General features: G+C 44.5%; 48 protein-coding genes and 1 tRNA gene (1 of these 49 cut by a window edge). 36 read left to right on the top strand and 13 right to left on the bottom strand.

All coding sequences use genetic code 11. The annotated features are described in order from the left end of the window. The 4 genes from sucA to sucD form a co-directional block, all read left to right on the top strand. Positions 1-2168 carry the 3' portion of a 2-oxoglutarate dehydrogenase E1 component gene (gene sucA / locus OCV24_RS10120; RefSeq protein ID WP_150877772.1) on the top strand. The gene continues 649 nt to the left of window position 1, outside the view, so only the last 2168 of its 2817 coding nucleotides appear in the window; its start codon lies beyond the left edge, outside the window; its stop codon occupies positions 2166-2168. 21 nt (positions 2169-2189) lie between these two features. Next, complete coding sequence (gene odhB / locus OCV24_RS10115) at positions 2190-3398, top strand: 2-oxoglutarate dehydrogenase complex dihydrolipoyllysine-residue succinyltransferase (protein ID WP_017056410.1); 1209 nt, start codon at positions 2190-2192, stop codon at positions 3396-3398. A gap of 206 nt (positions 3399-3604) precedes the next feature. Further along, a complete protein-coding gene (gene sucC, locus OCV24_RS10110) occupies positions 3605-4771 on the top strand; it encodes an ADP-forming succinate--CoA ligase subunit beta (RefSeq protein ID WP_010436793.1) in 1167 nt (388 codons plus the stop codon). Next, positions 4771-5643 (top strand): succinate--CoA ligase subunit alpha, encoded by an 873-nt coding sequence (gene sucD / locus OCV24_RS10105; protein ID WP_004734209.1) that lies wholly within the window; start codon positions 4771-4773, stop codon positions 5641-5643. The genes sucC and sucD overlap by 1 nt, the downstream gene beginning before the upstream one ends. Positions 5644-5803: 160 nt before the next feature. Here sucD and znuB read toward each other — a convergent pair whose 3' ends face one another. Beyond that, positions 5804-6589 carry a zinc ABC transporter permease subunit ZnuB gene (gene znuB, locus OCV24_RS10100; RefSeq protein WP_150877774.1) on the bottom strand — a complete coding sequence of 262 codons (786 nt, stop codon included), beginning with the start codon at positions 6587-6589 and terminating at the stop codon, positions 5804-5806. Then, entirely contained in the window at positions 6589-7368 is a 780-nt protein-coding gene (gene znuC / locus OCV24_RS10095; protein WP_017056412.1) for a zinc ABC transporter ATP-binding protein ZnuC, read from the bottom strand. The genes znuB and znuC overlap by 1 nt, the downstream gene beginning before the upstream one ends. A gap of 83 nt (positions 7369-7451) precedes the next feature. On the opposite strand from znuC, the gene znuA reads away from it, so the two are divergent. The 5 genes from znuA (at position 7452) to OCV24_RS10070 (ending at position 15248) form a co-directional block, all read left to right on the top strand. Then, positions 7452-8339: a zinc ABC transporter substrate-binding protein ZnuA gene (znuA, locus tag OCV24_RS10090; protein WP_017056413.1), complete on the top strand. Its 888-nt coding sequence runs from the start codon at positions 7452-7454 to the stop codon at positions 8337-8339. Positions 8340-8621: 282 nt separating this feature from the next. Continuing rightward, complete coding sequence (locus OCV24_RS10085; RefSeq protein ID WP_150877776.1) at positions 8622-11972, top strand: AraC family transcriptional regulator; 3351 nt, start codon at positions 8622-8624, stop codon at positions 11970-11972. A 553-nt stretch (positions 11973-12525) separates the two neighbouring features. Beyond that, a complete protein-coding gene (locus OCV24_RS10080; RefSeq protein WP_017056415.1) occupies positions 12526-12747 on the top strand; it encodes a FeoA family protein in 222 nt (73 codons plus the stop codon). Next, positions 12748-15021, top strand: a complete 2274-nt coding sequence (feoB, locus tag OCV24_RS10075; RefSeq protein WP_150877778.1) for a Fe(2+) transporter permease subunit FeoB — start codon at positions 12748-12750, stop codon at positions 15019-15021. Beyond that, positions 15018-15248, top strand: coding sequence for a FeoC-like transcriptional regulator (locus OCV24_RS10070; RefSeq protein ID WP_017056417.1), 231 nt, complete (start codon positions 15018-15020; stop codon positions 15246-15248). Before feoB ends, OCV24_RS10070 begins: the two co-directional genes overlap by 4 nt. A 136-nt stretch (positions 15249-15384) precedes the next feature. On the opposite strand, the gene OCV24_RS10065 is transcribed toward OCV24_RS10070, so the two are convergent. Both OCV24_RS10065 and argS read right to left on the bottom strand, forming a co-directional pair. Continuing rightward, positions 15385-15813: an HIT family protein gene (locus OCV24_RS10065; RefSeq protein WP_017056418.1), complete on the bottom strand. Its 429-nt coding sequence runs from the start codon at positions 15811-15813 to the stop codon at positions 15385-15387. A 124-nt stretch (positions 15814-15937) separates the two neighbouring features. Continuing rightward, on the bottom strand, positions 15938-17671 hold the full coding sequence (gene argS / locus OCV24_RS10060; RefSeq protein ID WP_150877780.1) for an arginine--tRNA ligase: 1734 nt from the start codon (positions 17669-17671) through the stop codon (positions 15938-15940). Positions 17672-18018: 347 nt separating this feature from the next. Here argS and OCV24_RS10055 point away from each other — a divergent pair, with 347 nt between their 5' ends. Next, positions 18019-18615 (top strand): VOC family protein, encoded by a 597-nt coding sequence (locus OCV24_RS10055; protein WP_137007568.1) that lies wholly within the window; start codon positions 18019-18021, stop codon positions 18613-18615. Between the two features lie 152 nt (positions 18616-18767). Here OCV24_RS10055 and purU read toward each other — a convergent pair whose 3' ends face one another. Continuing rightward, complete coding sequence (purU, locus tag OCV24_RS10050; protein ID WP_150877782.1) at positions 18768-19601, bottom strand: formyltetrahydrofolate deformylase; 834 nt, start codon at positions 19599-19601, stop codon at positions 18768-18770. Positions 19602-19916: 315 nt separating this feature from the next. Between purU and OCV24_RS10045 the strand changes: the two genes are divergently transcribed. From OCV24_RS10045 to rnd, 7 genes are all read left to right on the top strand, one after another. Continuing rightward, positions 19917-21845: an ATP-dependent DNA helicase gene (locus tag OCV24_RS10045; protein WP_150877784.1), complete on the top strand. Its 1929-nt coding sequence runs from the start codon at positions 19917-19919 to the stop codon at positions 21843-21845. A gap of 59 nt (positions 21846-21904) precedes the next feature. Next, complete coding sequence (tsaB, locus tag OCV24_RS10040) at positions 21905-22606, top strand: tRNA (adenosine(37)-N6)-threonylcarbamoyltransferase complex dimerization subunit type 1 TsaB (protein ID WP_077680111.1); 702 nt, start codon at positions 21905-21907, stop codon at positions 22604-22606. A gap of 91 nt (positions 22607-22697) precedes the next feature. After that, positions 22698-23003, top strand: coding sequence for a hypothetical protein (locus tag OCV24_RS10035; RefSeq protein WP_004734193.1), 306 nt, complete (start codon positions 22698-22700; stop codon positions 23001-23003). A 39-nt stretch (positions 23004-23042) separates the two neighbouring features. Beyond that, entirely contained in the window at positions 23043-23603 is a 561-nt protein-coding gene (locus OCV24_RS10030) for a Slp family lipoprotein (protein ID WP_017056424.1), read from the top strand. Between the two features lie 47 nt (positions 23604-23650). Further along, positions 23651-24517 (top strand): alpha/beta fold hydrolase, encoded by an 867-nt coding sequence (locus tag OCV24_RS10025; RefSeq protein ID WP_150877787.1) that lies wholly within the window; start codon positions 23651-23653, stop codon positions 24515-24517. A 105-nt stretch (positions 24518-24622) separates the two neighbouring features. Continuing rightward, on the top strand, positions 24623-26317 hold the full coding sequence (fadD, locus tag OCV24_RS10020; protein ID WP_046224710.1) for a long-chain-fatty-acid--CoA ligase FadD: 1695 nt from the start codon (positions 24623-24625) through the stop codon (positions 26315-26317). A 143-nt stretch (positions 26318-26460) separates the two neighbouring features. After that, positions 26461-27579: a ribonuclease D gene (rnd, locus tag OCV24_RS10015; RefSeq protein ID WP_017056427.1), complete on the top strand. Its 1119-nt coding sequence runs from the start codon at positions 26461-26463 to the stop codon at positions 27577-27579. A 127-nt stretch (positions 27580-27706) separates the two neighbouring features. On the opposite strand, the gene minE is transcribed toward rnd, so the two are convergent. Genes minE through minC form a run of 3 tightly spaced genes read right to left on the bottom strand, consistent with a single transcriptional unit; the run spans position 27707 to position 29473 of the window. Next, complete coding sequence (gene minE, locus OCV24_RS10010; RefSeq protein WP_017056428.1) at positions 27707-27970, bottom strand: cell division topological specificity factor MinE; 264 nt, start codon at positions 27968-27970, stop codon at positions 27707-27709. 6 nt (positions 27971-27976) lie between these two features. Next, entirely contained in the window at positions 27977-28789 is an 813-nt protein-coding gene (gene minD / locus OCV24_RS10005; protein ID WP_017056429.1) for a septum site-determining protein MinD, read from the bottom strand. Between the two features lie 21 nt (positions 28790-28810). After that, positions 28811-29473: a septum site-determining protein MinC gene (minC, locus tag OCV24_RS10000; protein WP_046224712.1), complete on the bottom strand. Its 663-nt coding sequence runs from the start codon at positions 29471-29473 to the stop codon at positions 28811-28813. A 221-nt stretch (positions 29474-29694) separates the two neighbouring features. Here minC and OCV24_RS09995 point away from each other — a divergent pair, with 221 nt between their 5' ends. The 4 genes from OCV24_RS09995 (at position 29695) to OCV24_RS09980 (ending at position 33493) form a co-directional block, all read left to right on the top strand. Further along, the gene (locus OCV24_RS09995; RefSeq protein ID WP_017056431.1) at positions 29695-29985 is read left to right on the top strand and encodes a YcgL domain-containing protein; all 291 of its coding nucleotides are present in this window, start codon (positions 29695-29697) and stop codon (positions 29983-29985) included. Between the two features lie 30 nt (positions 29986-30015). Next, entirely contained in the window at positions 30016-31014 is a 999-nt protein-coding gene (locus OCV24_RS09990; RefSeq protein ID WP_046224713.1) for a lytic murein transglycosylase, read from the top strand. Positions 31015-31167: 153 nt separating this feature from the next. Further along, positions 31168-32088 carry a LysR family transcriptional regulator gene (locus tag OCV24_RS09985; protein WP_082082787.1) on the top strand — a complete coding sequence of 307 codons (921 nt, stop codon included), beginning with the start codon at positions 31168-31170 and terminating at the stop codon, positions 32086-32088. 205 nt (positions 32089-32293) lie between these two features. Continuing rightward, entirely contained in the window at positions 32294-33493 is a 1200-nt protein-coding gene (locus tag OCV24_RS09980) for a NupC/NupG family nucleoside CNT transporter (RefSeq protein ID WP_017056434.1), read from the top strand. Between the two features lie 114 nt (positions 33494-33607). Here the strand turns inward: OCV24_RS09980 and folD are convergent, their stop codons facing one another. Then, positions 33608-34465 carry a bifunctional methylenetetrahydrofolate dehydrogenase/methenyltetrahydrofolate cyclohydrolase FolD gene (gene folD / locus OCV24_RS09975; protein ID WP_150877789.1) on the bottom strand — a complete coding sequence of 286 codons (858 nt, stop codon included), beginning with the start codon at positions 34463-34465 and terminating at the stop codon, positions 33608-33610. Between the two features lie 211 nt (positions 34466-34676). Between folD and OCV24_RS09970 the strand changes: the two genes are divergently transcribed. Continuing rightward, positions 34677-34753 (top strand) — tRNA-Arg (locus OCV24_RS09970). A gap of 113 nt (positions 34754-34866) precedes the next feature. Here OCV24_RS09970 and OCV24_RS09965 read toward each other — a convergent pair. Continuing rightward, positions 34867-35370, bottom strand: coding sequence for a GNAT family N-acetyltransferase (locus tag OCV24_RS09965; protein WP_017056436.1), 504 nt, complete (start codon positions 35368-35370; stop codon positions 34867-34869). 297 nt (positions 35371-35667) lie between these two features. On the opposite strand from OCV24_RS09965, the gene aroC reads away from it, so the two are divergent. Continuing rightward, complete coding sequence (gene aroC / locus OCV24_RS09960; protein WP_077680107.1) at positions 35668-36753, top strand: chorismate synthase; 1086 nt, start codon at positions 35668-35670, stop codon at positions 36751-36753. A gap of 149 nt (positions 36754-36902) precedes the next feature. Here aroC and OCV24_RS09955 read toward each other — a convergent pair whose 3' ends face one another. Continuing rightward, on the bottom strand, positions 36903-37526 hold the full coding sequence (locus OCV24_RS09955; protein ID WP_136981444.1) for a trimeric intracellular cation channel family protein: 624 nt from the start codon (positions 37524-37526) through the stop codon (positions 36903-36905). Between the two features lie 301 nt (positions 37527-37827). Between OCV24_RS09955 and OCV24_RS09950 the strand changes: the two genes are divergently transcribed. The 3 genes from OCV24_RS09950 to OCV24_RS09940 all read left to right on the top strand — a co-directional run bounded on the left by OCV24_RS09950 (position 37828) and on the right by OCV24_RS09940 (position 39328). Further along, positions 37828-38358: an elongation factor P hydroxylase gene (locus OCV24_RS09950; RefSeq protein WP_136981445.1), complete on the top strand. Its 531-nt coding sequence runs from the start codon at positions 37828-37830 to the stop codon at positions 38356-38358. 9 nt (positions 38359-38367) lie between these two features. Further along, the gene (locus OCV24_RS09945) at positions 38368-38631 is read left to right on the top strand and encodes a YfcL family protein (protein WP_017056440.1); all 264 of its coding nucleotides are present in this window, start codon (positions 38368-38370) and stop codon (positions 38629-38631) included. 175 nt (positions 38632-38806) lie between these two features. Then, positions 38807-39328: an NADPH-dependent FMN reductase gene (locus OCV24_RS09940; protein ID WP_150877791.1), complete on the top strand. Its 522-nt coding sequence runs from the start codon at positions 38807-38809 to the stop codon at positions 39326-39328. A 121-nt stretch (positions 39329-39449) separates the two neighbouring features. Here OCV24_RS09940 and mnmC read toward each other — a convergent pair whose 3' ends face one another. Continuing rightward, positions 39450-41528 carry a bifunctional tRNA (5-methylaminomethyl-2-thiouridine)(34)-methyltransferase MnmD/FAD-dependent 5-carboxymethylaminomethyl-2-thiouridine(34) oxidoreductase MnmC gene (gene mnmC, locus OCV24_RS09935; protein ID WP_208806545.1) on the bottom strand — a complete coding sequence of 693 codons (2079 nt, stop codon included), beginning with the start codon at positions 41526-41528 and terminating at the stop codon, positions 39450-39452. A gap of 128 nt (positions 41529-41656) precedes the next feature. Between mnmC and fabB the strand changes: the two genes are divergently transcribed. The 10 genes from fabB to purF all read left to right on the top strand — a co-directional run bounded on the left by fabB (position 41657) and on the right by purF (position 56633). Then, complete coding sequence (gene fabB / locus OCV24_RS09930) at positions 41657-42868, top strand: beta-ketoacyl-ACP synthase I (protein WP_017056443.1); 1212 nt, start codon at positions 41657-41659, stop codon at positions 42866-42868. 485 nt (positions 42869-43353) lie between these two features. Then, complete coding sequence (locus OCV24_RS09925) at positions 43354-44487, top strand: 4-phosphoerythronate dehydrogenase (protein ID WP_150877795.1); 1134 nt, start codon at positions 43354-43356, stop codon at positions 44485-44487. A gap of 12 nt (positions 44488-44499) precedes the next feature. Then, the gene (locus tag OCV24_RS09920; RefSeq protein WP_017056445.1) at positions 44500-45513 is read left to right on the top strand and encodes an aspartate-semialdehyde dehydrogenase; all 1014 of its coding nucleotides are present in this window, start codon (positions 44500-44502) and stop codon (positions 45511-45513) included. A gap of 208 nt (positions 45514-45721) precedes the next feature. Continuing rightward, complete coding sequence (locus tag OCV24_RS09915; protein WP_150877797.1) at positions 45722-50599, top strand: FimV/HubP family polar landmark protein; 4878 nt, start codon at positions 45722-45724, stop codon at positions 50597-50599. Positions 50600-50753: 154 nt separating this feature from the next. Then, a complete protein-coding gene (truA, locus tag OCV24_RS09910) occupies positions 50754-51548 on the top strand; it encodes a tRNA pseudouridine(38-40) synthase TruA (protein WP_017056447.1) in 795 nt (264 codons plus the stop codon). Positions 51549-51724: 176 nt separating this feature from the next. Next, positions 51725-52651: an acetyl-CoA carboxylase, carboxyltransferase subunit beta gene (gene accD / locus OCV24_RS09905; RefSeq protein ID WP_017056448.1), complete on the top strand. Its 927-nt coding sequence runs from the start codon at positions 51725-51727 to the stop codon at positions 52649-52651. A 42-nt stretch (positions 52652-52693) separates the two neighbouring features. Beyond that, positions 52694-53956, top strand: coding sequence for a bifunctional tetrahydrofolate synthase/dihydrofolate synthase (folC, locus tag OCV24_RS09900; RefSeq protein ID WP_136998637.1), 1263 nt, complete (start codon positions 52694-52696; stop codon positions 53954-53956). Continuing rightward, on the top strand, positions 53957-54532 hold the full coding sequence (locus OCV24_RS09895; protein WP_137032017.1) for an SPOR domain-containing protein: 576 nt from the start codon (positions 53957-53959) through the stop codon (positions 54530-54532). Between the two features lie 61 nt (positions 54533-54593). Then, entirely contained in the window at positions 54594-55085 is a 492-nt protein-coding gene (locus OCV24_RS09890; protein ID WP_017056451.1) for a CvpA family protein, read from the top strand. A gap of 33 nt (positions 55086-55118) precedes the next feature. Next, positions 55119-56633, top strand: coding sequence for an amidophosphoribosyltransferase (purF, locus tag OCV24_RS09885; protein ID WP_017056452.1), 1515 nt, complete (start codon positions 55119-55121; stop codon positions 56631-56633). Between the two features lie 141 nt (positions 56634-56774). Here the strand turns inward: purF and OCV24_RS09880 are convergent, their stop codons facing one another. Next, positions 56775-57650, bottom strand: a complete 876-nt coding sequence (locus tag OCV24_RS09880; RefSeq protein ID WP_017056453.1) for a LysR family transcriptional regulator — start codon at positions 57648-57650, stop codon at positions 56775-56777. Positions 57651-57671: the final 21 nt, after the last annotated feature.

Below are 57671 nucleotides of genomic sequence, written 5' to 3'. Positions count from 1 at the left end.
AGCGCTATCTTGGTGCTAAATTCCCAGGCGCAAAACGCTTCTCATTGGAAGGTGGCGATGCGTTGATCCCAATGACGAAGGAACTTATTCGTCATGCTGGTGGTCAAGGTATGCGTGAAGTTGTTGTTGGTATGGCGCACCGTGGTCGTCTAAATATGCTGGTCAACGTGCTCGGCAAAAAGCCACAAGACCTATTTGACGAATTTGCAGGTAAGCACGACGATACATGGGGAACTGGTGATGTGAAATACCACCAAGGTTTCTCTGCGGACTTCGCAACACCAGGCGGCAACGTTCACTTAGCATTAGCATTTAACCCATCTCACTTAGAAATTGTAAACCCGGTAGTTATCGGTTCAGTACGTGCACGCCAAGATCGCCTAGACGATAAAGATGGCAGTCGTGTACTTCCAATTACTATCCACGGTGATTCTGCTATTGCTGGCCAAGGTGTGGTACAAGAGACGTTTAACATGTCTCAAGCTCGTGGTTTCTGTGTAGGCGGTACGGTTCGTATCGTTGTAAACAACCAAGTTGGTTTTACAACATCTAACCCTCGCGATACTCGTTCTACTATGTACTGTACTGATATTGCAAAGATGGTTCAGGCGCCTATTTTCCACGTGAACTCGGATGATCCAGAAGCGGTGGCATTTGTGTCTCGCCTTGCATTAGATTACCGAAATACGTTCAAACGTGATGTTGTTATTGATTTGGTTTGTTACCGTCGCCACGGTCACAACGAAGCCGATGAGCCGAATGCAACACAGCCCTTGATGTATCAAAAAATCAAGAAGCACCCAACACCACGCAAGCTTTATGCAGATGTGTTGATGGAGCGTGGTGAGTTTGGTATTGATACTTCTACGCAACTCGTTAACGAATATCGTGATGCGCTTGATCACGGTGAAGTTGTGGTTAAAGAGTGGCGTCCGATGGCACTTCATTCAGTAGACTGGTCTCCTTACCTAGGGCACGACTGGAATATTGAGTGGGATAACAAAGTTGATCTCGAGCGTCTAAAAGAGCTTGGTAACAAACTTTGCCAATACCCAGACAGCCATAAGCTGCAAAGCCGAGTCAATAAACTGTACAACGATCGAATTGCCATGGTGAATGGTGAGAAACAAGTCGATTGGGGTATGGCTGAAACTCTGGCTTACGCAACACTGGTTGACGACGGAAAACGTATTCGTATTTCTGGCCAAGATTCTGGTCGTGGTACTTTCTTCCACCGTCACTCAGTACTGCACAACCAATCTGATGCTAGCACGTATGTTCCTCTTGAGAACATTCATGATAAACAAGGGCCATTCCAAGTGTTTGACTCCGTGTTATCTGAAGAAGCTGTACTGGCGTTTGAGTATGGTTACGCGACAGCAGAGCCTGGTGGTCTAACGCTTTGGGAAGCACAATTTGGTGACTTCGCAAACGGTGCACAAGTGGTTATCGACCAATTTATCTCGTCAGGTGAGCAAAAGTGGGCACGTTTATGTGGTCTAACAATGCTACTTCCTCACGGTTATGAAGGCCAAGGCCCTGAGCACTCTTCTGCTCGTCTTGAGCGTTACCTTCAGTTATGTGCTGAACAAAACATGCAGGTTGTTGTTCCTTCAACACCCGCTCAGGTTTACCACATGATCCGCCGTCAGGTTGTTCGTCCAATGCGTCGCCCCCTGATTGTAATGTCACCAAAATCATTGCTTCGTCATCCTCTGTGTACTTCTTCTATGGAAGACCTAGCAGAAGGCACGTTCCAACCAGCTATCGCAGAAATAGATGATCTGGTTCCTGAGAACGTAAAACGCGTCGTGTTCTGTTCAGGTAAGGTTTACTTTGACCTGCTTGACCAAAGACGTAAGAACGAGCAAGACGATGTCGCTATTGTACGTATTGAGCAACTTTACCCGTTCCCTTATGAGGATGTGAGAGCTGCTATCACACAGTACACAAATGTAGTCGATTACGTTTGGTGTCAAGAAGAGCCACAAAACCAAGGTGCTTGGTACAGTAGCCAGCATAATTTCCGAGCTGCTATCCCAGTAGGTGCTGATATTCAATACGCAGGTCGTCCTGCATCAGCATCACCAGCTGTTGGCTATATGTCGGTACACTTGAAACAACAAAAAGCGTTAGTTGACGACGCTTTGACCCTACTTAAGAACTAGAAGTAAAAGGAAAATACGCACATGACAATTGAAATTCTGGTTCCAGATTTACCTGAATCTGTGGCTGATGCAACAGTTGCTACTTGGCACAAAAAACCGGGCGAAGCGGTTGCACGTGATGAAGTCATTGTAGATATCGAAACAGATAAAGTAGTTCTAGAAGTACCGGCTCCTGAAGCGGGTGTTCTGGAAGCTATCATCGAAGAAGAGGGTGCTACGGTACTTTCGAAGCAGCTTCTGGCTAAAATCAAGCCGGGTGCTGTCGCTGGTGAACCAACGAAAGACACCACTGAAGATACAGAAGCATCTCCTGATAAGCGCCATAAAGCTGCGCTAACAGAAGAGAACAACGATGCACTAAGCCCAGCTGTTCGTCGCCTGCTTGCTGAGCACAACCTACAACCAGCTGACGTTAAAGGCACTGGTGTTGGTGGTCGTATTACTCGTGAAGACATCGACGCACACCTAGCAGCAGCGAAAGCGGCTCCGGCAGCAGCATCTGCACCAGCAGTTGAAGCGCCAGCGGCGGCTCGTAGCCAAAAACGCGTGCCTATGACTCGCCTACGTAAGACAGTTGCAAACCGTCTTCTAGAAGCGAAAAACAGCACAGCAATGCTGACGACTTTCAACGAAGTGAACATGAAGCCAATCATGGACCTTCGTAAGCAGTACAAAGACCAATTCGAGAAGCGTCACGATACGCGTCTTGGTTTCATGTCTTTCTACGTGAAAGCAGTAACAGAAGCACTGAAGCGCTTCCCAGAAGTGAACGCTTCTATCGATGGTACCGATATCGTTTACCACAACTACTTCGACATCAGCATGGCGGTATCTACGCCACGTGGTCTAGTGACTCCAGTACTGAAAGACTGTGACACACTAGGTTTCGCTGATATCGAAAAAGGCATCAAAGAGCTAGCGATCAAAGGCCGTGACGGCAAGCTAACTGTTGATGAACTGATGGGCGGTAACTTCACTATCACAAACGGTGGTGTCTTTGGTTCTCTAATGTCTACGCCAATCATCAACCCTCCTCAAGCGGCAATTTTGGGTATGCACAAAATCCAAGACCGTCCAATGGCTGTTGATGGCAAGGTAGAGATTCTACCAATGATGTACCTAGCGCTTTCTTACGACCACCGTCTAATTGATGGTCGTGAATCAGTTGGCTTCCTAGTGACCATCAAAGAGCTTCTAGAAGATCCTGCACGTCTACTATTAGACGTTTAGTATCGCTAAAACGTCTAGTTAACCCCGTTAGCTAGACGTGAAAAGTTTCAAAGGCTAGGCTGCTCAACGTCTGGCCTTCAATTGAACTGTAAAGCCATTAGAAAATGGACAGCAGTTGATTTGAGAAGACCCTACAGACGTAACACAGGAAACTGTGTCGTTATGGAAATAATAATCCCTTAAGGGAAAATAAACGGAATATCAAAATGAATTTGCATGAATACCAAGCCAAACAGCTGTTTGCAGAATTCGGTTTGCCTGTACCAGAAGGTTTCGCATGTGATACTGCACAAGAAGCTTTCGAAGCTGCAGGTCGTATCAGTACAGCCAAGAAAGTCGTTAAGTGTCAAGTACACGCTGGTGGCCGCGGTAAGGCAGGCGGCGTAGAGCTACATGACACGAAAGAAGGCGTTAAAGAGTTTGCACAAAAGTGGCTAGGTAAAAACCTAGTAACTTACCAAACAGACGCTAATGGTCAGCCTGTAACAAAGATCCTAGTTGAAGAAGCATCGAATATTGCTAACGAGCTTTACCTAGGTGCTGTTGTTGACCGTGCAACGCGCAAAATTGTATTCATGGCGTCAACTGAAGGCGGTGTGGACATTGAGAAAATCGCTGAAGAAACTCCAGAGTTGATTCACCAATCAGCGATCGATCCTCTAGTGGGCCCTCAAGCTTACCAAGGCCGTGAATTGGCGTTCAAACTTGGTCTAGTTGGCGATCAAATCAAACAGTTCGTTAAGATCTTCATGGGTCTTGGCCAAATGTTCTCTCAGTACGACCTAGCCCTACTAGAAATCAACCCGCTTGTAATTACTGGCGAAGGCAACCTGCTTTGTCTTGACGGCAAGATCAACATTGACTCAAACGCAATGTACCGTCAGCCAAAACTGCGTGAAATGCACGATCCATCTCAAGAAGATGAGCGCGAAGCACACGCAGCACAGTGGGAACTGAACTACGTAGCACTAGATGGCAACGTTGGCTGTATGGTTAACGGTGCAGGCCTTGCTATGGGTACGATGGATATCGTAAACCTACACGGCGGCAAGCCAGCAAATTTCCTTGATGTAGGCGGCGGCGCGACAAAAGAACGTGTAGCTGAAGCATTCAAGATCATCCTTTCTGATGACAATGTTAAAGCAGTACTAGTAAACATCTTCGGTGGCATCGTTCGTTGTGACATGATCGCTGAAGGTATTATCGGTGCAGTTAAAGAAGTAGGCGTAACAGTTCCTGTCGTTGTTCGTCTAGAAGGTACAAACGCAGACCTAGGTCGCGAAGTACTTGCTAATTCTGATGTTGATATCATTGCAGCTGAATCTCTAACAGATGCTGCTCAGAAAGTTGTTGCTGCTGCGGAGGCTAAATAATGTCTGTATTAATTAACAAAGACACTAAAGTAATCTGTCAGGGTTTCACTGGCGGTCAAGGTACATTCCACTCAGACCAAGCTATCGCATACGGTACGCAAATGGTTGGTGGTGTTTCACCTGGTAAAGGTGGTCAAACTCACCTAGGCCTTCCAGTATTCAACACAGTACGTGAAGCGGTCGAAGTAACTGGCGCAACTGCAACCGTTATCTACGTGCCAGCTCCTTTCTGTAAAGATGCAATCCTAGAAGCGATTGATGCAGGTATCGAACTGATCGTAACGATCACTGAAGGTATCCCTACAACAGATATGATCGACGTTAAAGTGAAGCTAGAAGAAACTGGCGTTCGCATGATCGGTCCTAACTGTCCAGGTCTTATCACTCCAGACGAGTGTAAGATTGGTATCATGCCTGGCCATATCCACAAGAAGGGTAAAGTAGGCATCGTATCTCGCAGCGGTACTCTGACGTACGAAGCAGTTAAGCAAACAACAGATGAAGGCTTTGGTCAGTCTACGTGTGTTGGTATCGGTGGTGACCCTATCCCAGGTTCTAACTTCATTGATATTTTAAAGCTTTTCCAAGAAGACCCTGAAACTGAAGCAATCGTAATGATTGGTGAGATCGGCGGTACTGCGGAAGAAGAAGCGGCTGAGTTCATCAAAGCGAATGTAACTAAGCCAGTTGTTTCTTACATCGCTGGTGTTACTGCTCCTCCGGGTAAACGTATGGGCCATGCAGGCGCAATCATCTCTGGCGGTAAAGGTACTGCTGAAGATAAATTCGCAGCACTAGAAGCAGCAGGCGTTAAGACAGTTAAGTCTCTTGCTGACATCGGTAAAGGCCTACGTGAAATCACAGGTTGGTAATCAGCTGGCTTTTATCGATTGAGATAGAAGTTAATTGAATGATATTAAAAAGGCTTGGTCACTGACCAAGCCTTTTTCTTTTGTGAGCGGCTCTTTTGTAAATAATTGCCGCATCAACTGTTGTGTTGTTAAAAGCCAGAATGAATCCCGACTATTCACTTTAGGCGCTGGTTCTGTACATTTGAGACAGCATAAACATTGCCGCCGCACTGATAACCACAGAAGGGCCAGCTGGTGTGTCATAGAACCAAGACAAGCTTAATCCACCGAACACAGCGATAGAGCCAATAATCGATGCGAGAAATGCCATTTGCTCGGGTGTATTGGCGAACTTTCTTGCCGTTGCTGCTGGAATGATAAGCAATGATGTCATGATTAATGCACCAACAAACTTCATACCTACCGCAATTACGATCCCAACCAATAGCATCAAGATAAGACGCATTAAATCAATGTTGATGCCGTCAACCGCTGCGAGATCTTCGTTAACGGTCGTCGACAATAGCGGTCGCCAAAAGATTGCAAGTACCAGTCCAATCACGGCGGCACCCGCATAGATAAATACTAAGTCGGTCGGAGAAACCGCCAGCAAGTCACCAAATAGGTAACTCATTAGATCGACACGAACATTGTCCAAGAAGCTGACTGCTACAAGACCTAATGAGAGTGCACTGTGCGCCAAAATACCGAGTAGGGTATCGGTCGCGACTAGCTTTTGCTTTTGTAACGTAACCAGTAACACCGCCAGCATCAAACAGCAAATCAGCAGCGCTAAGTACAAATTAATATTGAATAAGAAGCCAAGCGCTAAGCCCATCAAAGAGGCGTGAGCAAGGGTATCTCCAAAGTAAGCCATCTTTCGCCAAACCACAAAAGAACCTAGTGGCCCCGCGATTAGAGCAATGCCCAAGCCAGCTAAAATAGAGGGAAGAAGAAACTCAAGCATTAGTGGTGTCCGTGTTTATGGTTTGAACATTCATGTACGTCGCCTTCGACAGGCTGCCCAGCGAGATCATGATGGTGATGGTCATGTTGGTGATGATAAAACGCTAGCGTCTCTTGGGTCGCGGTGCCGAAGAGTGCGATATACGATGGGTGGTGTCTGATGTCTGCTGGTGCACCTGAACAACAGATATGGTGGTGCAAACAGATCACATCGTCTGTTTTTGCCATCACTAAATGCAGATCGTGTGAAACCATAAATACGGCACAACCAAAGCGGTGACGAATGGTGTCAATCAAGTCATACAGGTCGATTTGCCCTTGAACATCAACGCCTTGAGCTGGTTCATCAAGAACCAGTAGGTCTGGTCTTCTTAGTAATGAACGAGCAATTAGCACACGTTGGTTTTCACCGCCAGACAATTGATGCATGTTGCTTTTTTGTAGGTGTTCAGCACCAACAAGTTTTAAAGCTTCAAGGATCTCTTGCTGGCTAAATTTGCCAGTGAGCTTAAGAAAGCGTTCAACGTTAAGAGGCAGTGAATCATTGAGCTTTAATTTCTGTGGTACATAGCCAATTTTCAGCTTATGAGCCTTTTTTATTGTACCTGAAAACTTGGTTTGTAGGCCCAGTACCACTTTTACTAATGTCGACTTTCCTGCACCGTTTGGCCCAATTAGGGTGGTGATTCTACCACGCTCTAAATTTAGAGATATGTTGTCTAGAACTTTTCGACCGTCAAACTCGACGCTCACAGAATCTAGTTGGATTAAGTTATCCATGAATAGAACTCATTTGCAATTCACCAATGTTATAATGTAACATTTACCTCAAGCCTAAGCTACTTTTCTATTATCGAGGAATTATGTCACGTCCATCTTTTATACTTGCTACGTTGCTTTTAACGCCAAGTGTTGCAAGTGCCAGTACTATTCTAACAAGCTTTAAGCCAATTCAAATGCTTGTGACAGAATTAACACAAGGCGTTAATCAACCGGATGTGCTAATGAACAGCAATGCTTCACCGCACGACTATGCGCTTAAGCCATCGGATGTGAAAAAAGTTCACAGTGCCGATATGGTCGTTTGGTTTGGTCCTGACCTCGAAGCCTTCTTGACTAAAGTGATTGGTTCAAAAGAGGACGTCATCCAGATCAGTGAGATACCAGGCATTAACTTGAGAGAGTTCGGACGTGAAGAGCATGATCACGATGCTCATGAAGGACATAATCACGGCAGCCATGACCCGCATTTTTGGTTGGGTATCGATCAAGTTGAAGTAGCAGCAAAATACATCTCAGCTAAGCTGATTGAAACTGACCCTGACAACGCAATGGCGTACCAAGAGAACCTAGACTCATTCTTGATTGCATTGAAAGGGAAGCAACAGTCTATTCGTGAGCAACTTGCACCAGTCAAAGACAAAGGTTATTACGTGTTCCATGATGCGTATGGCTATTTTGAGCAAGAGTTTGAGCTGAATAATTTAGGTCACTTCACGGTAAGCCCTGAACGTAAACCGGGTGCAAAAAGCCTGATCGCTATTAAGAAAACTCTGGTGCGTGAAAATGTTCAGTGTGTGTTCTCTGAGCCTCAATTTACCCCTGCTGTGATTGAATCGGTGACTCGAGGTAGCCAAACAAAACAAGGACAACTTGACCCGGTAGGTTCTGATGTTGAAGTTAAAAAAGGCAGTTATTTCGAATTTCTTCAGCAACTTACAGATAGTTATACAAGTTGTTTAGCAAAATAGTCTTTTATGATGAGTGTTTAATACTCTATTTACTTTCGATTATTGATTAATCATGCCGCATTTTGCGGCATTTTCGTGACCGCTAAGATAAAACCTTTCAACAAATAGCAAACCTCCTTTCTCCTTTGTTAATTTCAGCTAAAATAGAAAGATAATAATAAGCACAAAAAAACTCAGTTTTTGGTTAAGCAACGATAAGCGTTGTGGGCACACAAATTTTCATGTGTTTTTTCTGTTCAGGATTTAAAGTTGTATCGAATTATCTTCAAAATGTTCATATTAATGAGCATTTCATTTAGCGTTCTTGCGGTAAATACATCATCCTCTGTTTTCTACCCTTTGCCCGTTCAAGCGCAAGGGAACTTTCTTGCGGCTAAAAAGCTATACTTGGGTGCCGGAGGTGGGCTCTGGCTTCATGATGTACATGGAAAAATACTTTTTTATGATGGTCGAACCCTGTTCCCTAGAAAGGGTAGCCTTTTGCAATTCTCCTCAGAAAGGGTCGCGTTCCTTAATGATGAATTTTGGACTTTTTTCGATAATGAGGTGTATCGACATAGCCCAGGTATTGGCAATGAGCTCGTATTTAGTCTCAGCCCTGGTTCTGAGATCGCGAATATCGGATCATCTGGTGATTTTATATGGGTGACAGATGGCAGTAATTTTTATACTTACAACACTCAGTCTTTAGAATTTGATACCTATTCACTGCTTAAGTTATATCGATATAACAACAGTAGTGACATTGTAATTAATGACGCTGAAAAGGTGCTGTCAAAGTGGGTGTTAGCGACAAACGCAGGTGTTTACCTTTCAGAGGACCAAGAATTTACTCATGTCAAAGCATCAGAGAAGAACCATATTGAGACGGTTTATTTCTCGAAGGCAAGACGAGAGCTAGTTATTGGCACATTAAATGGTGCAGTGATTGTCGATCTCACTAATTCAAATAAAGAGACTTGGGTTCGTGGGTCGCACGTCCTCTCTTTTGCTGAAACGCCTGACCAATATTGGATAGGCACGGAACATGGACTTATTAGCTATAATTTTATTACGGGTCAAATTACACGATTTGCACAATCGGCCAATCAAGGTTTTTCATTACCAGGCGAGAAAATATATTCGCTGGTAAACGACCACGCAGGTGGAATGTGGATCGCGACGAATAATGGGATTCGGTACTTCTCATTATTCAGCAAGACGTTCTCTAGAATGCCATTAGATGGGATGGACATGCACTCTAGTAATGTCGTGATAAATAAGGTAGTGCCAGTTAATGACCGTAGGTCTTGGATTGCTTCTTCAATGGGGCTGTATTTAGTCAACTCTGATAGCGATGAACGTCCGATACGTGTTTATCCCAAACCAGTCCAAGATATTGAGTTGTTTTCTTCCTCTATTTGGCTTGCGACCGAAGAGGGAATAATTAGCTTTGATACTAATACCTTAAAGCCTATACCTCTAGATTTACCAAGAGCCATAGTGGGCGTACACGTCGAAAACTTTGCACTTCAGGCAAACCAAGTTCTTTGGATGAGTTCTGGGCAAAACCTTTATTCTTTATCTATTGAGGCAATGGAACTGACATCTTATGGAGCAGATTGGTTAGTTGATAAGTTTTTGCCGGCGAAAATAACGGCTCTCGATATAGGCTTAAAAGACAGTATTTATATCGGCACGGATCACGGTTTTTATTCATTTGTTGACAAAAGAATCAGTTTTAGCCGTTCGAGTGAACGGTTTGGCAAAGTGCTTGATATCGAGAAAGCCAAAGATGGGTCGCAGTGGTTTGCTAGTAGTTACGGCGTATACCGAATTCCTTATAATACCAACGTCATAGAAGAGGTGGCTCTCATTGAAGATAACATTAGCCCTAATTGCTTGATTAGTGACGATGATGGTATTTGGTTAGGGTCCTCAAAAGGTATTAGCTACTATGGACTCGATGGGCAATTGTATAAACACATCGGTTCTCCATTTGGTTTAATTAATAATGAGTTGTCAGTTGGCGCTTGCACGGTGTTTTATAGTGAAGAAAGTCAATCATCCAGAGTGGTCTTAGGCTCTAAGTATGGTGTAGTGAGTGCATTGTCTAATGAGCTATTGGTATCAACAACTCCTCATAGCCGAGCATTGCTTAGTAAGATAAGTGTCAATCAACAAACCGTATCACTTGGCGGAAAAACGGTTGATTTAGAGGAAATGCCTTACGGTTCATCCATTAGTTTTAAGCTTGGTATTTTACCTGCATCATTCGCAACCGCTATGGAATATCGACTTAACGATGATGAACCTTGGAGCGAATTTGAGGGGGGACTATTAACATTGGATCATTTACTTCCTGGTGATTACACACTTGAAGTTAAACCAGTGCAGGACTCTCACTATCGATTTGTGTCTACTACCCAAAGCTTTTCAATTGCAGAGCCTTGGTACTTGAGTAGCTGGGCTGTAGCGAGCTCTTTTATTATATTAATCGGCTTGGTTACTGTTCTCGTTTTTTGGCGCTCGCGCTATGTCACTTTTGCCAACAGACACCTAAAAGCGCAAGTCGCATTAAAAACGGACCAAATGAGGCACCAAAGTCGCATCTTGTTGACAACCAATCAACAACTTAAAAAACAGCTGTTGGTTAAAAATGTTTTGGTATCTCATACAGCGAAAGAGCTTTCCGATGAAGTCAGCCATGTTGCTGCGCTGCTTCCTAGTTGGAATGATGACCTAGGTCGGTCACCAATCCTGGCATTGAAAAACGGGCTTGCTCAACTTAGTAATAGCCAAGAAGAATCGGGGACAGTTTGTTGCGATGTGATCTTAGTTTTGGAAGCTGTGCTTAAAGCGTGGAAAAGTGAGTTGGCAAAAACAGGTATTGAACTCGATATTAAAGTTGAAACTAAGTACAGGCATGTGTCGTTGCTGTATTTCAATCTGGATATCATTTTTAACAGCCTAGTGGCGAGCATCATTAAGAGAAATTTTAAATCGCAGAGCATGTTGGTCTTAGTAGAAGAGGTTGAAGAGCATTTAGTCGTTACCATTCGCGATCATGGCATGCCTTTCCCCAAATTAGCTTCATCGATAAATGAGAGCAATGGAAAGTCAGCAGATATTAATATCGATAAATTACCGTTATTGATGAATCAAAGCGGTGGTCAACTTAACGTTTTTGTCTCTGACTCTCAGAATAAAATTCAGCTTTCGTGGCCTATCGAGTTTCAAGTGTTAGACAGGCTCGAAGCAAGTACGATTGAGAGAATTGAAACCATCAAACTTGCAACCTCAACGCCTGAGCAACAGAAACTTAGCGCAGAACAAGAGTGGCAAAATAAAGTGTCTCATCTTGTTAGTGAACACTATGCCGATGCGGAGTTTGGCACTGCAACTGCTGCTAAATACCTGTTTATGTCTGAGAGAAGCTTACAACGGCGCTTCAAATCTGCCTATGATAAAACATTTAAAGAACACCTTAACGAGGTTCGTCTGGAGCATGCGTGTGAAAGGTTATTGGCCGGAGAAAAGGTATCAGACGTCGCTTTTGATTCAGGCTTCAATGACCCTTCCTATTTCAGCCAGCGGTTTAAGCACCATTTTGGTATGTCTCCGTCTAAGTTTGCGGAAAATAACGAAGATTGATCAGGTGTGGCGCAAAAATGGATAAATATACAGGAGCCTCGACATTAGTGTTGGGGCTTTTTTATGAGATACGGGGCTAGAAGTATTAAATGTTTTTGTGGATAGAGAGATTGGAAACGAAAAAAAATATCGTGGTATAGCCGGGGGACTATACCACGGGTGCCAAGGACACCTTCGCTTGCTGCCGGAGTGATATGGAAAACCACATCACCTCTGGAATAAAATTAAAGAGAAGGAGTTTCTCTTCGATGGAGTAACTATACGGTTTGCTACTTATTTTACTTATAAAATTAACGCCAGATATCTGTGATAAATGCGACAACATTGTAACTTGTTGATATCTATGTGTTTGTTTGGTGTTTTTGTGATTGATAGCCATAGGGAAGACCTCGATAACTGTTGAAAATAACGTTTTTGACGTAAACGGTTTTAACGAAATTTACGAGTATGTATTTCCGAAAACTTTGATTTTACACAATAGAATTGTGGTCATGCATGTGTATTATGACGCTAATAACAATATTTCTCATTATCAGTCACGGATTGGGTACTTATGAAACTCTCACAACTAGAGCAAGGCACAGCGGCTTCTATTGTTGCGCTAACCGGTTTAACACCAGAAGTTAGAAAAAAACTCATGGTCATGGGTATGTTGCCGAAAACCGAGGTGACTCTGATTCGCCGTGCACCTATGGGGGATCCGCTTCAAGTTGAAGTGAGAGGGGTTTCAATCGCCATTCGTGAAAGCATCGCAGAACAAATCGAGGTTATCTAAATGGATTATCAAGTTCTCACCGTTGGTAACCCGAATAGTGGTAAAACAACATTATTTAATGCATTGACTGGTGCCAAGCAGCACGTTGGTAACTGGGTCGGTGTAACTGTAGAGAAGAAGACGGGCGTATATTCGCACGCTGGTGATCAGTTTCAACTAACGGATTTACCGGGTATCTACGCACTAGACAGTGGTAATGATGCGAACAGCATCGATGAGTCTATCGCGTCTCGCGCTGTTTTAACTCACCCAGCAGATGTGATCATTAATGTTGTCGACGCTAGCTGTCTAGAACGAAGCTTATATATGACATTACAGCTACGTGAGTTGGGTCGCCCAATGATCGTTGTGTTGAACAAAATGGATGTATTAAAGCGCGAACGTCAGGTGATTAACCTTAAAGCATTAGAGAAAGAGTTAGGTTGCCCAGTTCTAAGCTTGTCTGCAAACGACAAAGGCCAAGTGGTTCGCTTTAAAGAGCGTCTGCATAAACTGCTTGTTCAAGGTGTGAGCCTTGATCCTATCTCTATTGATTACGATGCCGCGTTAGAAGCTCTTATCCCTTCTGTTGAGTCACAATTTGATGATGCTGACGTATCTCACCGAGCGCTAGCGATTCGTGCTTTAGAAAATGATTACTTGGTATTGAATGGACTGGCTCCGCTGACTCGTACTCAAATTGATGGCGTACGTCTTGGTGCTGACTTTGATATCGACCTTGCTGTCGCTGATGCGAAATACACATTCTTACATGACCTTTGTAAGCGTGTGCGTCGCAGCGAAGGTAAGCTAAGCCGCAACTTCACAGAAAAAGCAGATCAATTCATTTTGAACAAATGGGTCGGTATTCCTTTCTTCTTCGTTATCATGTACCTGATGTTCATGTTCTCTATCAATATCGGTAGTGCGTTTATCGACTTCTTTGATATCGGTGTTGGGGCAATCTTGGTTGATGGCGGTCATCACCTATTAGATGGTCACTTGCCTGTTTGGCTAGTCACTATATTGGCCGATGGTATTGGCGGTGGTATCCAAACGGTTGCGACCTTTATTCCTGTTATCGCTGCGCTTTATCTATTCTTAGCGGTACTAGAAAGCTCAGGCTACATGGCTCGTGCTGCATTCGTACTTGATAAAGTGATGCAGAAGATTGGTTTACCGGGTAAAGCATTCGTCCCACTTGTACTGGGCTTTGGTTGCAACGTGCCTTCAATCATGGCAACTCGTACTCTTGACCAAGAGCGCGAACGTAAATTGGCAGCATCAATGGCGCCGTTTATGTCATGTGGTGCTCGTTTACCGGTATACGCACTGTTCGCAGCGGCGTTCTTCCCAGGCGCGGGTCAAAACGTAGTATTCGCTCTGTACATCATGGGTATCGTTGCTTCTGTATTTACGGGCCTTTTCCTGAAAAACACGATCTACCCAGGTAGCAGCGATAGCTTAGTGATGGAAATGCCAGATTACGAATTGCCGACAGTGCAAAACGTAATGTTGAAAACTTGGCAGAAGCTGAAGCGTTTCGTACTTGGTGCAGGTAAAACAATCGTGATGGTTGTGGCTATTCTTAGCTTCCTAAACTCTCTAGGTATGGACGGCAGCTTTGGTAACGAAGATAGCGAAAACTCAGTACTGTCTAGAGCAGCTCAAGTTGTAACACCTGTATTCCAACCAATTGGTATTACTGAAGAGAACTGGCCTGCAACGGTTGGTATCATCACAGGTATTTTCGCTAAAGAAGCCGTTGTTGGTACATTAAATAGCCTATACACAACGCCTTCTGATGAAGAAGCTGCTGAGTTTGACTTAGCAGCAAGCCTGCAAGAAGCGGTAATGACGATCCCTGAAAACCTAGCCGGTTTGAGCTACTCAGATCCATTAGGTATTGAAGTTGGCGACTTGTCTGACTCTAGCTCTGTAGCAGCTGACCAAGAAGTCGATACCTCTATCTTTGGTAACTTGAAAGACAAGTTTGTATCTGGTCATGCGGCATTCGCTTACTTGATTCTTATCTTGCTTTACACGCCTTGTGTGGCAGCGATGGGTGCTTATGTTCGTGAATTTGGTCAAACTTTTGCACGCTTCATCGCGGTTTGGACGATGGCTCTTGGTTACTTTAGTGCGACTTTCTACTACCAAGCGGCAAACTTTGCTGCGCATCCTGTGGCAAGTGCAGTATGGATGGTGGCGATTGCTGGTGGTTTTGTGGTGACGTATCGCGTCTTCAAAAAAGTGGGCAGTAAGCAGAAAGCACTAGAGGTGCAAGTAGTATGATTTTAACTGAACTTCATCAATACATTGATAGCCACGGCGTTGCGGCTCGTAAAGAGCTCGCTGCAAAGTTTGGCATGAGTGAAGATGGCGTCGATGCGATGCTGAATGTGTGGATCAAGAAAGGCAAGATATCTCGCTTGGTCGATACCAACAAACATGGTCATACAACGCGCATTCGCTACACAATCAGCAAACAAGATGGCCTGTCGCTTAATGTGATGATGTAGTTCTGGTTTTATACTCTCGTTGAAACGGCGAGATTAGACAATAAAAAGGCCGCTCACTTATTTTTAGATGAGCGGCTTTTTGTTATGTGCTTTTTCTGAAATGTTTTGCTTTTAAGCTCAACGAAACCAATTCGAATTATGCTTTCTTGAAAATAGAGCTCAGTGACAGAACGTTTTGAATACGAGTCAGGATAGCGGCTTGCTCTTCTTCACAGCGCTGTTCGCCTTTGGTGTTGCCCCATACTGGGCCAGGCCACGCGATATCGTCTTTGAAGCGTGCAATATGGTGGATGTGCAGTTGTGGCACCACATTACCTAGTGCGCCAAGGTTGAGTTTATCTGGTTGGAATGTAGCTTCCAGTGCTTGGCTTACCGCTTGAGATTCATGTAGGAACTGCTGTTGTTCTTTCATTGGTAAGTGGTGCAACTCTTTTAGGTTGGCACGTTTTGGTACCAAGATAACCCAAGGCACAGCGTTATCTTTGTGTAGCAGAGCTAAGCTCAGTGGAAATTCGCCGATAAGCGTGGTGTCTTTTGCTAACTGTGGGTGAAGTTCAAAGCTCATTGTTGTCTTCCCATTCATATAGTTTGAATCAGTATACGACAGATAAAACAAAAGGTTGGCGCTTTCACGCCAACCTTTCTAATTTTCTCGAATCTCGAATCTCGAATCTCGAATCTCGAATCGCTTACATGCGCTCTAGCGTGTCGATACCTAGAAGCGATAAACCTTGCTTAATTGTCTTCGCTGTTAGTGCAGCAAGCTTCAGGCGGCTCTGCTTAACAGCTTCGTCTTCAGCAACTAGGATAGGGCACGCTTCGTAGAAGCTAGAGAATTGACCAGCTAGTTCGAACAAGTAGCTACACATGATGTGTGGTTGACCTTCACGAGCAACAGACTGAACGGCTTCTTCGAATTGTAGAAGTTTCGCGATAAGCGCTTTTTCTTTCTCTTCAGTGACTTTTATTGTTCCTTCAAGAGAGTCCATAGAAACGCCAGCTTTAGCGAATACAGAAGCAACACGAGTGTATGCGTACTGCATGTATGGTGCCGTGTTGCCTTCGAACGCAAGCATGTTGTCCCAATCGAACACGTAGTCAGTCGTACGGTGCTTAGAAAGGTCTGCGTACTTAACCGCTGCCATCGCAACAGTGTTCGCGATTGCTTTCTTCTCGTCTTCTGCTAGTTCTGGGTTCTTAGATTCGATCAGTTGCGCAGCACGACTTTCTGCTTCATCAAGAAGATCAGCAAGACGAACCGTACCACCAGCACGAGTTTTGAATGGCTTACCGTCTTTACCTAACATCATGCCGAACGCGTGGTGTTCAAGAGAAACCGATTCAGGGATGTAACCTGCTTTACGAACGATAGTCCAAGCTTGCATTAAGTGCTGATGTTGACGTGAGTCGATGAAGTAAAGCACACGGTCTGCGCCTAGCTCCTCAAAACGATATTTTGCACAAGCAATGTCGGTTGTTGTGTAAAGGAAACCGCCGTCGCGCTTCTGGATGATAACGCCCATTGGGTCGCCGTCTTTGTTTTTGTATTCGTCTAGGAATACAACTTGTGCGCCGTCATCTTCTTGAGCAATCCCTTTCTCTTTCAAATCCGCAACAATAGTTGGAAGCATGTTGTTGTACATGCTTTCGCCCATTACGTTATCACGTGTTAGAGACACGTTTAGACGATCGTAGTTGCGTTGGTTTTGAATCATAGTCACGTCAACTAGCTTCTTCCACATCTCTGCGCAGAACTCGTCGCCGCTTTGCAGTTTCACTACGTAGCCACGTGCTTTAACTGCAAACTCTTCGTCTTCGTCATAAAGTTTTTTAGATTCACGGTAGAAGCCTTCAAGGTCAGCAAGTTCCATTGAAACTTCACCAGATTCAGCCTGAACGCGCTCAAGGTTTGCGATCAGCATACCGAATTGAGTTCCCCAGTCACCGATGTGGTTAGCACGGATAACGTTGTGACCTAAGAATTCTAGAGTACGAACAACCGCATCACCGATGATGGTTGAACGTAGGTGACCAACGTGCATTTCTTTTGCTACGTTTGGCGCAGAGTAATCTGCAACAATGGTTTGTGTTTCTGCTACTGCAACACCAAGACGAGAGTCAGCTAATGCGGCGTCTGCTTGTTTTGCTAGGAAAGCTTCATCTAGGAAGATGTTTAGGAAACCTGGGCCGGCGATTTCTACTTTAGAAGCGATACCGTCTAGGTTTAGAACGTCCAATACTTTTTGAGCAAATTCTCGTGGGTTAGTGCCTAGTCGTTTAGCTACGCCCATAACGCCGTTTGCTTGGTAGTCACCAAATTGTGGTTTTGCGGATTGACGAACAGCAGCAGGAGAGCCTGCGGGTGCGCCAGCGGCTTCTAGAGCCTGAGATACTTTGTCATTAATAAGTGCTTGGATATTCACACGCGTTTCCTTCAATTCAAGGATGATAAGAGTGGCTGTTAATTCTTGGTCATTAAATTGGTTAATTATGCTTCTAGTTAACGATTTAATGCCCAAACTGGCAGCAGACTCTGTTTAAGTTCATAGAAATGGCGGTAATCATACCAATTTTGTGAGGTTTCTTATAGGTGGAATTGATAGAAAATTAACATTTCATGAGGGGGTTTTGACAAACAACTTTTGCCAAGTCGAATTTGAATGTTTAAGGAATCGAAAGAGCATATTTATTGAGTGTTTTTTGCAAAAGCAACGCTTGTTGAAGAAAGCAAAAATGATAACATGCAGCCACTAATTGAAAAATACTGGCAATGATGATGAGCCTCAAACAAGCCGAACTAGAACCACAACAAATGATTGCCCGCCTTGATACGTTTATGGCGAAAATTGAGAACCTAGGAAGTAAACTGGGTTTGGACTTAAGTTTTGCTCAAGCGGATCATATCGCGCTAAGAATCAATGAAACTGAGCTGGCGAAATCTGCGTATCAAGCATGGTCTGAATACGGTTCTACGATTTCAGAGGCGATGATTAATGGTCGTCCAATTGTGGTGTTGGCTTTCGATGAACCATTACAAAGTCTTGGCTGGAGCATTGAATGCTTAGAGCTGCCATATCCAGCTGAAGGTAAGATTTACCCAAGCCAAGATTGGGAACATGTAGAGTTTGTGATTCCTTCTCACGCCCAAACAGCTGATGAGTATCTAGCGGATCTTAAAGAAACTTACCCGCAGTTCGCTGCTAACTTTGAAACGCTGGCTGAGCAAGGCGTTAAGATCAAACTCTCTAGCCCGAAAGGCGAGGGTGAACGTCTGAATAACCCAACGGTTGCATTCAAGCATCAAGGAATATGTATCAAGCTGCACCCACACTCTTTGAAGAAAATTGTGGAATCAGAACAGGCTTAAGAGTTGCTGACAATAGATTCCTGATCTCGCCTAGGCTCGTCGGAATACCTTAAAGTTACCCTGAACATCAGATACAAAAAACGCGTAATGGAGAAATCCTATTACGCGTTTTTTATTGGGTGCTAACGGTAAGTTGTAATTAAATAAGTGACTTACAGAATCACAGTCTTGTTGCCGTAAACAAACACGTGATCGTTGATCACCTTATTTAGAGCCTTACTCAATACATTCTTCTCTACGTCGCGACCAGCCTGCGCCATGTCTTTTGCGCTGAAGTTGTGATCCACTGGGATAACGTCTTGCTTAATGATTGGACCTTCATCCAAATCATTAGTTACGAAGTGAGCGGTTGCACCAATGATTTTTACACCGCGCTCATACGCTTGCTGGTAGGGTTTTGCACCAATGAATGCAGGTAAAAAGCTGTGGTGAATGTTGATGATCTTATGGTTGTACTTTTCAACAAATCCAGGGGTTAAAACACGCATGTACTTTGCCAATACAAGGTAGTCAGCTTGATATTGGTCAATCACTTCTAGCATCTTCTTCTCATGCTCTTCACGGTTTAACCCTTCGTGAGAAACATGGTGGTAAGGGATGTCAAAACGCTCGGTTAGGCTTTGTAGAATGTCGTAGTTACCGACAACTGCGGCGATTTCAACGTCTAAGCTGCCATCGAAGTTCTTCATTAGAATGTCGCCAAGGCAGTGTGCTTCTTTGGTTACAAGTATCACAACACGCTTGCGAGAAGAGCTCATTAGCTTACGTTTCGCATTCTCTGGCAGCGCTTGATCTAAATCGGCTAGCAAGGTTTCGTCATTGAAATACCCTTCTAGCTCAGTACGCATGAAAAAGTGACCACTTGTGTTATCTACGAACTCATTGTTGTGGACAATATTGAGTTGGTGCTTGTAACAAATATTGGTGATTTTTGAGATGAGGCCAGGGGCATCTGTACAATGTGTTAGTAAAGTTTTTCTTTCCATTTGCATCTTACTTCCGTGAAATGTTTTTATTTTTCAAATTAAATGCAGGCCGTCGAACGGTGAACTGAGCCGCAATATCACCGTTATAATTAATCTATTATCAAGTTGGTTTCAACAAATTCTGCCGCGTTATCTCGTTATTTGAATCGTAAGTAGCTAAACAACCCTTTTATTTGTTTTGGGCTAGGTTGGTAAGGAGAGCTTAGCTTGCCATGTTTTATTCGATAAACTCATCCTGTGATCAGTCATTTCTGATTCGCGCCGGCTCATTAAACCTGCCATAATTCGCTTCTCTTTTTCTAAACCTCGTACTCTATGATATCTAAAACGTTTTCTGCTGATGGCGCTCTGGGCAAAGCAATCCCTGGGTTTCAACCAAGACAAGCTCAGTTAGACATGGCTGAAGCTGTTTTACAGGCCATTCAACAACAGAGCCAATTGGTGGTTGAAGCGGGAACGGGTACCGGTAAGACCTTTGCTTACTTAGTGCCAGCGCTCCTGAGTGGTAAGAAAACCATCATTAGTACGGGGTCTAAAAACCTTCAAGAACAGCTGTTTCACCGAGATTTACCTTTGATGGTCGATGCGCTTGGCTTTTATGGTCAGGTTGCGTTACTCAAAGGGCGTTCAAACTATTTGTGTTTGGATAGGCTCAGCCGTCAAATGATCGAGAGTCATGGCGCTCATACCGACCCAACACTGCTGGCTCAGTTAGTCAAAGTGCGTAGTTGGTCGTCATCCACTCAAACGGGTGATTTGGGCGATTGTGATGATATCGCTGAAGACAGCCCGGTTATTCCAACCATTACCTCGACCAATGATAATTGCTTAGGTAAAGAGTGCCCAAGTTATACCGATTGCTTTGTGCTTAAAGCGCGTAAGAAAGCAATGGATTCCGATGTGGTCGTCGTAAACCATCACCTGTTCCTAGCCGATTTAGCGATTAAAGAAACCGGATTTGGTGAGCTGATTCCAGAGGCGGATGTGTTTATCTTTGATGAAGCGCATCAACTTCCTGATATTGCCAGCCAATACTTTGGCCAGTCCGTTTCGAGCCGACAAATCAATGAGCTCGCTAAAGACATCGAGATCGCCTACCGAACCGAAGCCAAAGACATGCGTCAGCTACAAAAAGTGGGTGACAGGCTCGTTCAGTCTGCCGCCGATCTACGTATTGTATTGGGCGATACTGGCTTTCGTGGTAACTGGCGTGAGGCTTTAAAATCTGAGTCGATTGCGCGAGAACTAGTTCGTCTGCAAGATGCGCTGCAACTGGCTGTCGATGTATTGAAGCTCGCATTGGGGCGGAGCCAACTGTTAGACACGGCTTTTGAACGTGCAAACATGATTAAGTCACGCATCGAACGTGTGTGCGATGTGTCGATTACGGGTTACTCTTATTGGTATGACACCACACCAAGGCAATTCGCTTTGCACATCACACCACTGTCGGTTGCGGATAAATTCCACGAACAAATCGAGCTTAAACCGGGCGCTTGGGTCTTTACCTCTGCAACCTTGGCGGTGTCGGATGATTTCGACCACTTCACCTCTCGACTTGGCTTAAAGCCGTCGGCTCAGTTTTCACTGCCGAGCCCATTTGATTATCCGAATCAGGCACGTTTATGTGTGCCTCGCTATCTTCCTGAACCGAATAGCCCGGGCTTGGCGGATAAGTTGGTTCGAATGCTGACTCCGGTGATCGAGCAAAACCAAGGTCGCTGTTTCTTCTTGTGTACTTCACACAGCATGATGAAAGAGCTAGGCGAGCGATTCCGAGAAACCCTCTCGGTTCCTGTTCTATTGCAAGGTGAGACAAGCAAGCAAAAAACCTTAGCCGAATTCATGGAATTAGGTAACGCATTGCTCGTAGCGACAGGCGCTTTCTGGGAAGGGATAGATGTTAGGGGCGACGCATTAAGCTGTGTTATCATCGATAAATTGCCCTTTACGGCCCCTGATGACCCTTTGCTTAAGGCTCGAATCGAGGACTGTAAGCTAAAAGGGGGTGATCCTTTTGCTCAAGTACAGTTGCCAGACGCGGTGATTACCTTGAAACAAGGTGTCGGCCGATTGATACGTGACAAACGCGATAATGGCGCTTTGATTATTTGCGATAACCGATTGGTGACTCGTGATTACGGAGGCATATTTTTGGCGAGTTTACCGCCTATCCCTCGTACCCGTGACTTAGGGATCATTAAAAAGTTCTTAGCTAAAGACCATTCAACCGCTGCTGAGTAACTGGCATTGTTGAGCTTAGCCACTATTTTTAGATTAGATAACGAATATTTGAGACACGAATGAGCGCGAAAATTCTTGCAGTAGATACCGCAACTGAAAACTGTTCAGTTGCACTAGTAATGGGTGACCAGGTGTTCGCACGTAGCGAAGAGGCTCCTCGAGACCATACGAAAAAAATTCTACCTATGGTTGATGAAGTACTGAAAGAAGCGAATGTCGCTTTAACCGATATCGACGCAATCGCGTTTGGCCAAGGCCCGGGCAGTTTCACGGGTGTACGTATTGGTATTGGTATTGCTCAAGGCTTAGCTTTTGGTGCGGATTTACCAATGATCGGTGTCTCTACACTGGCAGCGATGGCGCAAGGCAGCTACCGTAAGTTTGGTGAAACTCACGTAGCAACAGCGATTGATGCGCGTATGAGTGAAGTGTACTGGGCTCGTTATAGCCGTGAACAAGACGGTCGTTGGACTGCAGTTGATGCTGAATGTGTCACACCTCCAAACGAATTGGCAGCGCAGCTTGAGGTGGATTCTGAGACATGGGCAAAAGTAGGCACCGGTTGGGAAGCGTACGCAGAACACATGGATACACTGGCGATCAACATTAAAGAGTGTGAGGTTCTGTTCCCAGAAGCGCAAGATATGGCGTTCCTTGCTCAATTTGCTTATGCAGAAGGTAAAGCGGTTGCAGCAGAAGAGTCTGAGCCTGTTTATCTTCGTGATAAAGTGACGTGGAAAAAGCTGCCAGGTCGTGAGTAAATAGGTACTGTTTGGCTCTGCAACTTATCTTGTAGAGCCATGATAAACTCATAAGTAAAATCACTAAAGTCAGGTATAAAACTCTTCAAGCATGGTTTCACTAAACGGCTTACCTCCTTCTTCGATAGGCAATACATCCAAAACCAATCGAACCAATAAAAAGAACGAGGTAAAAAAAGGCGATGCAAAAACCTCCGTTGGTCAGCCAACTAAGGTTGCGAATGCTGTCTCGCATTCCATTCGCCAAGTCAAAGAATCTGAGATTCACAAAGCTCAGGTTCAATATGATCTTCCAGAAGGGCGTGGACGTCGTGCGATGGAGGAGTATATGGATGTGATGAATCAAGCTAAAAAAGAGGAACTTGCGAAGCTTATTGGGGTCGACATTTATATATAGCTTTGTGCTTTCATTTCTCCTGTTCTAAGGACCAGCATTATGTTTTCTCTCATGTCTAACCCTCGCTTATTTTTCCTTGTTGCTTTCTCTTTGATGGTGATGGGGTGCTCATCCCTACCTGAAGAACTGAATGCAAACTCCGAACAAGTGGTGACCGATTACCAAGAGTGGATTAACACAGTACCAGACGCCGGTGATGTTCGTTTAGGTGGTGTGATTGCTAAAGTAACTAACCTACAAGACAAGACTCGAGTTGAAGTGGTTAATATGCCGATCTCTAGTAGCGGTAAGCCTGATATTGATGCTGAGCCGAAAGGACGTTTTGTTGCTTACATCGATGGTTATGTTGAGCCATTGAGTTTTGCGGAAGGCCGTTTAGTGACCTTAGTGGGAACATCAAATGGCACGGAAGATGGTATTATTGGTGATTACCCTTACACCTTTCCAGTGATGAATGTATATAACCAACGACTGTGGAAAATCACAGAGCGAGTCGTGATCAACGACTTTGCGCCAACGTATTATTCTTGTCGCAGTATACATTGCCGTAGCTTTCAGACCATGCCTCAGCACGGGCGTGTGATTCAAGATGTGGAATAGTCGAGTCTTCATTCGACAAACTCAACCATAGGGACAACATACAATCAATGATTGAAAAGTCATATTCCCTTGCGAGCGGGACGCTTGCTACACAACAGATTGGCAACCCCCAAACGACCGCAATGACGGTCGTTTTTATTCATGGTTGGCTGGATAATTCTGCAAGCTTTAACTCAGTGATAGATACGTTAGAAAAGCGAGCACAACACTTACACCTAGTTGCGATTGATCTCTTTGGTCATGGCTTTTCGTCGCATAAGACGGGCAGTTATTATCCGTTTCACGACTATATCGATGATTTGCACCAGTTGGCGATGAAATTATCGCCAAACAGACTGGTGTTAGTAGGACATTCACTTGGTGCATTGATCGCAAGTTGCTATAGTGCCGCCTTTCCTGAAAAGGTGTCAGGATTAATTCAAATTGAAGGTCACGGACCTCTTTCAGAAGCTCCCCAAGAAACGGTCGCTCGCTTGAGAGATGGGGTACTCAGTCGTCTTCGACAGCGAAGAAAGCCTTCACGTCCTCTAGCAAGCCTTGAGGACGCTATTAAACTGAGAGCTCACGCCAATCAAATCAATGCTGAATTAATCGCTCCTATTGTTGAGCGAGGAATTGTTAATCAAGGTACTGCTGAACTAGAAAACGCCTGGCAATGGCGATGCGACCCAAAGCTTAAATGTGACTCGTTGTATCGTATGTCACAGGCGCATACCGAAGCGATTATGGCGGCTATTGAATGCCCTCAATTAATAATTTTAGGGAATGATGGATTTCGACATTTGCGGCACAATCGCTACAAATCAGCCCATAATTCTCTGAATGTAGAGACGATTCCTGGCGGACATCATTGTCATTTAGAGAGCCCAGAGCTAGTTTCAGAACTAATTCTTGGTGTAGTTAACAAAATTTAAACAAGTGTTTGAGCCTTTTAGTGCTCATGCTCTAAAGCTGTGCTGTAATACTGCTATGATAAATAGCGGCGAGCAGTCGTCAGCTGATAAACGAGGAGTAACATCGTGGATAAACCTTGGCTTTCACGTTATCCAAGTGGCGTACCAGAGACGATCAACCCAGATCAGTACCAATCTCTTGTAGAAATGTTTGAACAGTCGGTACAAAAGTTCGCGGACCAACCTGCATTCGAAAACATGGGATCGATAATGACATTCCGTAAGCTTGAAGAGCGCAGCCGTGCTTTTGCCGCTTATTTACAGAATGATCTAAAACTGAAGAAAGGCGATCGTGTTGCATTGATGATGCCTAATCTGTTGCAATACCCAATTGCACTTTTTGGTGTACTGCGTGCTGGTATGATTGCTGTGAACGTCAATCCACTGTACACACCCCGTGAGCTTGAACATCAACTGAACGATTCTGGTGCAAAGGCGATTGTTATCGTTTCAAATTTTGCGAGCACGCTAGAGAAAGTCGTTGATAACACGCCAGTTAAACACGTTGTACTCACCAGTTTAGGGCAAATGTTGCCACGCGCGAAAGGTACGATTGTCGACTTCGTAGTGAAATACGTAAAAGGCATGGTGCCTAAGTACGATCTACCGGGGGCTATCTCCTTTAGAAAAGCACTACATAAAGGTCGCCGTCTTCAGTATGTGAAGCCTTTCATGGCTGGCGATGACATTGCATTCCTTCAGTACACAGGTGGTACAACTGGCGTAGCAAAGGGCGCCATTTTAACGCACCGCAATATGATCGCGAACGTACTTCAAGCAAAAGGCGCATACGGCCCTGTATTGCAAGAAGGTCGTGAGTTGGTCGTAACGGCACTTCCGCTTTACCATGTGTTTGCTCTTACCGTGAACTGCTTGCTGTTTGTTGAGATGGGTGGTCGCAATCTTTTGGTCACTAACCCTCGTGATATTCCTGGATTCATCAAAGAGCTGCAAAAGGTTCCATTTACCGCAATCACAGGTGTCAATACACTGTTCAATGCACTAGTAAATAATGAAGATTTCCACGAGTTAGATTTCAGTAATCTACGTCTATCTGTTGGTGGTGGCATGGCGGTTCAGCGCTCTGTTGCTGAGAAATGGAAGAAAGTGACAGGTATTCACTTGCTGGAAGGTTATGGTTTAACCGAATGTGCTCCGCTAGTTACTGGTAATCCATATGACCTAAAAGATTACACCGGTGCAATTGGCCTACCAGTACCGTCGACAGAAGTACGTATTGTTGATGATGAAAGTAAAGTTGTAGCCAATGACCAAGTAGGTGAGTTGCAGGTTCGTGGCCCTCAAGTGATGCAAGGCTACTGGCAGCGCCCAGAAGCGACCAAAGAAGTCATCGACCAAGACGGTTGGTTGTCTACGGGTGACATCGTTAAGTTCGATGACGAAGGTTTGCTGCACATTGTTGACCGTAAGAAAGACATGATTCTGGTGTCTGGCTTTAACGTTTACCCGAATGAGATTGAAGACGTCGTGGCTCTGCATGGCAAAGTGCTGGAAGTGGCAGCTATCGGTCAACCTCACGAAGTGTCCGGTGAGCTGGTTAAGATCTACGTTGTTAAGCGTGACCCTAGCCTGACCAAAGAAGATATTATCGCGCACTGTCGTGAACACCTAACGGGTTACAAGATCCCTAAATTGGTCGAGTTCAGAGAAGACCTGCCAAAGACTAACGTAGGTAAGATCTTACGCCGCGTACTGCGTGAAGAGAACGATGCAGAACTTGCGAAACGCGCTAGCGAATAATTAGTCCGTTTACGAGAAAGTACTGCACCATAACCACTGAGGCGCTTAATCTAAGCGAGCGCTGAAAAATGGTGTTAGAATGCCGACAGTTAATGTCGGCATTTTTGTGTCCGGCGATCAAATAGAAACCTGTGAGAGTTTTTGTGGATTATCAAATCATTACCCAATTGAAAGACCTTGAGCGAGTTTGCCAACAAGCACGTCAAGCCGATGTCGTTATGCTTGATACGGAGTTTGTTCGTACAAGAACCTATTACCCTCAATTAGGCTTGATTCAGTTATTTGATGGTGAAACGCTGTCACTGATTGACCCTATTGCTCTTGGTGAAATGACACCATTTGTTGGATTGTTGAAAGACGCTTCTGTTCTGAAAGTGCTGCATGCTTGTGGTGAAGATTTGGAAGTGTTCCAAAATGCATTTGGTTGTACACCAACCCCAATGGTTGATACGCAGATCATGGCGGCTTTCTTAGGTCATGGTTTATCAACGGGCTTTGCAGCTCTGGTTTCAGAGTTTGTCGGTGTTGATCTCGATAAGAGTGAATCTCGCACAGACTGGCTGGCGCGTCCGCTTTCTCAAAAGCAATTGGATTACGCAGCGGCAGACGTGCATTACTTAATGCCAATGTACAATAAGCTTCTAGAAAAAGTGATGGAAGCTGGCTGGTGGGAAGCGGCTCAACAAGAGTCTGACTTACAAGTTGCCAAGCGCATCCGTAAAGTAAACCCAGACACTGCCTACCTTGATATTAAAGGTGCGTGGCAGCTTAAACCTCAACAGCTAGCGATTTTGAGACCGTTAGCCACTTGGCGTTTAAAAGAAGCGATTAAGCGTGATTTAGCGTTGAACTTTGTTTTCAAAGAACAAGATTTATGGGCAGTGGCGCGATTCGCGATGAAAGATCCTAAGCACATGGAGCAAGAAGGTTTTGATTACCGCTCTGTACGCCGTCATGGCGCAAAGATTAGCTCAATCGTTAAGTTGGCTGAACACACGCCAGAAGAAGAATATCCAGCACCAGTAGAACGTCTAATGGATTACCCAGGTTACAAACAAATCTTCAAAGTGTTGAAGGATGAAGTGAAAACCGCATCACAACACAGTGGTTTGGCTACAGAATTTTTGGCATCTAAAAAGCAACTTAACCAAGTGTTAAGCTGGGTGTGGAAGCACGATCGTAACCCAGAGAAGCTGCCTGATGTGATGCAAGGCTGGCGTTTAGAAGTAGTTGGCGAAAAGCTGAGTAAAGCGATCAAATAACCGCTTGCTGTCATAAATCGAACTTAGTTACAGCTATAAACTGCAGCCACAAAAAAGAGAGCCTAGGCTCTCTTTTTTATTCATCAATATAAGTAAGCGTATTATTTGCCGATCTGATTCAGAAAGGTTATCGATCTTCTTCTGGAAGCTTAACATTCAGCTCTAGCACTGAGATGTCGTCATCTTTGTGTTCAAAAGTTAGATCAACCATTGATGGATCGACTTCAACATATTTAGCGATAACCTTAAGAATATCTTCTTTTAGCTCTGGTAAATATGATGGTGCTGGATCGTCATGGCTGCGTCGTTCAGCAACAATGATCTGCAAACGCTCTTTGGCTAGGTTTGCGGTTGTCTTTTTCTGTGGTCTAAAAAACTCTAATAGTGACATTGCGTGTTAGCCTCCGAATAGTCGTTTGAAGATGCCTTTCTTCTGCTCCGTTAAGAAACGGAAGTCAACTTGGCTACCCAGCAGGCGTTCTACAGTATCATTGTAAGCCATACCAGCATCGGTTGCTTCATCAAAGATAACTGGAACACCTTTGTTCGATGCGTTCAGTACCGCTTGGCTCTCTGGAATCACCCCCAGTAGAGAGATGTGTAGGATTTCTTCTACATCTTCCACGCCCAGCATTTCTCCTTGAGTAACACGAGCAGGGTTGTAGCGAGTGAGTAAAAGGTGGGTTTTGACTGGCTCTAAGCCGTCTTCTGAACGGCGAGATTTAGAATCCAGAATCCCGAGAATGCGGTCTGAGTCACGGACAGAAGAGACTTCAGGGTTAGTGGTTACAATCGCTTCATCAGCAAAGTACAGCGCCATCAGAGCGCCTTGCTCGATACCTGCTGGAGAGTCACAGATGATGAAATCAAAGCCCATTTCATCAAGTTCATCAAATATACGGCGAACACCGTCTTTAGTGAGTGCATCTTTATCGCGAGTTTGAGAAGCAGGAAGAATGAACAAGTTGTCTGTGCGTTTATCTTTGATCATCGCTTGATTTAGCGTTGCTTCACCATTGATAACGTTGACGAAATCGTACACAACACGACGCTCACAACCCATAATTAAATCTAGGTTACGCAGGCCGATATCAAAGTCGATAACTGCGGTTTTTTTTCCTTTTAAAGCCAGGCCTGAGGCTATAGCTGCACTGGAGGTCGTTTTGCCTACCCCGCCTTTACCTGACGTTACAACGATAATGCGTGCCATTCTTTTTTCCTTTTATTTCTTTTATATTGCGAGGACATCAACGTGTAATACATCGTTTGCCATACTGAACATGGTTTTTTTCTGCCAGTACTCGCTTTCAATTTGATCGCTGAGCCAGTAATTTCCAGCAATGGAAACCAACTCGGCTTGTAAATCATTACAAATTATTTTTGCTTCAGTTTGGCCACTGGCTCCTGCAATCGCGCGACCGCGTAGCGTGCCATGAATATGAATACTGCCATCGGCTATGACTTCGGCGCCTGCACTTACATGATTGAGTATTAACAGGTCACTATCTTTAGCATAAACCTGCTGACCTGAACGAATAGGGGTTCTCACCACTTTAATCGGTGCCATTTCGGCTGGTGCTTGAGATGGAGACTTACTGGCTGTCATGACTGCAAAACCCGCTTCTTTCGCTAGGTTTTGGGTACGCCTATCTGAACAGCCTGCTACACCAACTGGGATCATCCCCGCTTGAGAGATACCATTTTTCAGTTGCACAAAATCGATATCGCCAACCACTTTACTAATGTTGATGACAACAGGTGCAGCAGCGAAAAAAGTGGGTGCTTGGTCTACCTTCTCTTGAAGAAAAGACACTGCATTTTCGACTTGATCATCGGATAAGTGCAAAACAGATAGCGTGAAACTACTACCTTTTAGATCTGGGTTACTAGACATCGAAAAACTACAGGACCTCAATTGCGGATTGGTACAATTTCTTTATCAATAAAATAAAGGGCATTGCCTGAAACTAGGTTTATCATGTTATATTCACAAACCAAGCACAGCAAGTAATCTTGTTGTCAAATGAACGTTTTGTTCCCAATATTTCGTTAACATAAACTATTGCTCTCGCAAGTGAGAGTTTTGTAGTCATAAACATTTAAAAAAGGTTTGTCATGCTGTGTTCTATATATAAAAGTTCAAAGAAAGAAGGAACATACCTTTATATCCCTAAGAAGGATGATTTTTCACAAGTTCCTGACGCATTGATGCAAATGTTTGGTAAACCTAGCTTTGTAATGGTAATTAAAATGGATGGCCGTAAACTGGCTCAAGTGAACATCGAAAAAGTGAAAGAATCACTGAATACCGATGGTTTCTTTTTGCAAGTTCCGCCCCCACCAGTTAACGAACTTGAACGTCATAAAGAGCGTAAAGCTCAACAAAAAGTTCAAGACGAAGAGTGATAGCCACCTCAATTCAAGGAGGACTGATCGTTGAGTAAATTTTCGAAAAGTATATTGGTTGTGTCGGCATTACTATTGGGTAATAGCTTGACCATAAGTTCCGCACAAGCCGAAGAACTGAGCTTCGAACAATATGTAGAAAAACTAAAGCAACAAGGCCGTGAAGAAGGCATTTCTGAAGCGATCATTGATGAAGCCTTTGATGGTGTAACGTTTAAGCCAAGAGCGGTGAAAGCCGACAAAAACCAACCTGAGAAGAAGCTGACTCTGGATGAATACATTCCACGAGCCGTACCAGATTGGAAAGTGAAGCAAGCCAGATCACTTTATAAGAAACATTACACAGCGTTAAAGCGCATTGGTGATGAATATGGTGTTCAACCGAGATTCATTGTCGCGCTATGGGGCGTTGAGAGTAATTTTGGTAAGTTCACGGGTAATTACAGTGTTATCGATGCTCTAACGACCATGGCTTACGAAGGGCGCAGAGAAGCGTTTTTCCGTAGCGAAGCAATGGCGGCGTTGAAGATTCTTGATCAAGGCCATATTGCACCAAAAGAGATGAAAGGCTCCTGGGCTGGTGCCATGGGTCAGCCTCAGTTTATGCCAAGCTCATTCTTAGCGTTTGCCGCTGATGGCAACGGTGATGGTAAGAAAGATATCTGGGGGACTGAAGAAGATGTGTTTGCTTCGGCAGCCAATTACCTCAGCCAATCCGGTTGGGATGATAAGTATACTTGGGGCCGCCAGGTTCACGTACCGTCAACCGTATCTATTGATTTTCAAGGCCGAACTGAAGACAAAGCGAAGTACTTAAAAGAGTGGTCTGAACTCGGTATTAAGCGTTATGACGATCGCCCACTGCCAACGCTTGATGAAGACATTAAAGCTTGGTTGATTATGCCGGACGACGAAGCGGGCCGTTCGTACCTCATTTACAACAACTACAATGTGTTAATGAAGTGGAACCGTTCTTACTACTTTGCTTTGGCAGTAAGCCATCTAGCTGACAGAATTAAGTTTGATTAATCGACTTAATTTGGTTAATAGCCCTAGGCCGCTTTGAATAGCATTTGGCCTACCATAGGCAGAACGAACTAAAGGACTCTTCGGAGTCCTTTTTGATTTTATATTTCAGAGATTTAAGAAGGTGGCCTTGTGCTTACAGATAGAGCTGCACAAATGGTGATATTCCATGCGTTAATTAAGTATGAAGGCTTTACCAATGCTGCAAAAAGCTTGAACGTTTCCGTGTCTCACATCAGTAAGCAAGTTGCTTTGCTTGAAGACTCAATCGGCATCAAGTTGGTACAACGAACCACACGTAGCCTAACGCTAACCGAAGCGGGGGAGGTGTTCTATCAGCATTGTGAGCAACTGTTTAACACGGTAAAAGCAGCACAAATGGATATGGACAGCCAGCGTGAGGATATCTCTGGAATATTGCGCGTGGGGTTGTCGCAGTCATTTGGTACCTTGCACATCATTCCGGCGATTGATCAGCTCAGACAGCTTTATCCTCAGCTGAGAATCGAGGTGCACTTGTTCGACTACAAGGTGGACATGATTGAAGAGCGTTTGGACCTTTGGATTACCAACAATGAAGACCTACCAGAAGGTTACATTGCGCAGCGCCTAGCAGACAGTCAGTTCGTGGTGGCAGCATCGCCTGATTATCTGATTAAGGCAGGGACTCCTCATACACCTTCTGATTTGATTGACCATAACTGTCTTATCTATCGCAGCCGAGAACGAGATTACACATCGTGGACCTTTGATAACGGACAAGAGAACCTTAGCGTTAAAGTTGCTGGTGATTACTCGGTAGATTTAGCCGAGGCTGTACGAGACGCAGCGGTAGCTGGGTGGGGCGTTGCTTATCTGGCAACCTACTTAGTCAAAGAAGAGTTTCGAACCGGTAAGCTAATCCAAGTATTACCAGAATGGCGAGCGAGTCAGTTGATGCCATTTTATGCCGTGTATCCGAGCCGAAAGAATATGCCGAAGAAGCTTTCAGCTGTAATTGAGTTCATCAAAGATCATATTGGATCACCGACGTACTGGGACAAAAACCTCAAAACTTGCGTTGAACTGCATCACTAACTGTTTCCTAATTTATAAATATAATTTCCATATGGAAAAAGTATGCTTTTTAGTCAATGCTAATTATTAAAATTCAATGACTTAATTCTATTCATAGTTAAATGGTGATTACCCCAACATCACGTTAACAACCTCAGCTTGCCGCAAACGATTTCCTCTATAGAATGCGTCGCCTTTCCTACCTACAACTTTTAGGTTGACGCACATGGCTTCCCTACTTGGAATTATCACTATTTTAGTTGCCGCTTGGTTACTATCTACGGACAGAAAAAATATTCCACTAAGAACAGTCTCTTTGGCTTTCTTATTACAAATCTCATTCGCGCTATTGGTTCTGTATGTACCAATGGGTAAAGAAGCGTTGAATGCAGCCACGGGTGCGGTATCTAGCTTGATCAACTACGGTCAAGAGGGGATTAATTTCCTATTTGGTGGCCTAACAAATAACGGATTTGTTTTCGCGATTAATGTTCTAGGTATCATTATCTTTTTCTCTGCACTGATCTCTGGTTTGTACCACATTGGTTTTATGCCAAAGGTGATCAACCTTATTGGTGGTGCGCTGCAGAAGTTCCTGGGTACAGGCCGTGCGGAGTCACTGTCTGCAACGGCGAACATCTTTGTTGGCATGATTGAAGCGCCATTGGTGGTTAAGCCTTACTTGAAGCACATGACTGATTCGCAGCTGTTTGCCGTGATGGTATGTGGTTTGGCCTCTGTTGCTGGTGGCACGCTAGTGGGTTATGCATCGCTTGGTGTCGACCTTAACTACTTGATCGCTGCGGCATTCATGTCGGCGCCTGCTGGCCTGTTAATGGCTAAAATCTTAGTACCGGGTAGTCCAGATGACGCTCAAGAAAATATTGAATCTGATGTGGAAATTCCACGAGCAACAAACGTTGTTGAGGCAATGGCTGATGGGGCTATGTCTGGACTTCGTATTGCCGTTGCTGTGGGTGCAACACTTCTTGCATTTATCAGTGTGATTGCAATGCTGAATGGCTTACTAGGTATCGTTGGCGGTTGGTTTGGCGTAAACCTAAGCTTCGAACTTATCCTAGGTTATGTGTTCGCCCCCGTTGCATGGCTGATCGGTGTACCGTGGTCTGAGGCTGTTGTTGCAGGTTCATTGATCGGTAACAAGATTGTCGTGAACGAGTTCGTGGCTTTCATCCAACTAATGGACGCTAAAGAGGCACTGAGTGAGCACTCGCAAGCGATCGTAACTTTCGCTCTATGTGGCTTTGCTAACATCTCTACCATGGCGATTCTGATCGGTGGTTTGGGCAGCTTAGTTCCAGAGCGTCGCTCTTTTATCTCACAATATGGCTTCAAAGCAATTTGTGCAGGTGTGTTTGCTAACTTAATGAGTGCCGCTATTGCTGGTGTGGTACTTTCGCTTTAACAGCGGCACCTTAAGTTACTTATACTTCTCGTTTTGTAATGGGGAATCATCAAAAAAGCCGCAACGTGATGAACGTTGCGGCTTTCTAATTCTGTTTATACCGTCATTCGCAGATTACTTCGAGTGAAACTGCTCACACGCGATCATTGTGTTCTCGATTAGGCTCGCAACCGTCATTGGGCCTACCCCCCCCGGTACTGGGGTGATGAAGCTTGCGCTCTCTTTAGCTACATCGTATTCAACGTCACCCACTAGCTTGCCAGATTCTAAACGGTTGATACCAACATCGACCACAACAGCCCCTTTCTTAATCCAAGCACCAGGAATGAAGTTTGGCTTACCAACGGCCACTACGACAACGTCTGCTTGACGTACGTGACCTTCAAGGTCTTTGGTGAAACGATGACAAGTCGTCGTCGTACAACCTGCTAGAAGCAGTTCTAGCGTCATTGGACGGCCTACAATGTTTGATGCACCTACAACAACCGCGTGCTTACCACGTAAATCGATGTTGTAGCGGTCAAGTAGCGTAATGACACCTTTTGGTGTACAAGAGCGAAGCTTAGGCATACGCTGAGCCAAACGACCTACATTGTATGGGTGGAAGCCATCCACGTCTTTCTCTGGTGTGATACGCTCAAGAATGTGAGTACTATCAATGCCAGCAGGTAGAGGCAGTTGAACCAGAATGCCATCGATTTCAGGGTCTTGGTTCAGTTGGTCTACTAATGTTAACAGTTCATCCTCTGTTGCTGTGGCTGGCAAATCGTAAGATTTAGATACGAAGCCAACTTCTTCACATGCTTTACGCTTACTTCCTACGTAAACCTGAGAAGCAGGGTCTTCACCCACTAAAACAACCGCTAGTCCCGGAGCGCGTAATCCAGCTTCCGTTCGAGCTTTTACACGTGCAGCAACTTCAGAGCGAACCGTTTGAGAAATTAGCTTTCCATCAATATTTTGAGCAGTCATGAATTTCCTTAGTATTGATATTCAAGATAGTGGCTGATGTTTTTGGCGCATTATTCCAGAAAATCTTTTTGATTACCATTAGGCAAACGATTGCTTTGGTCTAATTTCCAACACTTATATGTTTGTTGCCCTTTTTTTACCCACTTAGATCAGAATGTTACATAAAGCCGTTGCTTTACTGATTCGAATTCGTATAATTCGTTCCTGTAGCGCGCCCTTAGCTCAGCTGGATAGAGCACGTCCCTTCTAAGGATGTGGTCGAAGGTTCGAATCCTTCAGGGCGTGCCATTATTTAAAGAAACCCGATAGCTCTCCGAGTTGTCGGGTTTTTTGCATTTCAGAACGACTTAATATTTCAATACCGTGTTGTGTCTTTAGATGCCTTTGTATTTCAGCTTTTGCTAAACGGCAACGAGCTGTGGGGTATATCTAAGGCCTAGCATACTGCATCCATCTTCCAAGTAACGATCGGTCACTACGTCGAAACCGAACTTACCATAATAGTCTTTAAGGTGAGCTTGTGCCGAAATAAAAATTGAGCAATCAGGGTAAATCTTCCGAGTGGTATCAAAACTCACTTGCATGAGCTGGTTACCTATCTGTTTACCTCGGCATTCTTTCGCTACGATCACTCGCCCGATACAAACATCATCTGCATCAGAATCGAGCAGAGGGAGAACATCTACGGGGTATCCAAGCTTCTGAGCCATAATTCGACTGTAAGCCACTAGGTGTCCGTTCTCATAACCCATGATGTGATAGGTCTCTGGATGATTATCTTTGCCGTCTAGATCACTATAGGGTGTGTTCATATCCACGATAAAAATATCGACTCTTTGCTGTAAGAAATCATAGAGCTCTTGAACAGACAGCTCTGCAAATTTTTTAACTCTCCACTCGATCATCACTTTTCTCCTTATTATTTTGGGCTACAATATAGGGAGTATTCAAACCGAGTTCATTAACCTTTGTTAACTGGCCATGAAACTATTCAAAATCACCACTTTAAAGCGCCACTCATTTCCCCTCGTTATTCATTTCATTCGGCTTATGTAATAGAAAGTTAAAATTGTTCGTTTTTTGGGGTTTACATCATTTGGTAATAAAGACACTATGAATTCACGAAGAATAGACAAGTAAAGCTATTAGCCAGTCGGTTTAAGAATCAAACCTTCTGATTAATTGCTGATTTAGAGGAAGTAATGGCAGGAAACAGTATCGGACAACATTTCCGCGTGACCACGTTCGGAGAAAGTCACGGTATCGCACTAGGATGTATCGTAGATGGGTGCCCACCAGGATTGGAAATTACTGAAGCAGACCTTCAAAGAGATTTGGATCGTCGTCGCCCCGGTACTTCTCGCTATACAACGGCTCGCCGTGAAGCAGATGAAGTAAAGATTTTATCCGGTGTATTTGAAGGCCAAACTACGGGAACTTCTATTGGTCTATTGATTGAAAATACAGACCAACGCTCTAAAGACTATTCCGAAATTAAAGACAAGTTCCGTCCTGGGCACGCCGACTATACGTACCACCAAAAGTACGGTGTGCGTGATTACCGAGGTGGAGGTCGTTCTTCTGCTCGTGAAACCGCAATGCGTGTTGCCGCAGGTGCAATTGCGAAGAAATATCTTAAACAAGCATTTGGTGTTGAAATCCAAGCTTACCTTTCTCAAATGGGTGATATCTCAATTGATAAAGTGGATTGGAACGAGATTGAAAACAACGCTTTCTTTTGTCCAGATGCCGACAAAGTACCGGAATTTGATCAACTGATTCGTGACCTACTAAAAGAAGGCAACTCGATCGGTGCGAAGATTCAAGTGGTTGCGACTAAAGTGCCGGTGGGTCTTGGTGAGCCAATCTTTGATCGCTTAGATGCCGACATCGCGCACGCGCTAATGAGCATTAACGCTGTGAAAGGTGTTGAGATTGGCGATGGCTTTGATGTCGTTAATCAACGCGGTAGCGAACACCGTGATCCATTAACGCCAGAAGGCTTCACTAGCAACCATGCTGGCGGTATTTTAGGTGGTATCTCTACTGGCCAAGATATTGTGGCAAGCATTGCGCTTAAGCCAACATCAAGCATTACGGTACCGGGTGACACTATCACTAAAGAGGGTGAAGCGACGCAGCTAATCACGAAAGGTCGTCACGATCCATGTGTTGGTATACGTGCGGTGCCTATTGCAGAAGCAATGCTGGCTATCGTGCTGCTTGATCACTTGCTACGACATCGTGGTCAGAACTTTGGTGTGACAACAGAAACGCCACAAATATAATTCTGTTTCTGTTTCTGTTCATTCAGAATAGAATTGATAGATACAAAAAAGGGTTGCTTCGTAATGAAGCAACCCTTTTTCACATTCGTTGGATTATTCATCCAGTTAGAGACCATCAATGAGCGCTATCAATACAAGGCTCTAAGCGATTAATGCACTGAACTTTCAGAATCAAGTTGGAACGACGGTAAGCGCCATTTGAATCTCACTGCAGCCATACGCAGCAAGTAACCAACCACAAGTGTGACGATCGTCGCGGTTACGTCGTTGATACCAAACTCAAGTAAACCTAAGTACAAACCTGAAGCGATAAGCGCGATAGAGGCATATAACTCCTCGTGCAGAACCAATGGTGTTTGACGACAGATAAGGTCGCGTAGTAAACCACCAAAAACACCAGTCACTAAGGCAGACACCATACAAATCATTGGGTGCAGACCCATGGTCATCGCGACTTTAGTGCCAATGATACTGAATACAATTAGGCCTAGGGCATCCAAACGAATGAACAAGCCTTTTAGCTTGATGACCCACTTCGCCAGGCCTGTCGTGACGACGCCTGCGACACAAGTGATAGCCAAAAATTCTGGACTTTCAACCCAACCTAAAGGGTAATGGCCGAGTAGTATGTCTCGCACCGTACCACCGCCAATTGCCGTTGCACTCGCAACTAGCATTACACCAAACCAATCCATTTTTTGTTTGCCAGCACTGAGAGCGCCGGTCATGGCTTCTGCCGTGATGCCAATGATATACAAAACACTTAGTAGCATTGCTGTAGCTCTATAATTTAGGTCTATAAATTCGAGTCTTATAGGCCTTAGGGATATAAAAATGAAGCGCGAGTGTAGTAGTAAAAATGCTTGTTGACGAATGAATATTTGTACCGTGAATGAGCATTTCAGATTAGTTCAAGTAATCTGTTGAACTAGCTTGAGGTTACCGACCTTGAAGATAAACAGGCGTGCAATCACGGGGCTTGCTTGAACGGGGAAGGTTACGCTTGATATGGGGTTTACCAAGGCACGAAAACAGAGCAAAATACGGGGGTTTATTTTATTCTAAGCCAGTTTTATGACGCACCAATACTCAGACCTTATCGATATTTTTAATCAGACCTTTTTTGAAAGCTTTAATACCAAATTAGAGCTAGGTGATGATGAGCCGATCTATTTGCCTGCTGATGAAACCATCCCACACCATCGAATTGTCTTTGCACGTGGTTTTTATGCTTCTGCTTTGCACGAAATTGCACACTGGTGTGTTGCTGGCTCTGAACGTCGATTGCTGGAAGATTTTGGCTATTGGTATGAACCTGATGGTCGAACGGAATCGGTTCAAGCTGAGTTTGAAAAAGTAGAAATTCGCCCACAAGCGTATGAATGGATCATTGCGATGAGCGCAGGCTTTCCTTTTAATGTCAGCTGTGACAATCTACACGGCGATTTTGAGCCAGATCGTTTGGCCTTTATGAATAAAGTACACAGCGAAGTCATGGGGATCTTCGAAGTTGGCCTTCCGCCTCGCGTAAAAATGCTCTCTGAAACATTACGCAGCTTCTACGATGTAGAACCTTTATGTGCTAGCCAATTTATTGTGAAATAAGAGAATATTATGATTATCGAATTTGAAGAAAAACTACTTGAAGTAATTGATGCTCGCATTGAAAACGCATCAGAGGACGAACTGTTTGCCGGTGGTTACTTACGTGGTCATATTTCTCTTTCAGTGGCTTCATGTGAAGAAGAAGGCATTGAAGATGTGGCTGAAGTTAAAGCACGCATCGAGAAGAGCCTAGATGACGCTCGCTCTGAACTAACGCCCGCAGATCGCACTATTGTTAATGACCTTTGGGTTGAGCTGCAAAACCAAGCTTAATCGCTAACTATTTATCATTATCCGCTCAGTCCCTTCCTTTTCATTTTGCTGAGTCGTGAATTATTTGAGACTCATTCGAAATTTTTGAATGAGTCCGTTCAATCCTTGTGATGGTTCCATTTCCCGACTACGTTATTCTAAGCTCACTTAACGGAATTATAGAAAAGGTCACATCATGAAAGTTATCGCATTCGGCGCAAGCACAAGCTCTACCTCTATCAACAAAACTCTAGCAACTTACGCAGCTAACTTGATTGAAGGTGCTGAAGTAAAAGTCCTAAACATCAACGATTACAACGTTTCTATGTTCAGTGAAGACACTGAAAAAGAGATTGGCCAAGCGGAAGGTGCTCAAGCATTCTTGCGTGATTTAGCAGAAGCGGATGCGTTTGTTATCTCTTTTGCCGAACATAACGGTCACTACCCAGCGGCATATAAAAACCTATTTGATTGGGCAACACGTATTGAGCGTTCAGTGTTTGGCGAGAAGCCAGCGGTTTACCTAGCAACTTCTCCTGGCCCTGGTGGCGCTCAAACGGTACTTGGTGCTGCAACGGGGTCTGCATCATTCTTTGGCGGCAACGTTAAGGCTTCACTTTCAGTGCCAAATTTCTACGATAACTTTGACTTTGAGTCCGGTGCTATCAGCAACGAAGAGATTGCTCAGCAGATCAAAGACGCGGTTGCTAAGCTGTAAATACTGCTCTGTTTAGAACATCAGTTTAGATCAACAAGAACAACAAAAAGCCCGAGTGACATAATGTCGCTCGGGCTTTTTAGCTTTTAGTTTCAGATGTTCAGAATAGTTGAACTATAAACTATGGGTTTGTTCTAGAGTGTTTGTCTGCAACCCAACCAGCGGTTAATGCCTTACCTTTACGCAGCCTACGCACCCACATTCTACTTGGGTGAATCGCCTCAAGCACATCAACCGGTAAAGGTAGCGGATCGCCACATATTTGTGATGCTAACACTTCGGCCAGCAATGGAGCAGAGCTTAAGCCGCGCGAACCCAGCCCGATAAAGCAGTACAGGTTAGGGAAGCTTGCTACCGTTTGAACACCATCAACCGAGTGGCGCTGTGGGTTAAAGTTGTGCAGATCTTGGTACTGCGCTTTGATTGATTCAAAATCACCAACATTGCCGACAAATGGTAAGTGATCACGGCTTACGCTTCGGATACCTTGGCGCGCTATGTTGTCACTGGTGTCGACATCTTTTGTCCACGCTTGGTCTGGCAACGACCCGTTCAGGCGATCGCCATTATGCTGTTGAACCTCAATATCAAACTCTTGGTCGATATTGGTTTTGTCGTAGTTCGCACCAATACAGTGATGACCATTGTTTGGATTCTGCGGCGTCAGATAGCCATCAAAGCACAAAACCGTTTTTAGCTTAGCTAAGTTTTCTGTAGTCGGAATATGGCTTACTTGGCCTTTAACCGGAGTCAGTGGTACTGGCTGAGTTTGTTTAAACTGAGTGAACTTGTGTCCGTTCGCGACAACCACTTGATCGTGCTTGGTTTGAATCTCACCTTGAGGTGTCTCAATCGTCAGCAACCATTGTTGCTCTGCTTCTAACCATTCAAGTTGAGTCACTTGATGTTGATAGTGCGCGCTCACTTGGTTGGTCTCTTCTAACTTACCAATCAAACCTTGAGTAAGCTGAAGGGGGCTTAACCAACCGCCCAACGGAAAGTAAACACTCTCTTTATCAACCGGTAAGCCAATCTCTTTGTTGGCTTGGTCTGGCGTTAAACGCTGAATCAGGTCTGTGTGAAAGTTGCCTTCCAACATGCGGTTGAGCTTTTTAGTGGAGCCTTCGTCCCACATCAAAATGTTTACGCCACACCAGCTGTGGTCAAATTGAATAGACTGAGCTGCTTGATTAATAAATTGACGAGCAAACAGTAACCCAGGGCCAAAAATGCGAGACACGTTCGAGGTCGTTTCGCTCAATAACGGATAAATCGCACCTTGGTTATTGCCAGAGGCATTGCCCGCTGCTTGTGGGTGTTCACAATAAAGAGTGATGTTTTTACCACGACGGCTTAGCGTTTTGGCTAATGCAGCACTGGCAACGCCACCGCCAATAATGGCGATATCTTGTGAATCACTGTGTTGAGCGAGGCCATACCAAGGTTTGATGTTGGTGTGAGCGTGCTTCTCGCCAAGTCGGCCGGCAATCATTTCTCGCTTAGTACCAAAGCCTTTGACCTTTTTCATTTCAAAGCCAGCTTCAATTAAGCCACGGCGAACAAAGCCAGCGGCGGTGAAGGTCGCACAGCTACAATCTTGCTTAGCGAGCTTGGCCATGCCGTAGAATAGGTTTTGATTCCACATCTCTGGGTTTTTGCTCGGAGCAAAACCATCTAAGAACCAAGCATCAACCAAGCCTTCACGTGGGGTTGGTACGTTAGGCATGCAATCTTTGATATCACCAAACCATAGATCAAGCGTGATAGCGCCATCACCCAACACAACACGGTGACATTCCGGTAGGGCAATCGGATAGTGTTCTTGGAGTTGCGTCGCATACTCGGCTAATTCTGGCCAAGATTGGTGCGCTTTGATCAGGTCCTCTTTGTTTAAAGGATATTTTTCAAAACTGATGAAATGTAACTCTTTGGTAATAGCTTGTGGGTTATCTTTAAGGAAAGTATCGAACCACTGCCACACAGCAAGAAAGTTTAAACCTGTACCAAAGCCGGTTTCAGCAGTCACAAAACGACGTTGTTGATGTTCAAGCCAACGCTCTGGAAGGTGGTTTTGCTTTAAAAAGACGTAGCGAGTTTCTTCTAAACCGTTAACATTGGAGAAGTAAACGTCGTCAAATTGGTCTGAAACTGGCGTGCCAGACTCATTCCATTCCAGTTCTGCATTAGTAATTGAAGTCATAAAATCTATCATTTTGTGATTTGAAGCGATATGTTGGTAGGGATTGTACGAATTTCTAGGAAAGCTGACCACTTTTGTTAGGCTTCTTAGTTATCATCTAGCTGAATTTAGAATTATAGGAATGTCACATGAAACGAGTCGTAATCACCGGTATGGGTATTGTTTCAAGTATCGGTAACAACGTCGAAGAAGTTTTAGCATCACTGAAAGAGGGTAAATCTGGTATTACCGCTTCAGAGCAGTTCAAGGAAAATGGCTTGCGCTCTCAAGTTTGGGGTAACCTAAAAATGAACCCAGCTGACCATATCGATCGCAAAAAAATGCGCTTTATGGGTGATGCAGCGGCATTCGCTTATCTTTCAATGGAGCAAGCAATTGCTGATTCTGGTTTAACTGAAGATCAAGTATCTAATGACCGCACGGGTATCGTTGCGGGTTCAGGCGGTGCTTCATCTCTAAACCAAGTTAACGCTGTAGACATCATCCGTGAAAAAGGCGTTAAGCGCGTTGGTCCATACATGGTGCCACGTACAATGGCTTCTACGGTTTCTGCTTGTCTAGCAACTCCTTTCAAAATCCGTGGTGTGAACTACTCTATGAGTTCTGCATGTGCGACATCTGCACACTGTATTGGTCACGCAATGGAGCTTATCCAACTTGGTAAGCAAGACGTTGTATTCGCTGGTGGCGGTGAAGAACTGGATTGGTCTCTGACTATGATGTTCGACGCAATGGGTGCACTTTCTACTAAGTACAACGACACGCCAGAATTGGCTTCTCGTACCTACGATGCAGACCGTGATGGTTTTGTTATCTCTGGTGGCGGCGGCATGCTAGTTATCGAAGAACTTGAGCACGCTGTTGCTCGTGGCGCGAAAATTTACGGCGAGATCGTAGGTTACGGCGCAACTTCAGATGGCTACGACATGGTTGCTCCTTCTGGTGAAGGGGCGGTTCGTTGTATGAAGATGGCAATGCAAAACGTTGATGGTGTGGACTACGTGAACACTCATGGTACTTCAACTCCTGTTGGTGACGTTAAAGAACTTGGCGCAATCCAAGAAGTCTTTGGCGGTAACAGCCCAGCAATCTCAGCAACTAAAGCGATGACAGGTCACGCTCTAGGTGCTGCTGGCGTACACGAAGCTATTTACTCAACGCTAATGCTAGATAATGGCTTTATTGCTCCAAGCATTAACGTTGTAAACTTAGACGAAGCAGGTAAAGGCCTAGACATCGTAACGGAAGCTCGTGAACAAGAGCTAACGACGGTTATGTCTAACAGCTTTGGTTTCGGCGGTACTAACGCAACGCTAGTAATCAAAAAGTATCAAGCTTAACTTAGGCTTGAGTTAGAGAGACAAGGTTAATCGTAAAAGTGGGCTAGTGCAGACTCAACACGCGCAGGTCTTCTAATAATAACGGCTATCAGAAGCTTGTTTAGATATAGGTTTTTAAGCGTGGTTTTTGAAACTTGTTTTTTTAACATGGTTTTTAAAATCTGGGTTTAGAAATTGAAAGGTTTCCAGAGCTTGATCAGTAGTGACTTAGTTAGTACTGGTTGAACAGACGCAAGACTCTGTCTCCTGGAGAGCGAGATAGGATCCTTTTGTTCTGGATGTTTGCCCGATTGTTTATTCAATCGGGCATTTTTCGTTTTGACCTTGGATATGACTCAATTCCTGTTCTTGTTTGTGAAGGCTAGGGGATTCAGCCCTTTATTTATAATGTATTCCAATTGCGACTCGACACCGTGTGTGGAATTTTGCACAATCATTTCAATTCACATTTAAGGTCGACAGACCCCAACGAAAGTACCTTCCCAATGAAAATCTTAATCGATGAAAATATGCCTTATGCTGAAGCGCTTTTTAGCCAGCTAGGTGAAGTGACAATGAAGTCCGGTCGAACGCTAACCGCTGACGATCTTGTTGACGTAGATGCTCTGATGATTCGCTCGGTGACTAAGGTCAATGAAGCGCTGATCAGCAAAGCGAACAAGCTTAAGTTTGTTGGAACCGCAACAGCTGGTATGGATCACGTTGACCAAGAATTGATGAAAGAGCGTGGCATTTTCTTCACCGTAGCGCCTGGCTGTAACAAGGTGGGTGTAGCGGAGTATGCCTTCAGCGCGATGATGGTGCTTGCTCAACAACAAGGTTTTTCTGTTTTCGACAAAACGGTCGGTATTATTGGTTGTGGTCAAGTGGGCAGCTACTTAGCGAAATGCCTAGAAGGCATTGGTATTAAAGTGCTGCTCAACGATCCTCTTAAGCAACTGGAGGGTGACACTCGTGAATTTACCGACCTTGAAACGTTATTAGAGCAATCTGATGTGATCACGTTACATACGCCTATCACCAAGACAGGCGAGTTTCCAACGCACCATATGATCAATGAGCAAGTGCTAAACAACTTCCGCGCCGATCAAATCCTGATTAATGCTGCGCGCGGCCCAGTCGTTGATAACCAAGCACTAAAAGCTCGCCTGCTAAAAGCTGACGGTTTTACTGCCGTTCTTGATGTATTTGAGTTTGAACCTGAAGTCGACATGGAATTGCTTCCACTGCTTGCTTTCGCAACGCCTCACGTAGCGGGCTACGGTTTAGAGGGCAAAGCGCGCGGTACGACCATGATCTTTAACAGCTATTGTGAGTTTTTGGGTGCGGAACAACGTGCTTATGCAAGCGATCTTCTACCGACAGCCCCAGTGCCTCAAATGAAATTAGATAGGGCTTGGGATGAAGCAACACTGCACAATTTGACTCAGTTGATCTATGATGTGCGCAAAGACGACGCCTTATTCCGTCGCAATATCTCTACGCCGGGTTCTTTTGACAAGATGCGTAAAGAATATTGGGACCGTAGAGAGTACAGTGCAGTCGAGTTAACGGGCGATGAATCTTGTAATTTAACGCCGTTATCTAAACTCGGTTTTATGGTAAAGCCAACTTTATAAAAGAGAGAAACAATGAGCCAAGAATTTAATATTGCTATTTTGGGTGCGACTGGTGCGGTTGGTGAAACCATTCTTGAAGTACTTAAAGAGCGTAAATTCCCTGTCGGTGAAATGCACTTACTAGCAAGTGAACGTAGTGAAGGCAAAACTTCCCGTTTTAACGGCAAAACAATACAAGTACAAAACGTAGAAGACTTCGATTGGTCTCAAGTACATATTGCGTTTTTCTCTGCAGGTAGCGAGCTTTCAGAACGTTGGGCTCCAATCGCGGCTGACGAAGGTGTGGTGGTTATCGATAACACATCACGTTTCCGTTACGAATATGATGTTCCTCTGGTTGTGCCAGAAGTTAACCCTGAAGCGATTGCTGAGTTCCGTAACCGCAACATCATCGCGAACCCTAACTGTTCTACTATCCAAATGGTTGTAGCACTTAAACCAATTCACGATGAAGTGGGCCTTGAGCGTATTAACGTTTCAACTTATCAATCTGTATCTGGTGCGGGTAAGCCGGGGATCGATGAGCTAGCGGGTCAAACGGCTAAGCTTCTTAACGGCATGCCAGCGGACAAGTCAGCGTTCTCACAGCAGATCGCCTTCAACTGTATTCCTCAAATCGATGAATTTACAGAGAACGGCTACACGCGTGAAGAGATGAAGATGGTTTGGGAAACTCAAAAAATCTTTGCTGACTCTTCAATCACGGTGAACCCTACGTGTGTTCGCGTACCTGTATTCTACGGTCACGCTGAATCTCTACATATTGAAACTCGCGCTCCAATTGCTGCAGAGCAAGTGGTTCAGCTTCTTGAGAACACAGAAGGCGTTGAAGTATTTCAAGCGTTAGACTTCCCAACTCAAGTTCGTGATGCGGGTGGTAAAGATCACGTAATGGTTGGCCGTATTCGCAACGACATCAGCCATCACAGCGGCGTAAACATGTGGGTGGTTGCTGATAACGTTCGTAAAGGCGCAGCGACAAACGCAGTGCAAATCGCTGAAGTTCTGATTCGCGATTACTTCTAAGTTTCATTGCTTTGATAAATAAGCCTCACTCTTTAGTGGGGCTTTTTTAATCAATTGAAAATATTGTTAGGAAAATTGTGTGAAATTGCTGCGAATATTGTTGTCGTAACACATTTTTTGTCTTCGTCTCTATAGTTTTATGTCATTTATCCGATATATTTAATAGTTCATCACTTTATCCGAATTTAAGCACCTAGCTGAGCACTTTATGTTTCAAATTTTTAAGCCTTGGTTAATGCCTTTGGCCGTTATCATTGCGACTCAGATTCCCGTTGTTCGTGCAGATTCCATTCGAGTTGTAGGGCCTAATGGTCAGATACAATCAGCGCCTACTTTTTCCGAACCTCTGCAAAGAGTGCAGCCGCTTAGCGCCTCCAATGGTACTAGTGAGCCCTCACGTTTCTATGGTCCAACTCGTGGTTCAGAGACGCTGTGGTCTATCGCCTCAAAATTACGTCCGGATAACTCCGTGTCAGTCCAACAAACCCTGTTGGCGATTTATCGCTTAAACCCTCAAGCATTTGAAAACCAGAATATCCATAGCCTGTTGCCTGCGAGCAACTTACGAGTGCCTTCTTTAGAGCAAGCTCGTGCCAGCTCAACGCAGCAAGCGGTCAACATCATGACTTCGCACCTTGCCAAGCTTGATGCTCCAGTGGCTAAGCCTGTAGCGCCAAAAACAAAACCAGCGCAAGCGCCAACTCGACCTGATGTAAGTGATAAAAATGCGGCTTCAGCAAAGCAAGTAAGTGCAGCTAAAGCGCCTACAAATCCATCTTCTCCAACTGATTCAACGTCTCCAACCAAGGAGATGAACGAATTAGAAAAGACACTAGAACTTTCAGAAACAGAGTTACTGTCATTGGAAGAGAAAAATCATCAGCTTCGTTTAATGCTGTCGAACGTGCAGTCTGAAGTGGATGTGCTTAAAACGGAACTAAGCGACGAAGACCGTATCCGCAGCGAAGTTGAGAAGCTGCTTGCTGAAGAGCGTAAAAAGAACGCCGAAATCGAAAAAATGGCACCGACTGCTACAGAACAGTTGTTATCTAATGGCTGGCTAGTGGCAGCACTTGCGAGTATTCCAGGCCTTTTACTTGGCCTTATTATTGTGATGCTGTTGGGACGCCGATCTAAAAACGATGAACAGCAGCAAACGACGCAAGAACAACCTATTCAACCTGAACCAAGCAGTGTGGCTCCTATCTCTTTAGGCGAAGAGATGAGCGATCTTGATAATGAGCTGTCTTTGGATGATGAACTTTTTGATACTGAAGACGACGCTACCAAGCTATTTGACGATCAAGCATTGGCTGAAGAAGACGATGTATTTGCAGGCTTAGATGAATCCGATCTTGATTTTAATCTTGATGGTGAAGACGATGACCCGTTTGCAAGTATCGGTGAAAACGGTGATTTAGACACCAACTTCGACGATCTGGACTTAGACAGTAACACCGGCATCAGTGTTAATGGTGAAGAAAAGGCGCTTGGTCTGGAAGAAATGGAACGCGCTCTGGATAAAACAGCGGAAAGTTCTCTTGATTCTGATGACGAGGACTTTGACCTTGCGGATGATAACGCGATGTCTGCTGATGAGGTTGAATCCCTACTATCTCAAGAGTCTGAGACTGAAGACTTAGGAGCGAATGAGCTAGATCAGTCTCTATTAGATGATCTGTTCGCGCTTGATGACGAAGACGATGGTAGTTTCGATATCGATGCTTTGATTTCGGAAGAGCAAAGTGACTCGCCTTCTAATAACAGCACCCCAGCAACCGATGATTTTGACATTGATGCGCTTATTTCAGAGCAACAGAGCGATGCCAAGCCTGCTGACTTGAGCAATGACGAGTTCGATATCGATACTTTGATTTCCGAACAGCAAACCGCTGAACCTTCGGCTCCTAGTGTCGAAGAGGATATTGATGATATTTTTGCTCAGGTTGCCGCTCAGAAAGGTGAAACGAATGCTCCCTCTAACCTTGATAATGACGATGAGGTTGCCGCTAACCTAAGCAGTGGTTTGGCGTCTGATGATGATATCGAAAACATCCTATCTCAGTTTGATAAGCCAATTGAAGATGAAGAAGCTCAAGACAGCGTTGATCTGCTCGATGAGCAATTGGCAGGTGATGACGTAGATCTAAGTAATTCGACCGATCTTCTTGATGAAATGTTGGAAGGTGAATCGGATGATGAGTCTGAAAGCGAACCTTTAGGGTTTGACGCTTTGTCTGAACTTGAAGAGCTTTCTGGCATATCGGCGGACGATGACCTAAACATTGCGGAAGATAGCACGGAAACCTTAGATGAGCTGATCGGTGATTCTGACGGTGATGACTTCGAACTCGATGCAGATAGCACTGATTTGCTTGATGATTTCCTTGATAGCGAATTGCTAGCCGATGATGCATCAACAGATGAAGCGGGCGAGAAGGAGACTGAATCTTTAGATCCGTTTGATGATCTACTAACAAGCGGTATTGAAGGTGAATTAGCATCGGAAGAGCAAGCGTTTGATAAAGAACTAGAGGCGGCCTTTGACTTTGACAAAGCCAATGAGGAGCCGATCAAAGGGTCAAGCGTTGAGACGACTCAGTCAACATCGGAGCCTTCTGAAGTTGAGCCAGCGCAAGCTGCTGAGGTGAGTGAAACATCACAACCTGAACCAGTTAGTGATGAGCCGTTAGATTTGGAACCGACGCAAGCCAGCTCAGAACTTGAGCCAGAGAGCGATGATGTTACGCCACAAAACGATGAAGCCTTTAATCGTGATGACTTCATCGATGATCTCTTTGGTGTAGCGCCAGCAACAGATGCTCTGCTTGATGATTCATTAGAAACCACAGACGAAGCGTTGATTGATGAGTTAATGACGCCTGATGACAGTGGCATGTTGGAAGCGAATGAAGCGCAAGTTGAAGAGTCAATCGAACAGGTTTCTGAACGAGATCAAACTCCAAGTTCGGATATTCAAGAAGCACTTCCGGAAGATACCGCATCGCCTGTTGAAGAAAATGACGAACTGGATATTGAGTCGCTGTTATCTGAAAATTCTGATGTTGAAGACCCCGCTTTCACTGAATTAGAGCAAGAAGCGCTTGAGCCGAAAGCAACATATACACAAGACAGTCACGAAGAAATCGCGCCTAGCTCTGAAAACCAAACTTCACCATCGTCACTGAGTGATGTCTCAGAAGACGAAGAAGAGACAGTTGAAGATTGGTTAGCAGAATCGATCGACGATGTTGAGTCGCCATCGAACATCGACTCTGATTTTGACTTTGAACCGAAAATTCAAGGTAGCGATGAATTTGAGGATGTTGTTGAATCCTTGCCAGAGCCAGAGCCAGAGCCAGAGCCAGAGCCAGAGCCAGAGCCAGAGCCAGAGCCAGAGCCAGAGCCAGTTCGTGCAGCAAATATGCCAAAGATCATTCCAAATGAATTCGGCGTACCAGAAGATGACGATTGGCTGATTGAAGATGAGACGCCTGCACCAGAGGCAGAAACAACACCAGAACCAGCTGTTGAACCTCAATTAGACGCTGAACCGCAACCAACAGCTGAGCCGCAAGCTGAAGCGACACCACAAACCGAAGCTACACCACAAGTTGAGGTTGCACCACAAGTTGAGGTTGCACCACAAACCGAAGCTACACCACAAGTTGAGGTTGCACCACAAACTGAAGTGGCGGAGCAAGCAAGTGAAGAAGAATTTTCATTTGATGATTTCGATCTGCCAGAGTTTGGTGAAGAAGAGGCACTAGCGGAAGCTGGTGTTGAAACAACACCAGAACCAGTCGCGCCCGCTGTTGAACCTCAACTAGACGCTGAGACGGAACCAACAGCTGAGCCGCAAGCTGAAGCGACACCGCAAGCCGAAGTTACACCACAAGTTGAGGTTGCACCACAAACTGAAGTGGCGGAGCAAGCAAGTGAAGAAGAATTTTCATTTGATGATTTCGAACTGCCAGAGTTTGGTGAAGAAGACGCATTAGCAGAAGTGGCTAGCGAACCGGATGAAGCACAGTTAGAGCAAGATCTCTCTGATGGTAACGAGAAGTTTGAGTTTGATGACCTTGAGCTGCCTGAATACGATGAAGAGAGCGCAAAAGCCGATTCTGTTTTAGACGATATTGAACACAGCAGCGCTGAGCCTGTAGCGGAAGAGACAGGTATAGAGTTCGATGAATTGGATTTACCAGAATATGGTGAAGATGAAGCAATCTCTGATGCGTTTGCTGAGAAACCAACACCGCTAACTTCTTTCAGCCCACAAGGCGAAGAGCAAGATGCGTTGCATGATTTGTTCTCAAACCCGCAAAGCTTTGATTATGCTGATGCTCTCTCGGACGTTGAAAGCTCAGAGGCTAGCTTTACACAACCAGATGAATCACTGAACGCGTCTTCAGAGCCAGGCTCAACGCCAAAGGCGGTTCAAGATGAACCATTAGAAGACTTTGATGAGACTGCTTTGGCAGAGTTACTTTCAGAAGATGTTCAAACCACTGTCGATAATATGTTTGACAAACCATTGGATACAACGTCGATTGATAGTGCAGGTCTAGATATTGATGCGATGCTTGAAGTGGGTGGCGAAGATTGGAAGGGGTTTAACTTAGCGCCAGAGCAACAATCGAGCATGCATAAGAATGTTCCTGATGATCAACAAGAGATTTGGGCATCGGCAGAGCAACAAGCTGAACCTAAAGTTAAAGAAGAGAATTGGGGACAACAAGACAACTTAACCGAATCAGGCAGAGGTCGTGATAAGCCATACATGACGATTGATGAACTGATGGCTCAAGTAGAGCAAGAAGGTGAAGAGGCCACTAATCCAGACGATGAAGAATTGAAGCTGGATGTTGGTCTAAATGAGTTCCCTGATGTTATCGGTGACATAGGCAATTTTGATGTTGATAGCAATGCAGAAGCTGCAGGTAAACTCGATTTAGCTAAAATCTACATTGAGATGAGTGACTCGCAAGGCGCGATTAAGCTTCTAGAAGAAGCTATTGTTGACGGAAGCGATGATATTCGTCGCGAGGCCAAGAATATCATCGATAAATTAAACGGTCGGTAAGCTCAACGAAATAGAAAGGGTAGCATTGGCTACCCTTTGTTTTAGGGCGAGGCTAAGAGCCTTTGTTTTATTATTACAGTTTTAGCCCCATCCTATTTGGGATAGCACCGATTTCCGTATATACTTCTCGCCCATTTTCAAAGAGAACAAGAACATGAAAATTGCTTTAGGTATTGAATATAACGGTACCCACTACTTTGGTTGGCAGCGCCAACGAGACGTGAAAAGTGTCCAAGAAGAATTGGAAAAGGCTCTTTCAGTTGTCGCGAATCACCCTGTAGAAGTTATGTGCGCAGGTCGTACAGATGCCGGTGTTCACGGTACGGGACAAGTCGTTCACTTTGAAACTAATGTCGATCGTAAAATGGTGGCATGGACAATGGGCGCGAATGCTAACATGCCAAAAGATATTGCGGTTCGTTGGGCGGCAGAAGTGAATGAGGATTTCCATGCTCGTTTCTCGGCTACTGCGCGCCGTTACCGATACATTATCTTTAACCATGCACTACGCCCAGGTATTTTGAATTCAGGTGTGAGCCATTATCATGGTCATCTTGATGAGAAAAAAATGCACGAAGCGGGTCAGTACTTACTTGGTGAGAATGACTTTACTTCGTTTAGAGCAACACATTGTCAATCTCGTAGTCCATGGAGAAACATGATTCACTTGAACGTGACTCGTCATGGACACTACATTGTGATCGATATTAAAGCGAATGCGTTTGTTCACCACATGGTGAGGAATATTACTGGTAGCCTTATTGCCGTAGGTAAAGGTGAGCAGAAACCAGAGTGGATCCAGTGGCTTTTAGAAGCTAAAGATCGAAAAGTAGCCGGCGCAACTGCAAAAGCGGAAGGTTTGTACCTGGTTGATGTTGATTATCCTGAACATTTTGAGTTACCACGAGAGCCGATTGGCCCTCTTTTCTTACCAGATAATTTGAACTAAATGTGAGACTTAGGTTCAAAAAACATGGTAATTTCGCGTGTAAGATGGTGACAGAAAATAGGTACAACCAGTTTTTTATCTACAGTCGCTGTTTTATGTGCTTTAATTCCCACGCATAATTCCCAAATTTATTTCTTTCGCAATCAAGCGCAAGAATCGAAACAAAAAGGTCTTCCATGAGTTGGCTTGAAAAGATTTTAGAAAAAAGCAACATCGTAACATCTCGTAAAGCGTCTATCCCTGAGGGTGTTTGGACTAAATGTACTTCTTGTGAGCAAGTGCTTTACCATGCTGAACTAGAGCGTAACCTAGAAGTATGTCCAAAATGTGATCATCACATGCGCATGAAAGCACGTCGCCGTCTGGATACATTCCTAGATAAAGGTGAACGTGTTGAACTAGGTGCTGATCTTGAACCACAAGACAAACTGAAGTTTAAAGACTCTAAGCGTTACAAAGAACGTATCTCTGTTGCTCAGAAGAACAGTGGAGAGACAGATGCATTAGTAGCAATGAAAGGCGAACTGCTTGGTTTACCTATCGTAGCGTGTGCTTTTGAATTCTCATTCATGGGCGGCTCTATGGGTTCCGTTGTTGGTGCTCGTTTTGTGAAAGCGGTCGATGCTGCTATTGAAAACAATTGTGGTTTAGTTTGTTTCTCTGCAAGTGGTGGTGCGCGTATGCAAGAGGCGCTTATGTCTCTAATGCAAATGGCGAAAACCAGTGCAGCGCTAGAGCGTTTATCTGCGAAAGGTTTGCCGTTTGTTTCCGTAATGACTGACCCAACAATGGGTGGTGTTTCTGCGAGTCTAGCAATGCTAGGTGACATCAATATCGGTGAGCCAAAAGCATTGATCGGTTTCGCTGGACGTCGTGTAATCGAACAAACGGTACGTGAAGATCTTCCTGAAGGTTTCCAACGTAGTGAATTTCTACTAGACCACGGTGCTATCGATATGATCGTTGACCGTCGTGAGATGCGTCAGCGTGTAGCTAGCCTAGTTGGAAAAATGACCAACCAGCCTTCACCATTGGTAGTTTCTGTGAACGATTCACCGAATGAAGCTACTTATGAAGTACCAGAAGCGCCAGAAAAAGGGTAAAGTACCTTCTAACAAACCTACTTAATTATGGTTATGAGTTAGATGAGTCAACAACCTGTTCCTCAAGCCACATCCTCTTTGGAGATGTGGCTTGATTATTTATCAAACATCCACACAAGCGCTATTGATCTTGGGTTAGACCGAATTCAGGCCGTCGCTTCTAAAGTAAACCTCACCAAACCTGCTCAACACGTGATTACCGTTGCTGGAACCAATGGCAAAGGCTCAACGTGTGCCCTGATGGAAGCCATTCTATTAGATGCTGGTTACTCCGTTGGTGTCTACAGTTCCCCTCACTTAATCCGCTATAACGAACGTGTTCGTATCAACGGGCAAGATCTATCCGATGAAAAAATCGTGCAGTCATTCGATTTTATTGAAAAAGAGCGTGGCGAAATCAGCCTTAGTTTTTTCGAGTACGGCACCTTAGCCGCGTTACGCGCATTTCAAACGGAAGCGGTAGATGTCGTGTTATTGGAAGTGGGATTAGGCGGTCGTTTAGATGCAACGAATATCGTTGATCATGATGTGTCTGTGATTACCAGTTTGGCTGTCGACCATGTTGATTGGCTTGGTGACGACATCAATGTGATTGGCTTTGAGAAAGCGGGTATTTATCGTAGTGGTAAGCCTGCTATCTGTGGACAGCCTAAGCCACCCGCTACAGTTGCTGCACATGCAGACGATATAAAAGCTGAATTTTACCAAGTGGGTATTCAATACACCTATGATGTTGACGGTGATATTTGGAACTGGCGCAGTGGTGCATTCCAACTAGAAGCTTTACCAATTCCAGGTTTACCGTTACCTAATGCAGCAACCGCATTGATGGCATTGGGAACTTCAAAATTGAGCATTAGTGACATAAATATCACCAATGGCCTAAAGAGCGCACAGCTTCCCGGACGTATGCAGCAAGTCAGCGATCAACCTGTGATTGTGCTTGATGTGGCACATAATCCACATTCGGCTGAGTATTTTGCACAACAAGTTATTCAAAAGTATGCCGGAAAAAATTTACACGTTGTAGTCGCCATGCTTCATGACAAAGATATTCCCGCAACATTGGAAGTATTAGCACCAGTTGCAGCACATTGGTATCCAGCTTCACTACAAGGCCCTCGTGCGGCAACCGCTGCCGAATTGTGTGAAAGCCTACCTGAAGGCGTAGAACAGCATTCAAACCCTGTTGCAGCGTTTGAAGCGGCTTTAGCTTCTGTCCAAGGTGATGATGTTGTGTTGGTGGTCGGTTCTTTCCATACTGTGGGTGAAGTGCTGGAGCATTGGCAGAAAAAAGGAAACTAAATGGCAAGTAAATTCCAAAGCCGATTAGTCGGTACCATCATTTTAGTGGCTATTGGCGTGATTGTATTGCCCGATGTGCTAGATGGTAAGAAGCTCCACTATAAAGAAGAGTTTGCAAGCATTCCAATTAAGCCTGAGCTTGATAGTAATGTTGAGGTTTTTGAAGTACTCGATCCTGTTGAAGATCAGATAGCGCTACCGGACTCTCCGGTTGAGCAAGTGGTTGAAAGTGGTAGTACTGACAATTCAAACACGCAAACCACGTCTTCTTCCAATAGTAAAGAAGCAGACAAAGTGGCAGTAGTGGTTAAGCCAGTACCGGAAAAAAATGAATACCAAGACAGTGCTTGGATTATTCAATTGATGGCTTTAAAAAATGCTGACAACGCCAAAAATGTTGTTAAGGATTTACAAAAGCGCGGCTACCAGGCTCACACCAAGCAAGAAAATAGTTTTACGCGAGTAATTATTGGCCCGGATGTCTCTAAATCCAAACTTGAGCGACAAATGAAGGAATTAGAGAAAATTACGGGTTCAAAAGGTCAGTTGCTCAAATTTAAACCGTTAAATCCATAAGAAAACGTTTGCGTCAGCATTTTTTCTGTTAAAATGCGCGCCAACTTAAGATGAAGAATTCATGAATTGGTTAGATTTTGTCATTTTAGGCGTGATCGGCTTCTCTGCCGTGATCAGTTTAGTTCGTGGTTTCGCTAAAGAAGCGTTGTCATTGGTTATTTGGTTTGGAGCATTTTTTATTGCTAGCCAGTACTACGCTAAATTAGCCATGTACTTCACCAATATCGAAGATGAGATGTTTCGAAACGGAACTGCGATAGCAGCATTATTTGTTGCAACGTTAGTTGTTGGTGCCTTAGTTAACTATGTCATCGGTCAGCTAGTTCAGAAAACAGGCCTGTCAGGTACAGACAGAATCCTCGGTGTCGTCTTTGGCGGTTTACGTGGTGTTTTGATTGTCTCTGCAGTGTTGTTTTTCATGGATGCGTTTACTGCATTCCCAAGTTCTGAGTGGTGGAAGAGTTCGCAATTGGTTCCAGAATTTAGTCGAATCATTGCGCCGTTCTTCGAGCATTTACAAGCAACATCTAGTTTCTTATCTGGCGCGCTTTAGCGCCAGTTAATATCGAAAATCGAGGGTTAGGACATGTGTGGTATTGTTGGAATCGTGGGTTCAACACCTGTAAACCAGTCAATTTATGACGCTTTAACGGTATTGCAGCATCGTGGCCAAGATGCCGCAGGTATTTGTACCATAGAAAGCAATCGTTTCCGTCTGCGTAAGGCGAATGGTTTAGTCAAAGATGTTTTTGAAGCAAAACACATGCAGCGCTTACAAGGTGAAGTTGGTATTGGTCATGTTCGTTACCCTACTGCGGGTAGTTCAAGTGCATCTGAAGCTCAACCTTTCTACGTAAACTCTCCTTTTGGTATTACGTTGGCTCACAACGGCAACCTGACAAACGCAAACGAAGTGCGTGAAAAGTTGTTCGAGAAAGACCGTCGTCATTTAAATACAACTTCTGACTCTGAAGTTCTATTGAACGTTTTGGCTCATGAGATCGATACCGTTAAAGGTAACGTGACTTCAGATGATGTTTTCCGCGCTGTTTCTAATGTACACCGCACGATTCGCGGCGCCTACGCAGTAACGGCAATGATTATCGGCCACGGTATGATTGCATTTCGTGACCCACATGGTATTCGTCCTCTGTGTCTTGGTAAGCGTGAGGTTGATGGTAAAACAGAGTACATGGTTGCGTCTGAGTCAGTCGCGTTAGACGCTGTTGGTTTTGATTTTATGCGCGATGTTGCTCCTGGTGAAGCTATCTACGCAACATTCGATGGTGATCTTTTTACTAAGCAATGCGCAGACAACCCACAACTAAACCCATGCATCTTTGAATTTGTATACTTTGCTCGCCCAGATTCATTCATCGACAAAATCTCGGTTTACAGCGCACGCGTTGAGATGGGTGAGATGCTAGGTAAACGTATTAAAGAAGAGTACGCCGACTTAGATATTGATGTGGTTATCCCAATTCCTGAAACTTCGAACGATATTGCGCTACGCATAGCTCAAGCGATCAACAAGCCATACCGTCAGGGTTTCGTGAAGAACCGCTATGTTGGCCGCACGTTTATCATGCCTGGTCAGCAACAGCGTAAAAAATCAGTTCGCCGTAAGCTGAACGCAATCCGTTCAGAGTTTAAAGGTAAGAATGTTCTATTGGTTGACGACTCTATCGTTCGCGGTACAACATCAGAGCAGATCATTGAGATGGCTCGTGATTCAGGTGCAAGTAAAGTCTTCATGGTTTCAGCCGCTCCAGAGGTGCGCTTTCCGAACGTTTACGGCATCGATATGCCGAGCGCGATAGAGCTGATTGCTCATGGTCGTGACAACGAAACGATTTGTAAGCAGATTGGCGCAGATGCTTTGATTTTCCAAACGCTACCAGATCTAATCTCTGCGGTAGGTATGGGCAACCAAGACATTTCTCGCTTCGATACTTCGGTATTTAACGGTGAGTATGTAACAGGTGATATCGACCAAGCGTACTTAGATTTCCTAGATTCTTTGCGTAATGACGACTCAAAGGTTCAGCGTGAAATCCAACAAGACCTAGCGAACTTAGAGTTACATAACGAAGGCGCTTAGTCTTTCCGTTAGGAATAGCGCTTTTTTGCTAGCAACGAATCATTGTTTTTCTGGCAATGATTCATGATTGCAAGCGATTCAGAATCTAAAAAACCAGAGTATTCGCTCTGGTTTTTTTATTTTCAGCAAAGAGAGTTGGTTTTAATGAATGTGGTATGCGATCACAAAATCAATAAACAATCTTACCTTCTCTGGCAGGTGGTCTTTGTGGTTATAAAGCATATAAATATCACGAGGGTTAGCGCTCCAGTCTTCTAGGACCTGCACTAAGCTGCCATCTTCAATGTATTCACGAATCATCACGTCAGGCATTAGGGTAATACCTAGGCCTCCAGAACATGCTTGTCTCACTACATTGAGTGCATTGGCGTTGAAACGACCTTTCTCGCTGTTAACCACCGTCTCATCATTGGAGTTACTCAGTTGCCACTTAATTAGCGGGTAGCCTTTTAGGAGAGAGTGGTGAGCCAGTTCTTCCGCGTGGCTTGGTGCCGGGTTCTTCGCTAAATAATCAGGGCTCGCGATAAGAATATCTTTTACTTCACTGATTTTTCTTGCGATTAGACTTGAGTCACGTTGTGGGCCAACGCGGAAAATTACGTCCCACTCGGTTGGATCAAGCTGATCGGCTTGGTTGTTCATCATCAATTCAATATTGATATCAGGGTATTGAATCATGAAGTCGCTGAACATTGGCATCATCATGCGTTTGGTCAGGTTGGATGGGGCCGTAATACGAATCTTACCGGAAGCTCCTTTGCACACGTCCGTGAGCTCTTCTGCAGTAGAAGACAGGCGTTGCAATAGCGGAGAGCATTCATTGAAAAAACGTTCGCCAGCCTCTGTTAAAGAGAGTTTACGTGCGTGTCTATTGAGAAGCCTCAGGTTCAGAGAGTCTTCTAAGGCTTGAATACGTCGTGTAATGGTCGCAACCGGAATCATAGTCTTGCGCGATGTTGCGGTGTAGCTCCCATTTTCAACGACGAGTCGAAAGAGGTTTAAATCATCTAATTTCATAAATCCAGACACATTTGTTTA

The organism is Vibrio kanaloae (assembly GCF_024347535.1).
GTDB lineage: Bacteria > Pseudomonadota > Gammaproteobacteria > Enterobacterales > Vibrionaceae > Vibrio > Vibrio kanaloae.
Note: the sequence above shows the minus strand (reverse complement) of the source record. Positions and strands in the feature narration are given on the sequence as shown.

Excerpts from the sequence above, each read along its gene's own strand:
- odhB (WP_017056410.1), top strand. The coding sequence starts at position 2,190 with ATGACAATTGAAATTCTGGTTCCAGATTTACCTGAATCTGTGGCTGAT.
- sucC (WP_010436793.1), top strand. The coding sequence starts at position 3,605 with ATGAATTTGCATGAATACCAAGCCAAACAGCTGTTTGCAGAATTCGGT.
- sucD (WP_004734209.1), top strand. The coding sequence starts at position 4,771 with ATGTCTGTATTAATTAACAAAGACACTAAAGTAATCTGTCAGGGTTTC.
- znuB (WP_150877774.1), bottom strand. The coding sequence starts at position 6,589 with ATGCTTGAGTTTCTTCTTCCCTCTATTTTAGCTGGCTTGGGCATTGCT.
- znuC (WP_017056412.1), bottom strand. The coding sequence starts at position 7,368 with ATGGATAACTTAATCCAACTAGATTCTGTGAGCGTCGAGTTTGACGGT.
- znuA (WP_017056413.1), top strand. The coding sequence starts at position 7,452 with ATGTCACGTCCATCTTTTATACTTGCTACGTTGCTTTTAACGCCAAGT.
- OCV24_RS10085 (WP_150877776.1), top strand. The coding sequence starts at position 8,622 with ATGAGCATTTCATTTAGCGTTCTTGCGGTAAATACATCATCCTCTGTT.
- OCV24_RS10080 (WP_017056415.1), top strand. The coding sequence starts at position 12,526 with ATGAAACTCTCACAACTAGAGCAAGGCACAGCGGCTTCTATTGTTGCG.
- feoB (WP_150877778.1), top strand. The coding sequence starts at position 12,748 with ATGGATTATCAAGTTCTCACCGTTGGTAACCCGAATAGTGGTAAAACA.
- OCV24_RS10070 (WP_017056417.1), top strand. The coding sequence starts at position 15,018 with ATGATTTTAACTGAACTTCATCAATACATTGATAGCCACGGCGTTGCG.
- OCV24_RS10065 (WP_017056418.1), bottom strand. The coding sequence starts at position 15,813 with ATGAGCTTTGAACTTCACCCACAGTTAGCAAAAGACACCACGCTTATC.
- OCV24_RS10055 (WP_137007568.1), top strand. The coding sequence starts at position 18,019 with ATGATGATGAGCCTCAAACAAGCCGAACTAGAACCACAACAAATGATT.
- purU (WP_150877782.1), bottom strand. The coding sequence starts at position 19,601 with ATGGAAAGAAAAACTTTACTAACACATTGTACAGATGCCCCTGGCCTC.
- OCV24_RS10045 (WP_150877784.1), top strand. The coding sequence starts at position 19,917 with ATGATATCTAAAACGTTTTCTGCTGATGGCGCTCTGGGCAAAGCAATC.
- tsaB (WP_077680111.1), top strand. The coding sequence starts at position 21,905 with ATGAGCGCGAAAATTCTTGCAGTAGATACCGCAACTGAAAACTGTTCA.
- OCV24_RS10035 (WP_004734193.1), top strand. The coding sequence starts at position 22,698 with ATGGTTTCACTAAACGGCTTACCTCCTTCTTCGATAGGCAATACATCC.
- OCV24_RS10030 (WP_017056424.1), top strand. The coding sequence starts at position 23,043 with ATGTTTTCTCTCATGTCTAACCCTCGCTTATTTTTCCTTGTTGCTTTC.
- OCV24_RS10025 (WP_150877787.1), top strand. The coding sequence starts at position 23,651 with ATGATTGAAAAGTCATATTCCCTTGCGAGCGGGACGCTTGCTACACAA.
- minE (WP_017056428.1), bottom strand. The coding sequence starts at position 27,970 with ATGTCACTATTAGAGTTTTTTAGACCACAGAAAAAGACAACCGCAAAC.
- minD (WP_017056429.1), bottom strand. The coding sequence starts at position 28,789 with ATGGCACGCATTATCGTTGTAACGTCAGGTAAAGGCGGGGTAGGCAAA.
- minC (WP_046224712.1), bottom strand. The coding sequence starts at position 29,473 with ATGTCTAGTAACCCAGATCTAAAAGGTAGTAGTTTCACGCTATCTGTT.
- OCV24_RS09995 (WP_017056431.1), top strand. The coding sequence starts at position 29,695 with ATGCTGTGTTCTATATATAAAAGTTCAAAGAAAGAAGGAACATACCTT.
- OCV24_RS09985 (WP_082082787.1), top strand. The coding sequence starts at position 31,168 with ATGGTGATATTCCATGCGTTAATTAAGTATGAAGGCTTTACCAATGCT.
- OCV24_RS09980 (WP_017056434.1), top strand. The coding sequence starts at position 32,294 with ATGGCTTCCCTACTTGGAATTATCACTATTTTAGTTGCCGCTTGGTTA.
- folD (WP_150877789.1), bottom strand. The coding sequence starts at position 34,465 with ATGACTGCTCAAAATATTGATGGAAAGCTAATTTCTCAAACGGTTCGC.
- OCV24_RS09965 (WP_017056436.1), bottom strand. The coding sequence starts at position 35,370 with ATGATCGAGTGGAGAGTTAAAAAATTTGCAGAGCTGTCTGTTCAAGAG.
- aroC (WP_077680107.1), top strand. The coding sequence starts at position 35,668 with ATGGCAGGAAACAGTATCGGACAACATTTCCGCGTGACCACGTTCGGA.
- OCV24_RS09955 (WP_136981444.1), bottom strand. The coding sequence starts at position 37,526 with ATGCTACTAAGTGTTTTGTATATCATTGGCATCACGGCAGAAGCCATG.
- OCV24_RS09950 (WP_136981445.1), top strand. The coding sequence starts at position 37,828 with ATGACGCACCAATACTCAGACCTTATCGATATTTTTAATCAGACCTTT.
- OCV24_RS09945 (WP_017056440.1), top strand. The coding sequence starts at position 38,368 with ATGATTATCGAATTTGAAGAAAAACTACTTGAAGTAATTGATGCTCGC.
- OCV24_RS09940 (WP_150877791.1), top strand. The coding sequence starts at position 38,807 with ATGAAAGTTATCGCATTCGGCGCAAGCACAAGCTCTACCTCTATCAAC.
- mnmC (WP_208806545.1), bottom strand. The coding sequence starts at position 41,528 with ATGACTTCAATTACTAATGCAGAACTGGAATGGAATGAGTCTGGCACG.
- fabB (WP_017056443.1), top strand. The coding sequence starts at position 41,657 with ATGAAACGAGTCGTAATCACCGGTATGGGTATTGTTTCAAGTATCGGT.
- OCV24_RS09925 (WP_150877795.1), top strand. The coding sequence starts at position 43,354 with ATGAAAATCTTAATCGATGAAAATATGCCTTATGCTGAAGCGCTTTTT.
- OCV24_RS09920 (WP_017056445.1), top strand. The coding sequence starts at position 44,500 with ATGAGCCAAGAATTTAATATTGCTATTTTGGGTGCGACTGGTGCGGTT.
- OCV24_RS09915 (WP_150877797.1), top strand. The coding sequence starts at position 45,722 with ATGTTTCAAATTTTTAAGCCTTGGTTAATGCCTTTGGCCGTTATCATT.
- truA (WP_017056447.1), top strand. The coding sequence starts at position 50,754 with ATGAAAATTGCTTTAGGTATTGAATATAACGGTACCCACTACTTTGGT.
- accD (WP_017056448.1), top strand. The coding sequence starts at position 51,725 with ATGAGTTGGCTTGAAAAGATTTTAGAAAAAAGCAACATCGTAACATCT.
- folC (WP_136998637.1), top strand. The coding sequence starts at position 52,694 with ATGAGTCAACAACCTGTTCCTCAAGCCACATCCTCTTTGGAGATGTGG.
- OCV24_RS09895 (WP_137032017.1), top strand. The coding sequence starts at position 53,957 with ATGGCAAGTAAATTCCAAAGCCGATTAGTCGGTACCATCATTTTAGTG.
- OCV24_RS09890 (WP_017056451.1), top strand. The coding sequence starts at position 54,594 with ATGAATTGGTTAGATTTTGTCATTTTAGGCGTGATCGGCTTCTCTGCC.
- purF (WP_017056452.1), top strand. The coding sequence starts at position 55,119 with ATGTGTGGTATTGTTGGAATCGTGGGTTCAACACCTGTAAACCAGTCA.
- OCV24_RS09880 (WP_017056453.1), bottom strand. The coding sequence starts at position 57,650 with ATGAAATTAGATGATTTAAACCTCTTTCGACTCGTCGTTGAAAATGGG.